This is a genomic window from Microbacterium sp. LCT-H2 (genome assembly GCF_001866135.1).
Lineage (GTDB): Bacteria > Actinomycetota > Actinomycetes > Actinomycetales > Microbacteriaceae > Microbacterium.
In genome coordinates, this window is the sequence record NZ_MODW01000006.1 from 1 (window position 1) to 57,260 (window position 57,260).

Annotated in this window: 52 protein-coding genes and 1 tRNA gene (1 of these 53 running past the window's edge); 34 read left to right on the forward strand and 19 right to left on the reverse strand. The window is 69.8% G+C overall.

Annotation, left to right across the window (positions count from 1 at the left end; all coding sequences use genetic code 11):
- The first annotated feature begins 78 nt into the window (after positions 1-78).
- From BK819_RS13595 to BK819_RS13630, 8 genes are all read left to right on the forward strand, one after another.
- On the forward strand, positions 79-1,173 hold the full coding sequence (locus BK819_RS13595; protein ID WP_083391804.1) for a LacI family DNA-binding transcriptional regulator: 1,095 nt from the start codon (positions 79-81) through the stop codon (positions 1,171-1,173).
- Between the two features lie 155 nt (positions 1,174-1,328).
- A complete protein-coding gene (locus BK819_RS13600; RefSeq protein ID WP_071329618.1) occupies positions 1,329-2,993 on the forward strand; it encodes an ABC transporter substrate-binding protein in 1,665 nt (554 codons plus the stop codon).
- Positions 2,990-3,970, forward strand: coding sequence for an ABC transporter permease (locus BK819_RS13605; protein ID WP_071329619.1), 981 nt, complete (start codon positions 2,990-2,992; stop codon positions 3,968-3,970). Before BK819_RS13600 ends, BK819_RS13605 begins: the two co-directional genes overlap by 4 nt.
- A complete protein-coding gene (locus tag BK819_RS13610; RefSeq protein WP_071329620.1) occupies positions 3,967-4,899 on the forward strand; it encodes an ABC transporter permease in 933 nt (310 codons plus the stop codon). Before BK819_RS13605 ends, BK819_RS13610 begins: the two co-directional genes overlap by 4 nt.
- Before the next feature lie 5 nt (positions 4,900-4,904).
- Positions 4,905-6,605 (forward strand): ABC transporter ATP-binding protein, encoded by a 1,701-nt coding sequence (locus tag BK819_RS13615; protein ID WP_071329621.1) that lies wholly within the window; start codon positions 4,905-4,907, stop codon positions 6,603-6,605.
- Positions 6,606-6,644: 39 nt separating this feature from the next.
- Entirely contained in the window at positions 6,645-7,814 is a 1,170-nt protein-coding gene (locus BK819_RS13620; protein WP_071329622.1) for a glycoside hydrolase family 1 protein, read from the forward strand.
- Between the two features lie 49 nt (positions 7,815-7,863).
- Positions 7,864-9,441, forward strand: coding sequence for a methionine--tRNA ligase (gene metG, locus BK819_RS13625; protein ID WP_071329623.1), 1,578 nt, complete (start codon positions 7,864-7,866; stop codon positions 9,439-9,441).
- Between the two features lie 17 nt (positions 9,442-9,458).
- A complete protein-coding gene (locus BK819_RS13630) occupies positions 9,459-10,337 on the forward strand; it encodes a TatD family hydrolase (protein ID WP_071329624.1) in 879 nt (292 codons plus the stop codon).
- Here the strand turns inward: BK819_RS13630 and BK819_RS13635 are convergent.
- Positions 10,334-11,602 carry an MFS transporter gene (locus BK819_RS13635; RefSeq protein ID WP_071329625.1) on the reverse strand — a complete coding sequence of 423 codons (1,269 nt, stop codon included), beginning with the start codon at positions 11,600-11,602 and terminating at the stop codon, positions 10,334-10,336. The genes BK819_RS13630 and BK819_RS13635 overlap by 4 nt on opposite strands.
- Positions 11,603-11,629: 27 nt before the next feature.
- On the opposite strand from BK819_RS13635, the gene rsmA reads away from it, so the two are divergent.
- The 7 genes from rsmA (at position 11,630) to BK819_RS13670 (ending at position 19,869) form a co-directional block, all read left to right on the forward strand.
- Entirely contained in the window at positions 11,630-12,499 is an 870-nt protein-coding gene (rsmA, locus tag BK819_RS13640; protein ID WP_071329626.1) for a 16S rRNA (adenine(1518)-N(6)/adenine(1519)-N(6))-dimethyltransferase RsmA, read from the forward strand.
- A 9-nt stretch (positions 12,500-12,508) separates the two neighbouring features.
- Positions 12,509-13,576 (forward strand): L-glyceraldehyde 3-phosphate reductase, encoded by a 1,068-nt coding sequence (gene mgrA / locus BK819_RS13645; protein ID WP_060922917.1) that lies wholly within the window; start codon positions 12,509-12,511, stop codon positions 13,574-13,576.
- Positions 13,577-13,583: 7 nt separating this feature from the next.
- The gene (locus BK819_RS13650) at positions 13,584-14,516 is read left to right on the forward strand and encodes a 4-(cytidine 5'-diphospho)-2-C-methyl-D-erythritol kinase (protein WP_071329627.1); all 933 of its coding nucleotides are present in this window, start codon (positions 13,584-13,586) and stop codon (positions 14,514-14,516) included.
- A gap of 120 nt (positions 14,517-14,636) precedes the next feature.
- Positions 14,637-15,650: a LacI family DNA-binding transcriptional regulator gene (locus BK819_RS13655; RefSeq protein ID WP_083391805.1), complete on the forward strand. Its 1,014-nt coding sequence runs from the start codon at positions 14,637-14,639 to the stop codon at positions 15,648-15,650.
- A gap of 153 nt (positions 15,651-15,803) precedes the next feature.
- Positions 15,804-17,324 (forward strand): multiple monosaccharide ABC transporter ATP-binding protein, encoded by a 1,521-nt coding sequence (mmsA, locus tag BK819_RS13660; RefSeq protein WP_071329729.1) that lies wholly within the window; start codon positions 15,804-15,806, stop codon positions 17,322-17,324.
- Positions 17,321-18,691, forward strand: coding sequence for a multiple monosaccharide ABC transporter permease (gene mmsB, locus BK819_RS13665; RefSeq protein WP_071329629.1), 1,371 nt, complete (start codon positions 17,321-17,323; stop codon positions 18,689-18,691). The genes mmsA and mmsB overlap by 4 nt, the downstream gene beginning before the upstream one ends.
- A 59-nt stretch (positions 18,692-18,750) precedes the next feature.
- Entirely contained in the window at positions 18,751-19,869 is a 1,119-nt protein-coding gene (locus BK819_RS13670; protein WP_071329630.1) for a sugar-binding protein, read from the forward strand.
- A gap of 114 nt (positions 19,870-19,983) precedes the next feature.
- On the opposite strand, the gene BK819_RS13675 is transcribed toward BK819_RS13670, so the two are convergent.
- Together BK819_RS13675 and BK819_RS13680 are read right to left on the reverse strand one after the other, a co-directional pair.
- Positions 19,984-21,204: a Cmx/CmrA family chloramphenicol efflux MFS transporter gene (locus tag BK819_RS13675; RefSeq protein ID WP_071329631.1), complete on the reverse strand. Its 1,221-nt coding sequence runs from the start codon at positions 21,202-21,204 to the stop codon at positions 19,984-19,986.
- Positions 21,205-21,507: 303 nt separating this feature from the next.
- Positions 21,508-22,866, reverse strand: a complete 1,359-nt coding sequence (locus BK819_RS13680; RefSeq protein ID WP_071329632.1) for an HNH endonuclease signature motif containing protein — start codon at positions 22,864-22,866, stop codon at positions 21,508-21,510.
- Between the two features lie 102 nt (positions 22,867-22,968).
- On the opposite strand from BK819_RS13680, the gene BK819_RS13685 reads away from it, so the two are divergent.
- Genes BK819_RS13685 through BK819_RS13695 form a run of 3 tightly spaced genes read left to right on the forward strand, consistent with a single transcriptional unit; the run spans position 22,969 to position 27,450 of the window.
- Positions 22,969-23,733, forward strand: a complete 765-nt coding sequence (locus BK819_RS13685) for an alpha/beta fold hydrolase (protein WP_071329633.1) — start codon at positions 22,969-22,971, stop codon at positions 23,731-23,733.
- Between the two features lie 42 nt (positions 23,734-23,775).
- Positions 23,776-25,626, forward strand: a complete 1,851-nt coding sequence (locus BK819_RS13690) for an ABC-F family ATP-binding cassette domain-containing protein (RefSeq protein ID WP_071329634.1) — start codon at positions 23,776-23,778, stop codon at positions 25,624-25,626.
- 39 nt (positions 25,627-25,665) lie between these two features.
- Positions 25,666-27,450, forward strand: a complete 1,785-nt coding sequence (locus tag BK819_RS13695; protein ID WP_071329635.1) for a Na+/H+ antiporter — start codon at positions 25,666-25,668, stop codon at positions 27,448-27,450.
- Positions 27,451-27,558: 108 nt separating this feature from the next.
- On the opposite strand, the gene BK819_RS16605 is transcribed toward BK819_RS13695, so the two are convergent.
- The gene (locus BK819_RS16605; RefSeq protein WP_143049312.1) at positions 27,559-28,188 is read right to left on the reverse strand and encodes a hypothetical protein; all 630 of its coding nucleotides are present in this window, start codon (positions 28,186-28,188) and stop codon (positions 27,559-27,561) included.
- 263 nt (positions 28,189-28,451) lie between these two features.
- On the opposite strand from BK819_RS16605, the gene BK819_RS13700 reads away from it, so the two are divergent.
- From BK819_RS13700 to BK819_RS13710, 3 genes are all read left to right on the forward strand, one after another.
- Positions 28,452-29,357 (forward strand): MetQ/NlpA family ABC transporter substrate-binding protein, encoded by a 906-nt coding sequence (locus BK819_RS13700; protein WP_071329636.1) that lies wholly within the window; start codon positions 28,452-28,454, stop codon positions 29,355-29,357.
- Between the two features lie 98 nt (positions 29,358-29,455).
- A complete protein-coding gene (locus BK819_RS13705; RefSeq protein ID WP_071329637.1) occupies positions 29,456-30,499 on the forward strand; it encodes a methionine ABC transporter ATP-binding protein in 1,044 nt (347 codons plus the stop codon).
- Positions 30,499-31,158, forward strand: coding sequence for a methionine ABC transporter permease (locus BK819_RS13710; RefSeq protein ID WP_021198776.1), 660 nt, complete (start codon positions 30,499-30,501; stop codon positions 31,156-31,158). Before BK819_RS13705 ends, BK819_RS13710 begins: the two co-directional genes overlap by 1 nt.
- A 6-nt stretch (positions 31,159-31,164) precedes the next feature.
- Here BK819_RS13710 and BK819_RS13715 read toward each other — a convergent pair whose 3' ends face one another.
- Complete coding sequence (locus BK819_RS13715) at positions 31,165-32,088, reverse strand: pseudouridine synthase (protein WP_071329638.1); 924 nt, start codon at positions 32,086-32,088, stop codon at positions 31,165-31,167.
- A 338-nt stretch (positions 32,089-32,426) separates the two neighbouring features.
- Positions 32,427-33,176, reverse strand: coding sequence for an SDR family oxidoreductase (locus BK819_RS13720; RefSeq protein ID WP_071329639.1), 750 nt, complete (start codon positions 33,174-33,176; stop codon positions 32,427-32,429).
- A 63-nt stretch (positions 33,177-33,239) separates the two neighbouring features.
- Here BK819_RS13720 and BK819_RS13725 point away from each other — a divergent pair, with 63 nt between their 5' ends.
- Positions 33,240-33,710: an Rrf2 family transcriptional regulator gene (locus BK819_RS13725; RefSeq protein ID WP_071329640.1), complete on the forward strand. Its 471-nt coding sequence runs from the start codon at positions 33,240-33,242 to the stop codon at positions 33,708-33,710.
- A gap of 236 nt (positions 33,711-33,946) precedes the next feature.
- On the opposite strand, the gene BK819_RS13730 is transcribed toward BK819_RS13725, so the two are convergent.
- Entirely contained in the window at positions 33,947-34,441 is a 495-nt protein-coding gene (locus tag BK819_RS13730; RefSeq protein WP_025105633.1) for a MarR family winged helix-turn-helix transcriptional regulator, read from the reverse strand.
- On the reverse strand, positions 34,438-35,013 hold the full coding sequence (locus BK819_RS13735) for a GNAT family N-acetyltransferase (RefSeq protein ID WP_371259852.1): 576 nt from the start codon (positions 35,011-35,013) through the stop codon (positions 34,438-34,440). The genes BK819_RS13730 and BK819_RS13735 overlap by 4 nt, the downstream gene beginning before the upstream one ends.
- Before the next feature lie 57 nt (positions 35,014-35,070).
- On the opposite strand from BK819_RS13735, the gene BK819_RS13740 reads away from it, so the two are divergent.
- The 6 genes from BK819_RS13740 (at position 35,071) to BK819_RS13765 (ending at position 40,665) form a co-directional block, all read left to right on the forward strand.
- Positions 35,071-35,142: transfer RNA gene (locus tag BK819_RS13740), tRNA-Gln, on the forward strand.
- Between the two features lies 1 nt (position 35,143).
- Positions 35,144-36,574, forward strand: a complete 1,431-nt coding sequence (gene glmU, locus BK819_RS13745) for a bifunctional UDP-N-acetylglucosamine diphosphorylase/glucosamine-1-phosphate N-acetyltransferase GlmU (protein WP_071329642.1) — start codon at positions 35,144-35,146, stop codon at positions 36,572-36,574.
- Between the two features lie 7 nt (positions 36,575-36,581).
- Positions 36,582-37,616 (forward strand): ribose-phosphate diphosphokinase, encoded by a 1,035-nt coding sequence (locus BK819_RS13750; protein ID WP_071329643.1) that lies wholly within the window; start codon positions 36,582-36,584, stop codon positions 37,614-37,616.
- Between the two features lie 92 nt (positions 37,617-37,708).
- The gene (locus BK819_RS13755) at positions 37,709-38,185 is read left to right on the forward strand and encodes an FMN-binding protein (RefSeq protein ID WP_071329730.1); all 477 of its coding nucleotides are present in this window, start codon (positions 37,709-37,711) and stop codon (positions 38,183-38,185) included.
- 15 nt (positions 38,186-38,200) lie between these two features.
- Entirely contained in the window at positions 38,201-39,094 is an 894-nt protein-coding gene (locus BK819_RS13760; protein ID WP_071329644.1) for an FAD:protein FMN transferase, read from the forward strand.
- A complete protein-coding gene (locus tag BK819_RS13765) occupies positions 39,091-40,665 on the forward strand; it encodes an FAD-dependent oxidoreductase (protein WP_071329645.1) in 1,575 nt (524 codons plus the stop codon). Before BK819_RS13760 ends, BK819_RS13765 begins: the two co-directional genes overlap by 4 nt.
- A 641-nt stretch (positions 40,666-41,306) precedes the next feature.
- Here the strand turns inward: BK819_RS13765 and BK819_RS13770 are convergent.
- Together BK819_RS13770 and BK819_RS13775 are read right to left on the reverse strand one after the other, a co-directional pair.
- Entirely contained in the window at positions 41,307-42,797 is a 1,491-nt protein-coding gene (locus BK819_RS13770) for a cell wall metabolism sensor histidine kinase WalK (protein ID WP_071329646.1), read from the reverse strand.
- A 26-nt stretch (positions 42,798-42,823) separates the two neighbouring features.
- Positions 42,824-43,552, reverse strand: coding sequence for a response regulator transcription factor (locus BK819_RS13775; RefSeq protein WP_025105641.1), 729 nt, complete (start codon positions 43,550-43,552; stop codon positions 42,824-42,826).
- 103 nt (positions 43,553-43,655) lie between these two features.
- On the opposite strand from BK819_RS13775, the gene BK819_RS13780 reads away from it, so the two are divergent.
- Positions 43,656-44,906, forward strand: a complete 1,251-nt coding sequence (locus BK819_RS13780; RefSeq protein WP_083391813.1) for an FAD-binding oxidoreductase — start codon at positions 43,656-43,658, stop codon at positions 44,904-44,906.
- A gap of 50 nt (positions 44,907-44,956) precedes the next feature.
- On the opposite strand, the gene gndA is transcribed toward BK819_RS13780, so the two are convergent.
- Positions 44,957-46,411, reverse strand: coding sequence for an NADP-dependent phosphogluconate dehydrogenase (gndA, locus tag BK819_RS13785; protein ID WP_071329647.1), 1,455 nt, complete (start codon positions 46,409-46,411; stop codon positions 44,957-44,959).
- A gap of 163 nt (positions 46,412-46,574) precedes the next feature.
- Between gndA and BK819_RS13790 the strand changes: the two genes are divergently transcribed.
- Entirely contained in the window at positions 46,575-47,633 is a 1,059-nt protein-coding gene (locus BK819_RS13790; protein WP_071329648.1) for a D-2-hydroxyacid dehydrogenase, read from the forward strand.
- Positions 47,634-47,652: 19 nt separating this feature from the next.
- The gene (locus BK819_RS13795; protein WP_071329649.1) at positions 47,653-48,177 is read left to right on the forward strand and encodes a gluconokinase; all 525 of its coding nucleotides are present in this window, start codon (positions 47,653-47,655) and stop codon (positions 48,175-48,177) included.
- Here BK819_RS13795 and BK819_RS17035 read toward each other — a convergent pair.
- On the reverse strand, positions 48,162-48,287 hold the full coding sequence (locus tag BK819_RS17035) for a hypothetical protein (protein ID WP_255218687.1): 126 nt from the start codon (positions 48,285-48,287) through the stop codon (positions 48,162-48,164). The genes BK819_RS13795 and BK819_RS17035 overlap by 16 nt on opposite strands.
- Positions 48,288-48,512: 225 nt before the next feature.
- Between BK819_RS17035 and BK819_RS13800 the strand changes: the two genes are divergently transcribed.
- Both BK819_RS13800 and pth read left to right on the forward strand, forming a co-directional pair.
- Complete coding sequence (locus BK819_RS13800; RefSeq protein WP_071329650.1) at positions 48,513-49,130, forward strand: 50S ribosomal protein L25/general stress protein Ctc; 618 nt, start codon at positions 48,513-48,515, stop codon at positions 49,128-49,130.
- Positions 49,131-49,226: 96 nt separating this feature from the next.
- Positions 49,227-49,808, forward strand: a complete 582-nt coding sequence (gene pth / locus BK819_RS13805; RefSeq protein ID WP_025105649.1) for an aminoacyl-tRNA hydrolase — start codon at positions 49,227-49,229, stop codon at positions 49,806-49,808.
- 21 nt (positions 49,809-49,829) lie between these two features.
- On the opposite strand, the gene BK819_RS13810 is transcribed toward pth, so the two are convergent.
- Both BK819_RS13810 and trpS read right to left on the reverse strand, forming a co-directional pair.
- Positions 49,830-50,471, reverse strand: a complete 642-nt coding sequence (locus tag BK819_RS13810; protein ID WP_143049313.1) for a hypothetical protein — start codon at positions 50,469-50,471, stop codon at positions 49,830-49,832.
- A 26-nt stretch (positions 50,472-50,497) separates the two neighbouring features.
- Positions 50,498-51,502: a tryptophan--tRNA ligase gene (trpS, locus tag BK819_RS13815; protein WP_083391807.1), complete on the reverse strand. Its 1,005-nt coding sequence runs from the start codon at positions 51,500-51,502 to the stop codon at positions 50,498-50,500.
- Between the two features lie 62 nt (positions 51,503-51,564).
- On the opposite strand from trpS, the gene BK819_RS13820 reads away from it, so the two are divergent.
- Positions 51,565-52,230 (forward strand): DUF4166 domain-containing protein, encoded by a 666-nt coding sequence (locus BK819_RS13820; RefSeq protein WP_256209477.1) that lies wholly within the window; start codon positions 51,565-51,567, stop codon positions 52,228-52,230.
- Here BK819_RS13820 and BK819_RS13825 read toward each other — a convergent pair.
- The 5 genes from BK819_RS13825 to BK819_RS13845 all read right to left on the reverse strand — a co-directional run.
- Complete coding sequence (locus tag BK819_RS13825; protein WP_071329652.1) at positions 52,224-53,063, reverse strand: exodeoxyribonuclease III; 840 nt, start codon at positions 53,061-53,063, stop codon at positions 52,224-52,226. The two genes, BK819_RS13820 and BK819_RS13825, sit on opposite strands and share 7 nt — an antisense overlap.
- Positions 53,064-53,072: 9 nt before the next feature.
- Positions 53,073-54,278, reverse strand: a complete 1,206-nt coding sequence (locus BK819_RS13830) for a YihY/virulence factor BrkB family protein (RefSeq protein ID WP_071329653.1) — start codon at positions 54,276-54,278, stop codon at positions 53,073-53,075.
- 131 nt (positions 54,279-54,409) lie between these two features.
- Positions 54,410-55,177 carry a succinate dehydrogenase iron-sulfur subunit gene (locus BK819_RS13835; protein ID WP_025105655.1) on the reverse strand — a complete coding sequence of 256 codons (768 nt, stop codon included), beginning with the start codon at positions 55,175-55,177 and terminating at the stop codon, positions 54,410-54,412.
- 2 nt (positions 55,178-55,179) lie between these two features.
- Positions 55,180-57,006: a succinate dehydrogenase flavoprotein subunit gene (sdhA, locus tag BK819_RS13840; protein WP_071329654.1), complete on the reverse strand. Its 1,827-nt coding sequence runs from the start codon at positions 57,004-57,006 to the stop codon at positions 55,180-55,182.
- A 19-nt stretch (positions 57,007-57,025) separates the two neighbouring features.
- On the reverse strand, positions 57,026-57,260 hold the 3' portion of the coding sequence (locus BK819_RS13845; protein WP_071329655.1) for a succinate dehydrogenase hydrophobic membrane anchor subunit. The gene runs 206 nt beyond the window's last position; 235 of the gene's 441 nt are visible here — the last part of the coding sequence; its start codon lies off the right edge, out of view; the stop codon is at positions 57,026-57,028.

Here is a 57,260-nt window from a genome sequence, read left to right on the forward strand (position 1 = left end):
GAGGGGAGGGGGAGGGGGAGACTGTCCTACGCTGACAGGACCAGGACCAGGACCAGGACCGCGACGAGAGGAGTCCGTGTGAGCAAGGCCGCGACGGTGTATGACGTCGCCGACCGCGCCGGAGTGTCGATCGCGACCGTGTCGCGGGTGCTGCGCTCGCCGGAGGCCGTTCGTCCGGTGACCCGCGAGCGGGTGCTCGACGCGGTCTCCGCGCTGGGATACGTCCCCAGCGGGAGCGCGCGAGGTCTCGCGGAGCGCCGGACCGGGGTGCTGGGGCTGTACTTCCCGGGATTCGACGCCGCCGAGGACGCTCCGCCCCTCGACGTGCTGTCCGCCGCCGCCCGCCCGCCGTTCACGGTCGTGTCGGAGGACCAGGACCCGCCGCACTCGTCGATGCTGTTCCTCGATGAAGTCCTCCGCGGCGCCGAGCTGGAGGCATGGAAGCAGGGGTTCGTGCTCATGGTGGGCGTCGGCCGCGACGATCCCGACCGCTCCACCGTCCGCGACATGGCCGGCCGCGTGGACGGGCTCATGGTGCTCGCCCGCAGCGTGCCGGACGACGTGCTCGCCCGGCTGGCCCGCCGCATCCCGGTGGTCGTGCTGTCCGGACCGCCGCGGGGCGATGCCTACGATCACGTCACGGTGAGCAACGTCGAGGCGATGGGGGAGCTGACCCGCCACGTGCTGTCCCAGGTCGGGGAGGGGGAGATCGCGTTCCTCGCGGGCCCGGCCGACTCGCCCGACGCCGAGCAGCGGTGGGAGGGCGTGTCGACCGCGCTCGCCGCGGCGGGGCGCGATCCGGCGGCGGTGCGCATGCTCCGGGGTGACTTCACCCGCGCCTCCGGGCGTCGGGCGGGGGCGGAGTTCGCGCACGACGGCGTGCCCGCCGCTCTCATCGCCGCCAACGACCAGATGGCCCTCGGCGCCATGGACGTGTTCCGGGGCGCGGGCGTGCGGGTGCCCGACGACGTCCTCGTCACGGGGTTCGACGGCATCGAGGCGGCGACGCTGGTGTCGCCCCCGCTGACCACGATCCGGCAGCCGATGATCGAGCTCGGACGCGCGGCCGTGCAGGTGCTCGCGCGACGGCTGGAGCAGCCGGACGCCCCGCCGCTCACCACGCGGCTGCCGCTCCAGATCCTCCTCCGCGAGAGCTCCACGCGCCCCTCCTGAGTCGCCGCGGCCGCGCCGCCCCGGAGGACCCCGGGCTCACCACGGGGTTGCCGATTCAAAATGTATGCGCTTACAATCTGGTGTACGGCTTCGGCCGGCAGGACTCCCCACCCCCCGGGGCGCCCTTCATGACAGAGACGACATGAGGTCATCCAGTGGCAGAGACGCACACCTTCCGACGCTGGCGCCGCGCCGCCGTCGTGGGGCTCGCGGCCGCAGCGGTCGCGCTCAGCGGCTGCAGCATCCAGATCAGCTCGCAGCCCGACCCCTCGATCGGCGACGACACGATGCTCATCAACGCCGACAAGGGCAACCCGTTCTTCACGCAGAACTTCAATCCCTACCTCACGAACACCCGGACCGCCTCGCGGTGGATCTACGAGCCGCTCATCCTGGTGAACCCGCTCGACGGCGAGCTCACCCCGTGGCTCGCGTCCGAGTGGACCCAGCCCGACGCCCGCACCATCGTGATGACGGTCCGCGACGGCGTGGAGTGGAGCGACGGCGAGCCCCTCACCCCGGAGGATGTGGCCTTCACGTTCCAGCTCATCAAGGACGAGCCTTCGCTCGACATCAAGGGCGCGTGGCAGCACATCGACCGCATCGAGGTCGACGGCGACGACGTGGTGTTCCACCTCCAGGGCGAGGACGCGCCGTCGCTCTCGATCCTCGGGCAGACCATGATCGTGCCCGAGCACCTGTGGGCCGACGTGGAGGACCCGGCCACCTGGCGCAACGAGGAGCCGGTCGGCACCGGGCCGTTCGTGCTCGGCAACTACAACGACCAGCAGTACTCGATGGACCGCAACCCGGACTACTGGCAGGCGGACAAGATCGAGATCGAGCACATCATCCTCCCGGCCACGAACACCCAGCTCGACACCGTGACCCGCGGCTACGACTGGGCCTACTCCTTCATCTCCGACGTCGAGGGCACCTGGGGGGCGGCGAGTCCCGACAACACCTGGTGGTTCCCGCCGGGCGGCGTCATCTCGCTCGTGCCCAACCTCGAGGTCGCTCCCTTCGACGACGTGAACGTCCGTCGCGGCATCGCGCTCGCGCTCGACCGGGAGGAGATCGCGGAGACCGCCTCGGAGGGCTATATGCAGCCCGCCGGGCAGACCGGCCTCATCCTGCCCAACCAGGAGAAGTACCTCGACCCGGAGATCCCGGACCAGGGCATGCTCGCCCAGGACCGCGACGCCGCGCTGGCGGCGTTCGCCGAGTCCGGGTACACCCTCCAGGGTGACCGGCTCGTCGGCGAGGACGGGGAGCAGCTCGCCTTCTCGCTGACCACCGCCAACGGCTACTCCGACTGGACGCGCGCCGCCCAGACCGTGCAGCGCCAGCTCGCGGACGTCGGCGTCACGGTGTCGCTCAAGCTCCCGCAGCCCGCCGGGTATCAGAGCGCGATCGGCACCGGCGACTTCGAGATGGCGATCGGCGGCATGGGCAACGGCGACGTGTACCAGGCCTACAACAGCCTGCTCTCCAGCGACTTCTACGTGCCGGCCGGCGAGGTCACGACCAACAACTTCGAGCGCTACCGCTCCCCGGAGGCCGACGCCCTGCTGGAGGAGTACCGCGCCACGATCGACCCCGACCGCCAGACCGAGATCGTGCACGAGCTGCAGAGCATCGTGTACGAGGAGGTCCCCGTGATCGGCCTGTACTACGGCGGGATCTGGGGCCTGTTCAACGACGCGAAGTTCACCGGCTGGCCCTCCGCGGACGATCCGTACATGATCCCGCAGAACTACGACTCGGCGCCGCTGGGCATCTTCACCCACCTGAAGCGCACGGACGGAGGGGACCAGTGAAGTACGTCCTCCAGAAGATCGGCCTGTTCGTGCTCACCCTGTGGGCCGCGATCACCCTGAACTTCTTCCTCCCGCGACTCATGCCCGGCTCTCCCGCCGACGCGGCGATCGCGAAGCTCTCCCAGAACGGTCCGGTCTCGGACGCCACGCGCGCCGCGATCGAGGCGCAGCTCGGAGTGCCGACCGGTTCGATGTGGGACCAGTACGTGGCCTACCTCGGCCAGGTCGTCCGGCTCGACTTCGGCGTCTCGTACACGTTCTACCCGCAGACCGTGTCGAGCATGGTCTCCACCGCGTTGCCCTACACGCTCGGCCTCGTCGGCATCGTCACGATCCTCGCCTTCGTGATCGGCACGCTCATCGGTGTGATGGCCGCCTGGCGGCGCGGCACCTGGCTGGACTCCCTGCCGACGCTGACCGGGTCGTTCCTCAGCACGTTCCCGTACTTCTGGACGGCGCTGCTGCTGCTGTTCTTCCTCGGCTACGTGCTGCACTGGTTCCCGACCACCGGCGCCTACTCGGCGACGACCACCCCGGGATTCACCGGGGACTTCATCGTCGACCTCGTCCGGCACGCGTTCCTGCCGGCGCTGACGATCCTGCTCACCTCCCTCGGCGGCTGGATCATCGGCATGCGCAACGCGATGATCAACACGCTCGGTGAGGACTACATCACCTTCGGCGAGGCGAACGGCCTCCGCGGTCGCACGATCGCCCTCCGTTACGCGGCCCGCAACGCGATCCTGCCGAACCTGACCGGCTTCGGGCTCACGCTCGGCGGCGTGGTGGGCGGCTCGATCCTCGTCGAGCAGGTGTTCGGATATCCGGGCATCGGCTACCTGCTGTTCAACGCCGTGATCGGGCAGGACTACCCGCTCATGCAGGCGCTCTTCCTGATGATCACCGTGAGCGTGCTCATCGCCAACTTCCTCGTGGACATCCTCTACGGGGTTCTCGACCCGAGGACTCGCCGATGACGACCCCGAACCCCACCCCCAGCACCATGACCGTCAAGGTCCCCACCGCCCGCATCGCGGCGCCCAGCCCCTGGCGCGCCTTCGGCCGGATGGTCGGCACCCTGTGGTCCAACGGCAAGGCCCGCATCGGCCTCTGCCTCCTCGCGTTCTTCGTGCTCGTCGCCGTGTTCGCCCCGCTCCTGGCTCCGTACGGGCCGAAGGAGAACGGGTTCCCGCGCAACGCCGACGCCTCGTGGGAGCACTGGCTCGGCACGACCGCGGCCGGGGAGGACGTGCTCAGCCAGCTCATCTACGGCGCCCAGGTCAGCCTCCTCGTTGGTTTCGCGGCCGGGCTGCTCTCCACGGTCGTGGCCGTGCTGATCGGTCTGAGCTGGGGCTACATGCGCGGGTTCGCGGGCGAGGTCGTCGGGTTCATCGTCAACCTGTTCCTCGTGATCCCCGGCCTGCCGCTGATGATCGTAATCGCGGCCTACCTGCAGAACGGCGGCATCCTCATGATCATCGCCGTGATCGTCGTGACCGGCTGGGCGTGGGGTGCGCGCGTGCTGCGCAGCCAGACCCAGTCCCTCCGCGGCAACGACTTCGTCACCTCGGCGCAGTTCTCCGGCGACAGCAGGGCGCGGATCGTCTTCCGCGAGATCCTGCCGAACATGACGTCGATCATCGCCGGCACCCTCTTCGGGGCGGCGACGGCGGCGATCCTCGCCGAGGCGGGGCTGGAGTTCCTCGGCCTCGGCGACTCCAGCATCGTCAGCTGGGGCACGATGCTCTACTGGGCGCAGAACTCCAACTCCCTGCTCACCGGACAGTGGCTGCTGCTGTTCGCGCCCGGTCTGTGCATCGCACTGCTCGCCCTGAGCCTCACACTCATCAACTTCGGCGTGGACGGCATCTCCAATCCGCGCCTGCGCGAAGGGAAGGGCCGATGAGCGCCATGGAGCACGACGACATCCTCCTCGACGTCCAGTCGCTGTCCGTGGAGTACGCCTCCCCGGGGCAGGAACCGGTGCCGGCGGTGCGCGACGTGTCGTTCGCGCTGCGGCGCGGCGAGTTCGTCGGGCTCGTCGGCGAGTCCGGGTCGGGCAAGTCCACGCTGGGCTTCGCGCTGACGCGGCTGCAGAAGCCGCCGGCGCGCATCAGCGGCGGACGCATCCTCTTCGACGGCCGCGACATCCGCGAGCTCGATGCCGAGGAGCTGCGGCGTCAGCGCCAGGGCGGCTTCGCGATGGTGCTGCAGTCCGGCATGAACGCGCTGAACCCTGTGCGGACCGTGGGCAACCACTTCCGCGACATCTTCGCCGCGCACGGTCATGTGCCCGCCGAGCAGCGCCAGGCCAGGGCGCGGGAGCTCGTCGGCAAGGTGGGGCTGAAGCCGGAGGTGCTCGACCGGTACCCCGGGGAGCTCTCCGGCGGCATGCGGCAGCGCGCCTCGATCGCCCTCGCCCTCTCGCTCGAGCCCCAGCTGATGGTGTTCGACGAGCCCACCACCGCGCTCGACGTGCTCGTCCAGCACGCGGTCATGGACACGATCCAGGAGCTGCAGCGGTCCGAGCGCTTCACGGCGATCCTCATCAGCCACGACCTCGGGATCGTCCTCGAGGCGACCGACCGGGTGATGGTCATGCACGAGGGCCGCATCGTGGAGGACGCCCGCAGCCAGGACATCCTGCACCGCCCGCAGGACGAGTACACCCGGATGCTGCTGAGCCACTACGCCGACCCGCGCGCCGAGAAGATCGAGATCCCCGGGTTCGTCGATCTCGGCACCCGTCGCCGGGAGGGACGCAGCCGTACGGACGTCACCGAGACCCTGCCGACCGTGTCGCCGCGGGACGCCCGGCGGGCCGACGCCGCGATCGTGGTGGAGGGCGTGACCAAGCGCTATCCGGCACCGCGCCGCGGTCAGGACTCGGTCGTCGCGGTCGACGACGTGTCCTTCCGCCTGGAGCCGGGGGAGGCGCTGGCGCTGGTCGGTGCCTCCGGCTCGGGCAAGTCGACGATCGCGAAGATGCTCACCGGCGTCGAGAAGCCGACCTCCGGCCGCATCCGCTTCGGCGACACCGATGTGGCGTCCTTGAAGCGCCGAGGACTCCGCGACCTCCGCAAGGACGTGCAGATGGTGTTCCAGGATCCGTACGCGGCCCTGAACCCGCTGCACACCGTCGAGTACGCGCTGACCCGTCCGGTCGTGAACTACACGAGGCTGCGCGGAGCGGAGGCCAGGGCCCGGGTGCTCGAACTGCTGGAGACGGTGGGCCTGACGCCCGTCGAGCAGTTCGCCGCCAAGCTGCCGCACCAGCTCTCCGGCGGGCAGCGGCAGCGCGTGGTGATCGCCAGGGCGCTCGCGAGCGACCCGCAGGTGCTCATCGCGGACGAGCCGGTGTCGATGCTCGACGTGTCGCTCCGCGCCGGCGTGCTTGCGCTGCTGGAGGACCTCCGCGAACGGTGGGGCATCAGCATGCTCTACATCACCCACGATCTGCTGAGCGCGCGGCTCGTCACCGAGAACATCCTCGTGCTCAACAGCGGCCGCGTCGTCGAGCGGGGCGAGACCTCCCAGGTGCTGCAGCATCCGGAGGACCCGTACACGGTCGAACTGCTCGACGCCGTGCCGAACCCCGCCCGCGCCCGCTGACGCGCCGAACGACTGCAAGAAAGAGAGAGGAGCGCATCCGTGCTCGCATTCCCCGACGGCTTCCTCTGGGGCGCCGCGACCGCCGCCCATCAGGTGGAGGGCAACAACACCACGAGCAACTGGTGGGCGATGGAACACGCCCCCGACTCGCCCATGGTCGAGCCCTCCGGTGACGCCGCCGACCATTTCCACCGCTACCCGGAGGACATGCGGCTGCTCGCCGAGGCCGGGCTGAACTCCTACCGGTTCTCGGTCGAGTGGGCGCGGATCGAGCCGGAGCGCGGGTTCGTCTCGCGGGCGATGCTCGACCACTACCGCCGGATGATCGACACCGCCAGGGAGAACGGGCTGGACCCGACGGTCACCCTCATGCACTTCACGGTGCCGCAGTGGTTCCAGAAGGACGGCTTCTGGCGTGCCGACGACGCGGTGGACCTGTTCTCCCGCTACGTGGAGACCGTGCTGCCGATCCTCGACGGCGTGCGCTACGTGTGCACGATCAACGAGCCGAACATCGCGGCGATGCTCGCCGGGGGAGAGGACGCGGCGAACCTCGTCGCCTACGGCCTGCCGAATCCGGACCTCGGTGTCGCGGACACCCTGCTGTCGGCCCACCGGAGGGCGTCCGAGATCCTGCACACGGTTCCCGGGGTGCAGGCGGGCTGGACGATCGCCACCCAGGCCTTCCACTCCACCGGCGAGCCCGGCGCCGACGAGATGCTCGCGACGTACGGCGACCCGCGCGACCACTGGTACCTGGAGCAGTCCGCCGGAGACGACTTCGTGGGCGTGCAGGCCTACACCCGCACGTTCATCGGCCCGGAGGGACCGCTGCCGGTGTCGCCCGACGTGGAGACGACGCTCACGGGCTGGGAGTTCTTCCCCGAGGCACTCGAGCTGGGCGTCCGGAGCGCGTGGGAGCGCAGCGGCGGCGTCCCCGTGCTCGTCACGGAGAACGGCATCGCCACGGCCGACGACACCCGCCGCATCGCCTACACGCAGGGCGCACTGGAGGGGCTGCACCGCGCCATCAGCGACGGCATCGAGGTCCGCGCCTACCAGCACTGGAGTGCGCTGGACAACTACGAATGGGCGAGTGGATTCCGGCCGACGTTCGGTCTCATCGGCTTCGACCACGAGACCTTCGAGCGGTTCCCGAAGCCCTCGCTGGCCTGGCTCGGCGAGGTCGCCCGCCGCAATGGGCTCTGACGAGCCGCACGGCGTAACCACGGGCATGGGGGCACCTAGAATTGTCCCCATGCCCGCTGGCGACTCCTTCTACATCACCACGCCCATCTACTACCCCTCCGATGTGCCGCACATCGGTCACGGGTACACGACGGTGGCCGTCGACACGCTCGCACGGTGGCACCGCCAGGCGGGCGACGACACCTGGATGCTGACGGGCACCGACGAGCACGGTCAGAAGATGCTGCGGGCCGCGGCCGCCAACGGCGTCACCCCGCAGGAGTGGGTCGACAAGCTCGTCAGCGAGAGCTGGTTCCCGCTGCTGAAGACCCTCGACGTCGCGAACGACGACTTCATCCGCACCACGCAGGAGCGGCACGAGACCAACGTGCAGACGTTCTTCCAGCGGCTCTACGACCGCGGCTACATCTACGCGGGCGAGTACGAGGCGCTCTACTGTGTGGGCTGCGAGGAGTTCAAGCCGGAGTCCGAGATCGTCGACGGCACGGGTCCCTTTGAGGGGCTGAAGGTCTGCGCCATCCACTCCAAGCCGCTGGAGCTGCTGCAGGAGAAGAACTACTTCTTCAAGCTCAGCGAGTTCCAGGACCGCCTGCTCGAGCTCTACAAGACCGAGCCCGACTTCGTGCGGCCCGACTCGGCGCGCAACGAGGTCGTCTCGTTCGTGAGCCAGGGCCTCAAGGACCTCTCGATCTCCCGCTCGACCTTCGACTGGGGCATCCCGCTGCCGTGGGACGAGTCGCACGTCATCTACGTGTGGGTCGACGCGCTGCTCAACTACGCCACGGCCGTCGGCTACGGCTCCGACGAGGAGACCTTCGCGCGCCGCTGGCCCGCGTACCACGTCGTCGGCAAGGACATCCTGCGCTTCCACGCCGTGATCTGGCCGGCGCTGCTGATGGCGGCGGGGCTCGACGTCCCGAAGGGCGTCTTCGCGCACGGCTGGCTGCTCGTGGGCGGCGAGAAGATGTCGAAGTCGAAGCTCACCGGCATCGCGCCGACCGAGATCACCGACGTCTTCGGCTCCGACGCCTACCGCTTCTACTTCCTGTCCGCGATCGCGTTCGGTCAGGACGGCTCGTTCTCCTGGGAGGACCTCTCCGCGCGGTACCAGGCCGAGCTCGCGAACGGCTTCGGCAACCTCGCCTCGCGCACGACCGCCATGATCGAGAAGTACTTCGAGGGCATCGTGCCGCCGGCGGCCGAGTACACCGAGGCCGACCTCGCGATCCAGCGGATCGTCTCGGACGCCGCGACGAAGGCGGACGCGGCGATCGGCCAGTTCCGCATCGACGAGGCGATCTCCGCGATCTGGACCATCGTCGACGCGCTCAACGGGTACATCACCGAGAACGAGCCGTGGGCGCTCGCCCGCGACGAGGACCAGCGCGAGCGTCTGGGTACCGTGCTCTACACGTGCGCCGAGGGGCTGCGCGCGCTCGCCGTGCTGCTGTCGCCGATGATGCCGCAGTCGACCGAGAAGCTGTGGATCGCGCTCGGTGCCGCGGAGACCCTGGGGCGGCTGCAGGACCAGCCGATCCGCGAGGCGGGTGCCTGGGGTGTGCTGAAGCCGGGCACGAGCGTCAACGGCCTCGCGCCGCTGTTCCCGCGCGTGGAGTCCACGGCCTGACATCCGGGCAGGACACCATGGCGGAGACCTACGTGCGCGAGCGCTCGGGCGACGGGCGCAAGGACCGGACCTATCCGGCGGCCCCGGAACCCCTCGCGGTGCCCGTCTACGACAACCACGCGCACCTCGAGATCGCCGATGGTGACCAGCCCTTGACGCTCAAGACCCAGCTCGACCGGGCGGAGGCCGTCGGCGTCATCGGCGTCGTCCAGGCGTCCGGAGACATCGAGTCGTCCCGCTGGGCGGTCGAGGCCGCCGCGTCCGACCCCCGGGTCCTCGCCGCGGTCGCCATCCACCCGAACGACGCCCCGACGTACGCCGAGGAGGGGCGCCTCGACGAGGCGCTCGCCGTGATCGACGAGCTCGCCGCGCATCCGCGCACGCGCGCGATCGGCGAGACCGGGCTCGACTTCTTCCGCACCGGACCGGAGCGCCGTGCGCCGCAGTTCGCCTCGTTCGAGGCGCACATCGCGCTCGCCAAGAAGCACGGCATCGCGATGCAGATCCACGACCGGGATGCGCACGAGGCCGTGCTGGAGACGCTGACGCGGGTCGGGGCCCCCGAGCGCACCGTGTTCCACTGCTTCTCCGGCGACGAGGCGATGGCCCGGGTGTGCGCCGACGCCGGGTACTACCTGTCGTTCGCCGGGAACGTGACGTTCAAGAACGCGCAGAACCTGCGCGACGCGCTGAAGGTCACCCCGCTGGACCGCCTCCTCGTCGAGACGGACGCGCCGTTCCTCACGCCGGTCCCGCTGCGGGGCCGCCCGAACGCGCCGTACCTCGTGCCGCTCACGGTGCGCTTCCTGGCCGCCGAGCTCGACCTGGACGTGGACGAGCTCGCCGCGCAGCTCGCCGAGAACACCGTCCGGGTCTACGGCTCGTTCGCCGACTAACCCTCCGGGTCGACGTCCCCCGGTCCCGTCTCGGCGACCGGCTTGGCACTGACGATGTGCGAGATGGGCTTCCACACCAGCACGAGGGTGATCGCCGCCCCGCCGAACGCGAACCACCAGGGCGCGGTCAGGCCCCAGGTCTGCGCGATGACGCCGCCGAGGGCCTGGCCGACGATCATGCCGCCGAAGACGCCGACCATGTTGACCGAGGCGACGCGCCCCTGCAGGGAAGCGGGGACGAGCCGCTGCCGGACGGTCGTGGAAAACGTGCCCCACACGAAGGCGTACGCCCCGAAGAAGAACATGATGACGAGGGCCACCGTGCCCGTGGTGGTCAGCGCGAACGCGAGGTGCATGAGCACCTCGAGGGAGAGGACGACACGCATCAGGGTCGCGAACGACACGTGCCGTTCCAGCCAGCCGAAGCTCAGCGTCGCGAGGATGCCGCCCGCCGCGGACGCCGTGGTGAGCGCGCCGTAGCCCACGGGCCCCATCTGCAGGTGCTCGGTGGCGTAGAGCACGAGCACGCCCCACGGCGCGGCCCAGGTCACGTTGAAGACGAGGATGATGAGCACGAGCATGCGCACCGGCGGATTGCGCCACAGCCAGCGCAGACCCTCCGCGATGTCGGTGTGCACCGGCGGGTGGGTCTCGGTCTCCCGCGGCGGGACGGGCGTGCGGGCCATGCGGGAGATGAGGACGATCGCGAGCGTCACGCACAGCACCTCGACGAGGAACGGCCATGCGCTCCCGGCCGCGAAGAGGAACGCGCCCAGCGGCGGCCCGGCGAACTGGTTGGCGACGAGGTAGCCGGCCTGCAGGCGCGCGTTCCCGATGCCGAGGTCGGCCGGCTTCACGAGCATCGGCAGCAATGTGCTCCCCGCGGTGTCGACGAAGACCTCGGCGGTGCCGTAGAGGAACGCGACGGCGAGGACGATCCCGATGTTCGCGGTTCCCGTCACGAGGAACACGCAGAGCGCGGCGAGCACGACGGCGCGCACGGCGTTGGCGGTCATCACTAGGCGGCGCCGATCGAAGCGGTCGGCGATGGCCCCCGCGTGCAGGCCGAAGAGCAGCCATGGCAGGAACTGCAGGATGGCGCCGGAGGCCACGAGGATCGGCGACGACGTCATCGACGCGATGAGCAGGGGAGCGGCGGCCAGCGCCACACCGTCTCCGATGTTGCTCGTCCACGACGACGCGAGCAGCCAGCGGAAATCCCTGCCCAGGCGCCGCGGAGCGATCAGTTCACCGAGGGAGGGCACCCCCGAAGGATACGGGAGAATGGGTGCATGACCGTCACCTTGCTCGGGGCCACCGAGATCCGCCGTCTGGCCGCCGAGCTCGATGTCACCCCCACCAAGAAGCTCGGACAGAACTTCGTCGTCGACGCGAACACCGTCCGCAAGATCGTCCAGGCCGCCCGCGTGCAGGCGGGGGAGCGGGTGGTCGAGGTCGGACCGGGACTCGGGTCGCTGACCCTCGCGATCCTCGAGGCGGGAGCCGCGGTCACCGCCGTGGAGATCGACCACCGCCTGGCCGCCCGCCTGCCGCAGACCGCGGCCGAGCACGGCGTGCCGGAGGGGATGCTGACGGTGGTCGACGCCGATGCGCTCCGCGTCACGGAGCTGCCGGGGGAGCCGACCGTCCTCGTCGCGAACCTGCCGTACAACGTGTCCGTGCCCGTCCTGCTGCACTTCCTGGAGACCTTCCCCTACCTGCAGCGGGGCGTCGTGATGGTGCAGGCGGAGGTGGCCGAGCGCCTCGCCGCGAAGCCGGGCTCGAAGATCTACGGCTCGCCCAGCGTCAAGGCCGCCTGGTACGGCGACTGGAAGCTCACCGGCAACGTCTCCCGCCAGGTCTTCTGGCCGGTGCCGAACGTGGACAGCCTCCTCGTCGGCTTCGACCGCTCCGAGGGCGAGCGCGGCCCGATCGAGGAGCGCCGGCGCACATTCGCCATCGTCGACGCGGCCTTCAACCAGCGACGCAAGATGCTGCGACAGGCCCTCTCCGGCCTCTTCGGCAGCTCCGCCGCGGCGACCGAGGTGCTGACCGCCGCCGGCGTCGCTCCGACCGCCCGCGGGGAGGACCTCACGGTCGACGACTACCAGCGGATCGCCCAGCACGCAACGGCGATCGAGGGTTCGGGCGTCAGCGGCTAATCTGGCACGGTGACCGACTCCCCCCGCTTCCGCCCCGACGTCCCCGAACTGCACCGCCCGTACGCTGCCGACGAGGGCCGCTACGGACGGTTCGCCTACCGTCAGGTCGGCGCCTCCGGCCTGTACCTGCCCCCGATCTCGCTCGGGCTCTGGTGGAACTTCGGCGACAACATCCCGCTCGACAACCAGCGGGCGCTCCTGCGTCACGCGTTCGACAACGGGATCACGCACTTCGACCTGGCGAACAACTACGGCCCGCCGTACGGCTCGGCCGAGAAGAACTTCGGCCGCATCTTCGCCGAGGACCTGCGTCCCTACCGCGACGAGCTGATCATCTCGTCGAAGGCCGGCTGGGACATGTGGCCCGGACCGTACGGCGACTACGCGAGCCGGAAGTACATCCTCGCGAGCGCCGAGCAGTCGCTCACCCGCATGGGGCTGGACTACGTCGACATCTTCTACTCGCACCGCGTCGACCCGGTCACCCCGATCGCCGAGACCGTCGGGGCGCTGGACACCCTGGTCCGCCAGGGCAAGGCGCTGTACGTCGGCATCTCCTCCTACAGCGCGGAGCGCACGGCCGAGGCCGTGGCCGTGGCGAAGGAGCTGGGGACGCCGCTCGTCATCCACCAGCCGGCCTACTCGATCCTGAACCGCTGGATCGAGGACGGCCTCACGCAGACCCTGGAGGAGTCGGGCCTCGGCGCCATCGCCTTCACCCCGCTCGCCCAGGGCCTCCTCACCGACAAGTACCTCGGCGACGGCACGGCCGAGCGCGCGCAGCAGCGGGGTTCGCTGCCGAAGGGCAAGCTGACCGACGAGGCCGTCGAGACGCTCCGTGCGCTGAACGAGGTCGCGCAGGGTCGCGGGCAGTCGCTCGCGCAGCTCGCGCTGCAGTGGACGCTGCGCACCCCGGTCGTCGCCTCGGCGCTCATCGGCGCGTCGCGTACGGAGCAGCTCGACGAGAACCTCGCCGCGCTCGACGGTCCCGCGTTCACCGACGAGGAGCTCCGCCGCATCGACGAGCTCGCGGGCGCCATCGACGTCAACCTGTGGGCGACCTCGTCGGACCTGTGATCCGCTCATGAGCCTCGCCGCGTCCTCCGGGTCCGTGCACGTGCGCGCGCCGGGGAAGATCAACGTCTACCTCGGTGTCGGCGGGCGCCATGACGACGGCTACCACGCCCTCGCGACGGTCTTCCAGGCGGTGTCGCTGTATGAGGACGTGATCGCCAGGGACGCCGACGACTTCTCGATCACGGTGACCGGGGTGGAGGACGACGGCTCGGTGCCGCTCGACGACCGGAACCTCGCGATGCGGGCCGCCAAGCTGCTGGCGACGGCGACGGATCACCCCGGCGGGGTGGCGCTGCAGATCCGCAAGAGCGTTCCCGTCGCCGGCGGTATGGGCGGGGGTTCCGCGGATGCCGCGGCCGCCCTGGTCGCCTGCGACGCCCTCTGGGGCACGGGACTCTCCGCGGCGCGCTTGCACGATCTCGCGGCCCGGCTCGGTGCCGATGTCCCCTTCGCGCTGCATGGCGGCACTGCCGTCGGCACCGGCCGTGGCGATCAGCTGAACCCGGCTCTCGCCCGCGGCCGCTTCGACTGGCTGCTGGTGACCAGCGATGAGGGGCTGTCCACGCCCGCTGTGTATACCCGGCTCGACGAGCTGCGCGAGGAGGAGGGGGCGCTCGCCGACGATCCGCCGCTCTCGCTGGACGTGCCGATCCCGGTGCTGCAGGCGCTGCGCACCGGAGACGCCTGGCAGCTCGCCGACGCACTCCACAACGACCTTCAGGCGGCCGCGCTCGACCTGCGACCGGATCTGGCGCAGACCATCGAACGCGGGATCGCGGCCGGTGCGCTGCACGGCCTCGTGTCCGGTTCCGGGCCGACCGTGGCCCTCCTCTGCGCGGATCCCGAGTCCGCGCAGGCGGTGCAGACGGCCCTCCGCGAGGGTGGCCTCGATCCGCTGCACGTGCACGGCGCCGTCCCCGGAGCCCGCATCATCGGCTGAACCTGCCCGCTCCCCTCGCATCCGAGCGGCGAGGAGCGTGCGCGCGGTCGAGGTGCATCCAGCGGGTCATCGCAGACATAATGAAGTAGTCATGTGACCGTGCACACGCGAGGAGGCTGGATGTCCACCTCCTCCGAGCGTGCCCGCATGCCGAGCATCCGCGACGTCGCCCGCCTCGCCGGCGTCTCGCATCAGACCGTCTCCCGGGTGCTCAACGACCATCCCAGCATCCGCCCGGAGACCAAGGCGAAGGTGCTCGACGCGATCGCCGTGCTCGACTACCGCCCCAATCTGGCGGCGCGTGCGCTCGTGACGAGCAAGTCGAACGTGCTCGGCATCCTCTCGGCGACGATCGGCGAGTTCGGGCCGACGTCGTCCATCGCCGGCATCGAGGACGCGGCGCGCGAGGAGGGGTACTCCGTCTCCACGCTCAACCTCCCCGCGACCACTCCGGAGGCGATCGGCAACGCCGTGCGCCAGCTTGAGCGCGAGCAGGTGGACGGCATCGTCGTGCTCGCCCCGCAGGTGCGGGTCTTCCATGTCCTGCGCGGCATGAACGTCACGATGCCCTTCGTGACCCTGCAGACCGCCTCCGGCTCAGACGGCGTCAGCCTCTCCGCCGACCAGGTGGCAGGGGCGAAGGCGGCGACCGAGCACCTGATCGCGCTGGGCCACAGCGACATCCTCCACCTCGCCGGGCCGCAGGACTGGATCGAGGCGGAGTCCCGGATGCGCGGGTATCTGGATGCGCTCCGCGACGCCGACCTGCCGACGTTCCCGCCGATCCGCGGGGACTGGACGGCCGACTTCGGCTACTTCGCCGGCAAGGAGCTCTCGCTGCGGCGCGACTTCACGGCGGTGTTCGCGGCGAACGATCTCATGGCGATCGGGCTGCTGCACGGCTTCCGCGATGCCGGAGTGCGCGTGCCGCACGACGTGAGCGTGATCGGGTTCGACGACATCCCGGTCGCGGCGCACGTGGCGCCGACGCTGAGCACGGTGCACCAGGACTTCCCCGAGCTCGGACGACGCGCCGTGCGCATCCTCCTCGCCGAGATCCGCGGCGAGGAGACCCCCGCATTCGGCCCGCTGCAGACCCTCCTTCGGGCGCGCGAATCCGCTGCATCACGGTAGCGACACGAAAACACGCCGCGGACTTGACACCGCTCCCGTGGAAGACGACGATATACCGATGTGAACGGTCACATCGAAGGTGACCGCACGTCGCGAGGAAGATCCGTGAGCACCACAGCAACGTTGCCGACCGTGTCAGGCCCGATCCTGGAGATGCGCCGCATCACCAAGGAGTTCCCGGGAGTCAAGGCGCTCGCCGACGTCTCGATCACCGTCCGCGCCGGCGAGATCCACGCGATCTGCGGCGAGAACGGCGCCGGGAAGTCGACGCTGATGAAGGTCCTCTCGGGGGTGTACCCGTACGGCACGTACGACGGCGAGATCCTCCTGTACGGCCAGGAGCAGCGCTTCAAGGACATCGCGGCCAGCGAGCAGGCGGGCATCGTCATCATCCACCAGGAGCTCGCGCTCATCCCGGAGCTGTCCGTCACCGAGAACATCTTCCTCGGCAACGAGATCCGCCGCTTCGGCCGCATCGACTGGCAGGCGCAGAAGGAGCGCACGATCGAGCTCCTCGCCCGCGTCGGCCTCGACGAGGATCCGGACGTGCCGATCAAGACCCTCGGCGTCGGCAAGCAGCAGCTCATCGAGATCGCCAAGGCGCTGAACAAGGACGTCAAGCTGCTCATCCTCGACGAGCCCACCGCCGCGCTCAACGAGAACGACTCGCAGCACCTCCTCGACCTCATCCTCGGGCTCAAGGCCAAGGGCATCGCGTCGATCATGATCAGCCACAAGCTCAACGAGATCGAGCAGATCGCCGACGAGATCACGATCATCCGCGACGGCCGCACGGTGGAGACGCTGGACATCTCCCGCGGCGAGATCAACGAGGACCGCATCATCCGCGGCATGGTCGGCCGGTCGCTGGAGAGCCGCTACCCGGACCGCACGCCGGAGATCGGCGAGGTGTTCTTCGAGGTCAAGGACTGGTGGGTGCAGCACCCGACCGTCCCGGAGCGCATGGTCGTGAAGGGGTCGAGCATCAACGTCCGCCGCGGCGAGGTGGTGGGTATCGCCGGCCTCATGGGGGCCGGCCGCACTGAGCTCGCGATGAGCATCTTCGGCCGCTCCTACGGCACGTTCCTCTCCGGCACGCTCGTGAAGGACGGCCAGGAGATCGAGCTCCCCGACGTCGCCGCCGCGATCAAGCACGGCCTCGCCTACGTGAGCGAGGACCGCAAGGTGCTCGGGCTCAACCTGCTCGACACCATCAAGCGGTCCATCGTCGCGGCGAAGCTCTCCAAGATCGCGCACAACGGCGTCGTCGACGCCCGCGAGGAGTTCTCGGTGGCGGAGCGCTATCGCAAGGCGCTGCGCATCAAGACTCCATCGGTCGAGGAGGGCGTGGGTAAGCTCTCCGGCGGCAATCAGCAGAAGGTCGTGCTGGCGAAGTGGATGTTCACGGACCCCGACCTGCTGATCCTCGACGAGCCCACGCGCGGTATCGACGTCGGCGCCAAGTACGAGATCTACGCGATCATCAACGAGCTCGCCGCCCAGGGCAAGGGCGTGATCGTGATCTCCAGCGAGCTGCCCGAGCTGCTCGGCATCTCCGACCGCATCTACACCGTGTTCGAAGGCCGGGTCACCGACTGCATCCCGGCCGACCAGGCGACCCCCGAAGACCTCATGCGCAGCATGACCTCCGCGACCCAGAAAGCATCCGCATGACCACCGACTCGACCACCGCGAAGCGCGGCTTCCACTTCAAGGACATCACGAAGATGTTCGGGGGAGGGCAGTCGACCCTCCGTCAGTTCGGCATCCTCGGCAGCCTCGTCGTCATCCTCGTCGTCTTCCAGGTGCTGACGTGGATCTTCAAGGGCACCGGTCTCACGCTGTCCTCCGGCAACCTGATCAACGTCGTCAACCAGTACTCGTACATCCTGATCCTGGCCATCGGCATGGTGATGGTCATCATCATGGGGCACATCGACCTCTCGGTCGGATCCGTCGCCGCGTTCACGGGCATCGTCGTGGCGAAGGCCATGCAGGACTGGAACCTCCCCTGGCCGCTGGGCATCCTCCTCGGTCTCGGTGTCGGCGTGCTCGTCGGCGCCTGGCAGGGCTTCTGGGTCGCCTACGTCGGGGTGCCGGCGTTCATCGTGACGTTGGCCGGCATGCTGTTCTTCCGCGGTGCGAACCAGGCGGTGGGCGACTCGCAGTCGGTGCCCGTGCCGGAGGGCTTCAAGATCATCGGCGCCGGCTACCTGCCGGAGATCGCCCTGCCGCTTCCGTTCAACATCCCGACCATGCTGCTGGCGCTCGCCGGCGTCGCGTGGATCGTGTTCTGGGAGATCCGCACCCGGCGCATCCAGCGCAAGATGGGCTCCGACATGGCGCCGCTGTGGGTGAGCGTGACGAAGGTGGTCCTCATCTCGGCCGTCATCCTCGTCGCCGGCTGGCTGTTCGCCACGGGGCGCGAGGGCACGAGCTTCCCGATCTCGGGCGTCATCCTCCTCGCTCTCGTCATCCTCTACTCGTTCATCACGAACAACACCGTCTTCGGCCGTCACATCTACGCGGTCGGCGGCAACCGCCAGGCCGCGCGCCTCTCGGGCGTGAAGGACCGCTGGGTCGACTTCTTCGTGATGATGAACATGTCGGTCCTGGCCTCGCTCGCCGGCATGATCTACGTCGCCAGGGCGACCGCCTCGGGTCCGCAGGACGGCAACGGGTGGGAGCTCGACGCGATCGCCTCCGTCTTCATCGGCGGCGCGGCCGTCTCCGGCGGCATCGGCACCGTGATCGGGTCGATCATCGGTGGTCTCGTGATGGCGTTCCTGAACAACGGACTCGCGCTGCTCGGCGCCGGTGCCGACGTCGTCTCGATGATCAAGGGCCTCGTGCTCCTCTTCGCCGTCGGCGTCGACGTGTGGAACAAGCAGCAGGGTCGTCCGTCGATCATCGGCTTCCTCACGCGCCGTCTCGGCCGCACGCAGGATCCGGCCACCGACACGTTCGATCCCACGAAGACGAACTACCCCACCAGTCAGAAGTACGAAGCCCCCGCCGTCGAGGAGACGCGCGGAAAGTAAGGGCCGCGTCGCGCAACGCAGGCGCGACGGGACCTGCACACACCAGAGAAAGAGATCACATGAAGAAGATCCTTCTGTCGGCGACAGCGCTTGTCGTCGCGGGCGCATTCGCCCTCACCGGCTGCTCCTCGGAGCGCGGCGGTGACTCGGGTTCGGGGTCGGGCGAGGAGACCGCCTCGGGCTTCGACGCCGGCTCCACGATCGGTGTCGCTCTGCCGGACAAGACCTCGGAGAACTGGGTCCTGGCCGGTCAGCTGTTCACCGACGGCCTCGAGAAGGCCGGCTTCAAGGCGGACGTGCAGTACGCGCCCGCCAGCAACACGGTCGCCGAGCAGCAGAACCAGATCCAGGCGATGGTCACCGGCGGCGCCAAGGTCATCATCATCGGCGCCAAGGACGGCAAGCAGCTCACCACGCAGGTGGAGGCCGCGCGCGACGCCGGTGTCGCGGTCATCGCCTACGACCGTCTCATCGAGAACACCGACGCCGTGGACTACTACGTCGCCTTCGACAACTTCGAGGTCGGCAAGCTCCAGGGCCAGGCGCTGCTCGACGGCCTCGCGGAGCGCGCGGGTCACGAGGCGCCGTACAACATCGAGCTGTTCTCGGGATCGCCGGACGACGCCAACTCGGCGGTGTTCTTCAACGGGGCGATGGAGGTGCTGCAGCCGAAGATCGACGAAGGCACGCTGAACGTCGTCTCCGGGCAGACCGAGATCTCCCAGACGGCGACCGAGGGCTGGAAGCCGGAGAACGCCCAGCGCCGCATGGATTCGATCCTCACGTCGAGCTACGGCTCGGAGACCCTCGACGGCGTCCTGTCCCCGAACGACACTCTCGCCCGCGCCATCATCACTTCGGCGCAGCAGGCCGGCAAGCCCGTCCCGGTGGTCACCGGTCAGGACTCCGAGGTCGAGTCGGTGAAGTCGATCATGGAGGGCGTGCAGTACTCCACGATCAACAAGGACACCACGCTGCTCGTGGAGCAGGCCATCAAGATGGTCGGTCAGCTTCAGAAGGGCGACGAGGTCGACGTCAACGACACCGACCAGTACGACAACGGCAAGAAGGTCGTCCCGGCCTACCTGCTCCCGCCGGTCATCGTGACCAAGGAGAACGCGGCCGAGGCCTACGCCAACGTCCCGAGCCTCCTTGAGATCGTGAAGTCCTACGAGTAAGGACGAGCGAGACCGTCCCCGTTCCCCGCGAACGACGGACAACGACACGACGAGCCGTCCGGACCTTCGGGTCCGGGCGGCTCGTCGCCGTTGCCGCGCGTCCCCGTCTTGCCGTCAGCCGACGGGCCGCCATCGCCGCATCGCCAGGGCGAGGAGGAGCGCCGCCGCCGTCAGCGTGGCCGCGAGGGCGACGGGGGAGAGCGGGCCCGCCCCGCTCGCGAGGATCCACGCTCCCGCCGCCGGCCCGATCACGGCGCCGATGTTCAGGGCCGCGGTCGCGTAGGACCCTCCCATGGTCGGGGCGCCGGACGCGGCGTTCAGCACGCGGGCGATCAGTGTGCTGCCGACCGCGAAGGACAGCACGCCCTGCACGAAGACAAGGGCGAGAAGGGCGACGGGACGGGGCAAGACCGCCGCCCACAGGATCCAGCCGCCCAGGAGAAGTGGCCCGGCGACCGCGAGCAGCATCCCGGCGTGGTGGTCGGCGAACCGACCCGCGATGGTCACGCCGAGGAACGACCCGCAGCCGAACAGGACCAGCGCGAGGGGGACCGCAGCGTCGGGGAGGCCCGCGACTTCGGTGATGACCGGCGCGAGGAACGTGAAGACCGCGAAGGTCCCCGCGTTCACCAGGGCCGCCAGGCTCATCGCGACGGCGAGACGCGGTGTCCTCAGGAGCGCGAGCTCCGCACGCAGAGACGGCGCGGGCCCGGGGAGCGGTGTCGGAGCCGGCGCCGTGCCTGGTGCCGACCCTGGCACCGACCGGGGTCGGACGTGCGCCGCGCCCCGGATCGTCGTCGGCACGCCTCGGAGGATTCCGAGCAGTGCGGGGAGACAGAGGAGTGCGACGGCGGCGAAGGTGGCGCGCCAGCTGAGCGCGGCGCCGAGCACCGCCCCGGCCGGGACGCCGACCACGGTGGCGATCGTCGTGCCGGAGAGCAGCACCGCGAGACCGCGGCCGGTGCGTTCGGCGGGGACGAGGAGAGCGACCGTGCGGAGTGCGACGGCGAGGAAGCCGGCGTTCGCGAGGGCGCTGAGCACGCGCGTGACGAGCAGGAGCTCGAATGCGGAGGTGGCCGCGCCGACGACGTGGCATCCGGCGAAGAGCACGAGGCAGGCGATGAGCGTGCGACGTGGCGGCCAGCCGCGCGCGAAGGCGGCCAGGGCGGGGGCGCCCACGACCATGCCGACGGCGAAGCCCGAGGTGAGAAGCCCGGCCGTGCCGACCGCGACGTCGAGGTCGTCCGCGATCGCGGGGAGGAGTCCCGCGAGCATGAACTCGGAGGTGCCCATGACGAAGACCGCCAGGGCAAGGGCATAGAGGGGGAGAGGCATCGAGTGCTCCGAAGTGAGAGGGAAGAGGAGTGCTTCTCGTCACCACGGTCAGCGCCCGGGTCACCGGCGCGCGCCCGCCGACAGGACGGACGAAGGGATCAGCGGTTCACGGGGCTGACGGTGTGACCGGCAGCCCCCGACCTGTCTGATTCGGGACTCGACATGCCCTCCACCCTACGGCTGACCGGTGTGCCTGCGTGATCGGTGTACCTGCGTGATCGGTGTGCAGGCGTGATCGGTGTGCAGGCGTGATCGGTGTGCAGGCGTGATCGGTGTGCAGGCGTGATCGGTGCGCTCGCGTGTTCAGCCGGTGGTGGTCCTGGCGTCGGGCGAAGACCACGGAGGTTCCTCGGCGAAGGTCACGGTGTGCGGAGGCGGCGGTCGGTCGATGTAGGTCCGGCCGGTGGGGCTCGTCCACTCCAGAACGCCGCCCGGCCCCTGCTCGACGTGCCATGGGGAGTGGTGTTTGAGCATGTGATGCCGTCGGCAGAAGGTCGCGAGGTTGTCGTGCACGGTCTCGCCGCCGAGCGCCGCATCGTGATTGTGATCGAGGTCGCACTTCCGCGGCGCGAGGCCGCAGCCGGGGAAGCGGCAGCGTTGATCGCGGGCCCGCAGGTGTCGGCGGAGGTCTTCGCTCGGGCGATACCGGTCGACGGCCAGCAGTGCCCCGCTGATCGGGTGGGTGAGCACCCGGTCCCAGCCGCTCGCCGCGCCGGCGAGGCGCCGGGCCGTGGCCGGATCGATCGGGATCATCCCGTCGAGCTCGGCGGCGAGGATCGGAGCGCCGTCCATCGTCCCGTCCTGCTCGCCGTGCATCAGCTCGCCGTGCATCAGCGTCAGCACCGGCACGGTGACCTCGACGCGCGCCCGAAGCTCGGAGAGCAGGCCTTCCTCCGAGTCATGCCCCGCCGGAGCGCCGGTCAGGACGAGATCGGCGAGCAGATCCGTGCGCAGCTGATCCACCGTCCTGTCGTCGCGGACGCTCTCCTCCGCCTCCGGGCGCCGTGCCCGCGCGTTCTCCTCCCGCACGGCCTGCGCCATCTGGGAGAGCCGGTCGTACATCCCGTGCACCAGCGCCGCCGGGCCGCGGGCGCCGAGTTCGGCCATGCCGTCATCGAGGTCGGTCACCCACACCCGCCGCAGCTCCCTGGCGTCACGGTGTCGCTCGACGAGCGTCCGCTCCTGGAACCGGTCGGCCAGTCGGCGCACCTGGCGACGCACCCTGTTGGGCGACTCCACCGCTGCGACCTCGACAGCCTCCTCGGCGAACCGGGCACGATCATCGGCGTCGTCGAGGTGGGCCCCCGCCTCCACGATCACGCGCGCATGCGCGGCGCTGATGCGCCCGGCGCCCTGGGCCTCCCAGACGGCGGGGAACCGTTCGACCAGCCAGGACGCATCGGACATCCGCCGCTCGATGGTGCGGTCGCTGACGCGCTGTGCGGCCCCGATCTCCGCGGCGACCGTGCGGATCGCCATGTCGCCGCCGTCGGGATGACACGCCTGCCGAGCGATGTCGACCGCAAGTCGCCCCGCCATCGCGAGCAGTCCGTCGCGGGCCGCCTGCATGCTGCTCAGCGTCTTCTCCGCCGCCTCCAGCCCCTCCACCAGATCGGCGAGAATCGCCATCTGGGAGTCGGTCGCGTCGAGCAGTGCGGGCATGACGTCAGTCCATCACCGACCACTGACATTCGAACAAAGATTCGAAGGAATCTGGCCGAAAGTCGTATCACGAAAGGATAACGACCGTGGTTGACTGGCTCCGTGCTCCTGAACGTCATCGAAGCCGGGGAGGGCGACCGCATCGCCGTGCTGCTGCACGGCATGATGGGGTCCGCCGAGAGCTGGCACCGCGTGGTCCCGCTGCTCGTGGAACGGGGTTTCCGCGTGCTCGCGCTCGATCTGCCCGGCCACGGCCTCTCGCCGCGTGATCCGGAGCTCACGATCGAGACGGCGGCCGACGCCGTCGTCGCCACGCTCGCGCAGACGGCGCTCCTTCCGGGGGCACGTTCCGCAGCGGGGCACGGGGCCGCCTCCCCGCTCGCCGTCGCCGTCGGGCACTCCTTCGGTGCCACCGTGCTCGCCGCCGCCGCGCCCCGCCTCGACCCAGGCCTCGCCGTCTACGTCGACGCGCCGCTCGCCCTCCAGGGCGGCCAGAACCGCGCCTCCCTCATCTCGCAGTACGAGCACGACCGCCGCGCGCGCATGTCGCCCACCGAACTCCGCAAGCTCCGGCCGTTCTACTCCGTCGACGACGCCACGGTCGAGGCGCGGGCGGCCGAGCGCTTCGATCCGCCAACCGCGGCCTCCGTCTCCTGCGGGGAGGATGGTCATTGGACCGCCGCCCCCGGCTCCATCGTCGTCCGCGCGGAACCCAGCGCCTGGGTCACCGACGAGGACGCGCGGCGGTTCGAGCACGGCGGGGTGACGGTGCGGAGCATCCCCGGAGCCGCCCACACCGTCTGGTACAGCCACTTCGAGGTCTTCACCGCCGCGCTGCCGGAGCTCTTCGCCCCGTCGCTGGTCTGACCGGGAGACCGTCCGACGCGGCGCGACTACCCTGGAGAGGACATGGCACATCTTCTCGGGGCCGAAGCCCTGCACCTCGAATACCCGACCCGCGTCGTCTTCGACGCCGTGACCCTCGGCATCGAGGAGGGTGACCGCATCGGCATCGTCGGCCGGAACGGCGACGGCAAGTCGAGCCTTCTCGGCATGCTCGCCGGCACGAAGGAGCCGGACTCCGGCCGGGTCACCGTCCGCGGCGGCACTCGCATCGGCGTGCTGGACCAGGCCGACACCCTCCCCGACGACATCACGATCGGCGCCGCCGTGGTCGGAGACATGGCCGAGCACGAATGGGCCGGGGACGCCCGCGTCCGCGACGTGATCGAGGGACTGCTGACCGATCTTCCCTGGGACGCGCAGATCGGCTCCCTCTCCGGCGGACAGCGCCGCCGCGTGTCCCTCGCGAAGCTGCTCACCGCTGACTGGGACGTCATCGCTCTCGACGAGCCGACGAACCACCTCGACGTCGAGGCGATCACCTGGCTCGCCGGACACCTCAAGAAGCGCTGGCCCGCGAACGCCGGAGCCCTCCTCGTCGTGACCCACGACCGGTGGTTCCTCGACGAGATCTGCACCGAGACGTGGGAGGTGCACGACCGCATCGTGGAGCCCTTCGAAGGCGGCTATGCGGCGTACATCCTGCAGCGGGTCGAGCGCGACCGCATGGCGGCGGCGACCGAGGCGAAGCGGCAGAACCTCGCCCGCAAGGAGCTCGCCTGGCTGCGCCGCGGTGCCCCGGCCCGCACCAGCAAACCCAAGTTCCGCATCGATGCGGCCAACGAGCTCATCGCCGACGTGCCCGAGATCCGCGACAAGGTCTCGCTGCAGTCGCTCGCCGTCTCGCGGCTGGGCAAGGACGTCGTCGACCTGCTCGATGTGGGGGTGACGTACCCTTCGGCAAGCTCAGGGACCCAGACTTCGACGGGATCAGGAGCCGGCGGGAAGACCGTGCTCAAGGACGTGGAGTGGCGGATCGCCCCGGGCGAGCGCACGGGGATCCTCGGCGTGAACGGTGCCGGGAAGTCCACGCTCCTGGGGCTCATCTCCGGCACGGTCGAGCCCACGGAGGGGCGGATCAAGCGCGGGAAGACCGTGCAGGTCCGTACGCTCACGCAGCGCCTCGACGAACTCCTGCCGCATTGGAACGACCCCGTGCGCGTGGTGATCTCCGGTCTGCGCACGTCCTACACGCTCGGTGCCGGGTCGAAGGCGCAGGACCTCACACCAGGACAGCTCCTGGAGCGGCTCGGGTTCTCGTCCGCCCAGCTCTCCACTCCGGTGAAGGATCTCTCCGGCGGTCAGCAGCGCCGGTTGCAGCTGCTGCTCGTGCTGCTCGACCAGCCGAACGTGCTCATCCTCGACGAGCCCACGAACGACATGGACACCGACATGCTCGCCGCGATCGAGGACCTCCTCGACTCCTGGTCGGGCACCCTCCTCGTCGTGAGCCACGACCGGTACTTCCTGGAGCGGGTGACGGATCAGCAGTACGCGATCCTTCCCGGTCCCGACGGCGCGGGGCGCCTGCGGCATCTCCCGGGCGGCGTCGACGAGTACCTTCGGCTGCGGCAGCGCGTCGAGAGTGCCCCGGCGACCGCGACGGCGGCGTCGGCCCCCGTAGCGAGCGGTCTCGACGGCGCGGCTCTCCGGGCGGCGCAGAAGGAAGCCGCCGCGCTCGAGCGTCGCATCCAGAAGCTCACGCAGCAGGTCGACGCGGCCAAGCACGCCCTCGCCGACCACGACCAGTCCGACTATGCGGGCCTCGGCGAGCGCATGAAGGCGATCACCGCGCAGGAGGCCGAGATCGAGGAGCTGGAGCTGCGCTGGTTCGAACTCACGGAGCAGATCGGCTGACGGAGGAATATCCTTCTCCCACGACTGTTGGGAGTAGCGATGGAAGGCCTCGAAGTAACCGTCCTGCTCGGACTCACGATCCTCGTCGGAACCCTGATCGCGCCGCGCGTGCGTCTCGCGCTGCCCCTCGTCCTCGTCATCCTCGGACTGCTGCTGGGCTTCATCCCGCCGCTGCGCGAGGTCCAGCTGCCGCCGGAGACCGTGCTGCTGCTGTTCCTGCCGGTGATGCTGTTCTGGGAGAGCCTGACGACATCGCTGCGGTCGATCCGCCGCGACTTCCGCTACATCGTGCCGATGAGCACGCTCCTCGTCGTCGCCTCCGCGTTCGCGGTGGCCGGCATCGGCGTGCTCTTCGGCATGCCCTGGGAGATCGCCCTCATCCTGGGGGCCGCGGTCGCGCCGCCCGACGCCACGGCCGTCGCCGCCCTCGGCCGACTGCTGCCGCGACGGATGTTCATGAAGCTCAAGGCCGAGAGCCTGACCAACGACGGCACCGCGCTCGTGCTCTACGCCATCGCGGTGTCCCTCGCTCTGGGCGGCCAGGTCACGCCGCTCTCGGTCACCTGGGACGTGCTGGTGTCGTACGTGGGCGGGATCGCCGCGGGGATCGTGGTCGCGGCCCTGGCCACGCTGCTGCTGCGCCGCATCTCCTCCACCATCGTCATCAACGTCACCCTGCTGCTCGTGCCGTTCTCCGCGTTCCTGCTCGCCGAGCTCGTCCACGCGTCCGGCGTGCTCGCCGTGGTCGTGGCCGGACTCATCGTCGCCTGGGTGTCGCCGCGCGTGACGACGGCGGCCTCGCGCCGGCAGGCCGACGCGGCCTGGCCGTTCGGCGTCTTCCTGCTGAACGGGGCGCTGTTCGTGCTCATCGGCCTCGAGGTGCAGTTCGTCGCGCACGAGATCTCCGCCGCCGCCATCGGCCGCCTGGTGCTCGTGACGCTCGCCGTGTGGGCGACGCTCTTCGCCGTGCGGTACGTGTTCCAGCTCCTCAACGTGCTGTTCCAGCGCCGTCCGGCCGAACGCCCGCCGCGCGGCACCCGCTCCCGTGCCCGACTCGTGTCCACGGTCGCCGGCATGCGCGGCGCCGTGTCGCTGGCGATCGCGCTGTCGGTGCCGACCGGTGTGTCCGCAGGGAGCACGGTGGGCGGGCGCGACGAGATCGTCTTCGTGACCGCCGGGGTGATCCTGCTCAGCCTCCTCGTGCAGGCGCCTCTCCTCCCCGCGCTCGTGCGGTGGGCGCGATTCCCGGTCGACCATGCCGAGGACGAGGAGTACGAGCTCGCGGAGCGGGCGATCTCGGGTGCGGCCCTGGCCGCGCTCGACGACCTCGCCGCGGAGCACGGCATCGGCCAGGAGGTGCGCGACCGGGTGCGCGCCGAGGGGTACCAGGCGCTGGAGTTCGCGAACGCCCGGACGCTCGCGCGGGAACAGGCGCTCATCGACGCCGAGGCCGACGCGCTGGACGAGATGCTCGGCGAGCCCGATCCCTACGGCACCGGGGGAGAGGCGCCCCGTCGCGAGGACGAGGACGCAGACGCGGGGGACGTCGCGGTGTCGGCAGGGACCGCCCCCGACCCCGAGACGACGGACGGCACGACGCTGCAGATGATCGCGACCTCCGCCGACGTCGACCTCGCCCAGCGCTCACCGCTCGTGCGGCACGAGGAGCACACCCGGCTCAAGCTCGCGCTGCTCGACCGCAAGCGCGAGGTGCTGCTCGGGCTCCGCGGCGCCGGCACCGTGGACGACATGGTGGTCCGCCGGATCTCCGCCCGTCTCGACCTGGAGCAGGTGCGTCTGCAGGGGATCGAAGAGTTCGACTGACCGGCCCGGGCGGCTGTGACGATCTCGTCGTTCCCTTACCGGTCAGACAGGAATTGCGGAACGGGGCCGGGCGCATGCTTGCGACCGGCCCCGCCGTGATAGCAACGGTTACACGCCTGAAAGATCGACCCAGTGTGTCAACTTCAACCATGCGCTCCCGGTTCCCGAGAGCTTGAACTTCACCTCGGCGAGCACCCGGGGAGAAGTGAGCGAGTTCTGTGGCGGCTTGGTCTGGAAGCCCCACCCCGTGTTGTAACTGTAGGTGTTCGCCGTCGGGGCCTTCTTGATGATGGACGGTGAGCCTCCGCCGCTGTAAATCTCTACCTTTCGACCCTGGAGGGCGAACCCGGGATCTGGCGTCCATCGACCGGTGACCTTCTCCGTCCGGATCTGATCGCCCCTGCTATTCAGACTGTAGGTGATCGTGATGGACGACTTGATCGATCCGTTGTCGTAGTTACCGCCCACCGAGGAGCGTGGAGCCACGACGCCGGGGTTTACCGGAACGTGAGGAGAAGGAACTCGCGTCTCGATCGTGGCTGTAGTGGTGCCCTCATCAACCGGTATCTGGTCCGTCTGCTGGTAGACGATCTCTCCAGTTCGTACGTCTGACACGACGATCGTGGATGACGCATACGAAGGCTTCTCTTCGGCAGCCGCATACGCGGTTGACGTGAGGGAGAAGGAAAGTGCCGCGGCTGCGGCGACCGCGATTGCGGCTTTCTGGTGTCTGTTCATGATTTCTCCGGTCGTTGCTGCGGCGCCAGACGGCGCCTTCGCTCAGATGAGCGCGTTGAGCCCAACACGTGCACCGACTTCCAGCGAAGATTGTTTCCTTGTCTTACACGATCCGGCGCCGTAGGGACTGCGCTACGGGCGGTTCTATGCACACGAGCAACGGAGGGTCCCGCACGGCTGTGACGCCGTGTGACATCCCGATTCCGCGACAGCGCGCCCTCCTGCCTAACGTTGTCGAGTCCCGCCAGGAAGGAACCCTGCTCATGTCCCGCCGCACCACCTCCGCCCTCGCCGCGCTCGCCGTGGTCCCGCTGTTCGTCGCCCTCGCCGGGTGCGCCACCTCGTCCGACGCGGGCTCCGGCGACGGCGGCTCCGAGGACAAGACCGTCAAGATCGGTGTCGTCGGCGAGAGCGACCCGCAGTGGCCCGCTTTCGTGGACGCGGCGGCCGACGCCGGCATCACTGTCGAACTCGTCGACTTCGGCTCGTACGAGCTGCCCAACCCGGCACTGAGCGAGGGGGAGATCGACCTCAACCAGTTCCAGCACATCGTGTATTTGGCGCAGTACAACGAGGCCTCGGGGGATGACCTCGCGGCGATCGGTTCGACGCAGATCTACCCGCTGGGTCTCTACTCGACGAAGTACGACTCGGTCGAGGACATTCCTGAGGGGGAGACCGTCGCGGTTCCTGACGACGCCTCCAACCAGGCCCGCGCGCTTCTCGTGCTCCAGGCCGCTGGCCTCGTCGAGCTCAAGGACGGCGGCACGGCCTTCTCCGATCTCGCAGATGTGGACGAGAACAAGTCGACAGTGAAGGTCACCGCGCTGGAGGCCGCACTCACTCCGGAGGCTCTGCCCGACGTCGCTGCTGCCATCATCAACAACGACTTCGTCGAGGACGCCGGTCTCTCGTTCGACGATGCACTCTTCACTGACGACCCGGAGGACCCCAGCGCGCTCCAGTACGTGAACATCTTCGCGTCTCGCGCCGAGGACGTCGACAACGAGACCTACCTCAAGCTCGTCGAGATCTTCCAGACCGACGAAGCTGTGCAGGAGGGGCTGGCGAAGTCGTCCGGAGGAACCGGTGTCACTCTGCAGACGCCGGCAGATGAGCTGGCCTCGCTGCTGAAGGACGTCCAGAAGGACGTCGCTGCGAACGGTTGATCAGGTTCACCTGAGAGAATCGGGCGACGCGGACGCGTCGCCCGATTCGTCGTCTTCAGGCCGACCCCGCCCTTTCCTCCCTCAAGACCGGAGAACCTATGCCGATCGTCTCCCTCGAGCACGTGTCGAAGAGCTACCCCTCGCCGTCCGCATCCGGCACGCAGATCACCGCCGTCGACGATGTGTCTCTGCAGATCGAGCAGGGAGATGTCTTCGGAATCATCGGCTATTCGGGTGCGGGGAAGTCCACCCTGGTGCGGCTCATCAACGCGTTGGAGCCGGCCTCCGCGGGCCGCATCACCGTCGACGGAGTCGAGATCACGGCACTCAGCGAGCGTGAGCTCCGGCGAGTGCGGAGCGGGATCGGCATGATCTTCCAGCAGTTCAACCTGTTCTCCTCGAAAAGCGTGCGGGCGAACATCGCGTATCCGCTGAAGCTCGCGGGATGGTCGAAGGCCGACATCGACGCGCGCGTGACCGAGATGCTGTCTTTTGTGGGGCTGAGCGACAAGGCACGGTCGTACCCCGAGCACCTGTCGGGAGGGCAGAAGCAGCGCGTCGGGATCGCGCGGGCGCTCGCGACCAGGCCGGCGATCCTCCTCGCCGACGAAGCGACCAGTGCGCTAGACCCGGAGACGACACATGAGGTCCTCTCCCTGCTCAAGCGCGTCAATGAGGAGCAGGGCGTCACGATCGTCGTCATCACCCACGAGATGGACGTCATCCAGACGCTCGCGACCAAGGTCGCCGTCATGGACCGTGGGCGGGTGATCGAGCAGGGAGATGTGTTCGAGGTCTTCTCCAACCCGCAGCATGCCGCGTCGCAGCGATTCGTCGGTACGGTCGTCAAGGGCGTTCCCTCCCCGGCCGAGCGTGCTGTCCTGCGTGACCGGCATCAGGGACGACTCGTGACGTTCTCCTTCCGCGACGGCGGCCCGTCCCAGGCGCAGGTCTTCCTGGAGCTGGCCGAGGTCGGATTGGAGTTCGAGCTCGTCTTCGGCGGTATCAATGACATCCGCGGCAGGGCCTTTGGTCACTTGACGCTCGCGATCCGCGGGGACGACGCTCGCATCGATGCGACGCTTGCACGGATCTCGGAGCGCATCGAAGTGACGGACATCGACCACGAGGAGGTGCGCTGATGGATCGTCTGATCGAGTTGGGCCCTGAGTTCTGGACGGCTGCCGTCGAGACGCTTTACATGGTGTCGCTGACACTGGTGCTGGGTGGTCTGCTGGGAGGCCTGATCGGAGTCGGGCTGTATCTCACCCGGCCGGGCGGCATGCTGCAGAACCGGGCTGTCTCCGCCGTCCTGAACCTCTTCATCAACTTCTTCCGCCCGATCCCCTTCGTGATCCTCATCACCGTCCTGATCCCGTTCTCCCGATTCATCGTGGGGAGCGGCATCGGCACGAACGCTGCCATCGTCGCCCTGGTGGTGGCGTCGATGTTCGCCATCGGCCGGATCGTCGAGCAGCATCTGGTCGGTGTCTCGCCGGGAGTCATCGAAGCCGCGCGTGCGATGGGAGCCGGACCGTGGCGAACCCTCTTCACAGTGGTGATCCCCGAGGCGCTCGGACCCCTGATCCTGGGATACACGTTCGTGATCGTGGCGCTGATCGACATGACGGCAATGGCCGGTTACATCGGCGCGGGCGGTCTCGGAAACTTCGCGTTGACGTACGGCCGACGTCAGTTCGAGCCGGTCGTGATGTGGGCCGCCGTGCTGCTCATCGTCGTGTTCGTGCACGTGGCTCAGACGCTCGGCACCCGACTCGCGCGGAAGGTCATGCGCCGCTGAGGTCGATCAGCGTGCCGGGGCCTCCTGCAGGCTCCGGCGCGTGGTGAACGTGCGCTCCTGCCCGCTCAGCGGATCGGTGAACCGGAGCTCGCGGGCGAGGAGCTGGAGCGGGCGGGTGAAGTCGTCCGGACGCTCCGGCTGGAGCACGGGGTAGAAGCCGTCGTGCAGGATGCCGAGGCCGAGCGCGGCGAGGTGCACGCGGAGCTGGTGCATCTTCCCGCTGTGCGGACGGAGAAGCGTGTGCACGACGCGGTCGTCGGCGGCGATGACCTCGATGAGCGTCTCGGAGTTCGGCTCGCCGTCCTCATCCACCTGCACGCACACCTGACCGCGGAGCTTCTCGATCCGGTTGCGGTAGACGAGCGGGAATCGCGACGGATCCCAGTCCGCCGGGCGCGCGGAGACGGCCTCGTAGACCTTCTCCACGCGGCGGTCCTCGAACAGCAGTTGGTAGGCGCCGCGGGTGGCAGGGCGGGCGGAGAACATCAGCAGCCCCGCCGTGGCCCGGTCGAGGCGGTGGATCGGCGTGAGATCCGGGTTGCCGAGGCGGTTGCGCAGCCGGACGAGGGCGGAGTTCTGCAGGTATTTGCCGCCCGGCGTGGTGGGGAGGAAGTGCGGCTTGTCCACGACCACCAGGTGCTCGTCCTGGTGCAGGATCTCCTCGGCGAACGGGATCTTCTTCTCGACCGGAGGCTCCCGGTAGTACCAGACGAACTCCTCGGCGCCGAGTGGCGTGTCCCGGGAGAGCGGCCGGCCGTCGCGCGCGACGATCTCCCCGCGGTCGAAGCGCACGAGCAGCCGCTCCGGATCCAGGTGGAAGAATCGCTCGACCATGTAGGCGGCGACGGTGGGCCATGCACCCGTCAATGGCACGTGCAGCCGGGTCGCACCGACGCCGTCGCGCACGGGAAGCGGGGAGGGCATGCCCATGTCTCGGCCTTCGGAGCAGGGGTCGCGGGGCTGCGACCGGGTGCTTCCAGCCTAGGCGACCGCTCGGGCAGGGTCCGTGGGCCGCGACTCGTTTCCGTCTCCGTTGCACGATCCGGTTGCGCCTGCACGATCATTCCGGGGGTCTCGTCCCACGACCGGACCCTGGTCGTGCATCCGTAACGGAGGGGGCCAGACGGGAGACAGGGTCGCTGTCCGTCTCCGTTGCACGATCCGGTTGCGCCTGCACGATCATTCCGTGGTTCTCACCCCACGACCGGACCCTGGTCGTGCATCCGGACCGGCGAGATCGGACTGGCAGCCCGGAACCGGTCGGGGTGTCAGCGGGTTTCGGCGGCGAGCCAGTCGTCGAACGTCGTCGGCGCCGTGCGCGCGTCGTCGCCGGGGAGCAGCACCTCGCCCGCGAACTCGACGCCGAGTGCGGCACCCTTCCACGCGGCGCGCAGCGGAAGGTCGCGGCCCCAGGCGGCGAGAGTGCGGCGCGCCATGTCGACGGCGTCCTCCGTGCGGGGGCCGACGATGTCGAACGAGCCGCCGAGCGCCGGCGACTCCGCTGCGTCGACGAGGGCGGCGGCCACGTCCGCCGGCGCGATGGGCTGCAGCAGCAGAGGGGGCACGACGCCTTCGCCGTCCTCGATGCTCCACTCGGTGATCATCGCGGGGAAGTCGTGGAACTGTGTCGCCCGCACGATGGTGAACGGCACCGCGCCGCGCGTGACCTCTCGCTCCTGGGCGCGCTTGCCCGCATAGTGCGGATTGCCGCGCACGCGATCGAGCGCCGCGATCGAGAGCGCCACGTGGTGGCCGACCCCGGCTTCGTCCTCGGCGGCGAGCAGCGTGCGGCTGAGCGTGGTGAACACCCGCTCAGCATCGGCGATGTCGGATACCGGCGGGTTCGTCGCGTCCACGACCGCATCCACCCCGCGGAGCAGGGCGGCGAGGCCTTCGCCTGTGGTCAGATCGACGCCCTCGCTGCGGCTGAGCGAGAGCGCATCATGCCCCCGCCGCCGGGCCTCTTCGACGACCAGCCGCCCGATCCGTCCCGTTCCTCCTGCGACCGCGATGCGCATGCCCGCTCCTTCAATCATGGATATTGTGTGTCCACAATAAGGCGGTCCCGATACGATGGGCAAGTGAAACTCCCCGAGACCTCGGAATGGGTGCTGCACACCGTCGCGGTGATCGCTCAGCTCCCCGCGGGGTCGACGGTGTCCGGCGCGCAGCTCGCCGAGCACTTCGGCGTACCGGGGCCGTACCTCTCGAAGCAGCTCGCGAAGCTCGTCCGCGCCGGAATCCTCACCGGGAGCACGGGGCCACGCGGCGGCTTCCGCCTGGCGAGAGACCCCGAGAGCATCACCATCCTCGATCTCGTCACGGCGGTCGACGGCGCCGCCGACCCCTACGTCTGCCGTGAACTCCGTCAGCAGGGGAGAGGAGCCGCCCGTCCGGAGGACTGCACCGCGCCGTGCGGACTCGCCGTCGTGATGCGCCGTGCCCACGAGGCCTGGCGGGCTTCTCTGGAGGCGGTGTCGATCGCCGAGGTCGTCGGCGCGCTCCCGGACACCGTCCCCGCCAAGAACCGGCGCCTCCTCCTCGGTCCGTGACCTCCCCGTTCGCACCATCCGTGCCCGGTCGGTCGTGGGACGCCTGCACGATCTGGGTCCGGATGCACGACTCGTGTCGGATCGGTCCTGCGACGCCTGCACGACCCGGGTCCGAATGCACGACGGGGTGACCACTTCTCCCGGGCAGCCGTGCACGGATCGTGCAGGCGGAACAGACCGGACGGGTCGGACGGAACGAACCACACCGGACCGGACCGAACCACACCGGGCCCGGGTCAGGTGTCGAAGCTGAGGCTCAGTTTCCGCAGCAGGGCGGCCAGCCGGTCGCGGTCAGCGCGGGAGAGCGCGCGCAGGAGGTCGGCCTCGGCGTCCACGAGCCGGGTGATCGCGGCGTCCACCCGGACCCGGCCGTCGTCGGTCAGAGTCACGAGCACGCTGCGGCCGTCCGCGGGGTCGGCTTCCCGGCGCACGAAGCGACGGCCGACGAGACGGTCGATGCGGTTGGTCATCGTGCCGCTCGACACGAGGGTCTGCTGCAGGAGCTGCTTGGGCGAGAGCTGGAACGGGGATCCTGCCCGGCGCAGCGCCGACAGCACGTCCCACTCCCACGGCTCGAGGTCGCTCCGGCGGAACACCTCGCGGCGGGCGCGGTCGAGGTGTCGGGAGAGGCGATCCATGCGGGACAGCACCTCGAGCGGGGAGAAGTCGAGGTCGGGCCGCTGCGTGTTCCACGCGCCGACGATCCGATCGACCTCATCCGCCTCGCTCATCCGTTCATTATCGCGTGCGGCGACGTCGTGGCCGCGGAGGACGCGGGGAGCGGCATCGTGAGGAACGCGCTGTGCGGGTCGGGGAGGTAGGAGCCGAACGGCGGACCCTCCCGGAAGCCGGCGGCGGTGTACATCGCTCGGGCCGGATCGAAGAAGGGGTCCCGGCCGGTTTCGAGCGAGACGCGACCGACGCCGCGCGCGTCGGCGTCGTCGAGGAGATGACCGAGCATCGTCCGCCCGAACCCGCGTCCGCGGAAGGCGGGATCGGTGCGCATCGACTTCAGTTCCTCGTGGCCGTCCTCGACGACGGCGAGGGCGCCCGTCGCGGCGATCCGTCCGTCGACGCGTCCCGTGAAAAACCGGATGCGGGGAGTCAGCAGCCGGTCGATCGGAAGCGCATGCTGGCTCTCGGGTGGAGCGGTGCCGTCCATCTCTGCGTGGTGTGCGGCGACGAAGGCCGCGATCTCGGGGGTGGCGACGGTGACACGGTCGATCACGAGGCTCATCGTCCCAGCATCGCAGAGCCGTGTTTCGCGCGGATGACGAGCCCGCCCGGCGTGCGCCTCACGCACAGGAAGACGGGCGAGGACGTGGCAGACTTATCGGGCGGTGCCCCCGGGGCACCGCGGTCCGCCGTGGTGTAATGGCAGCACGACAGCCTTTGGAGCTGTGAGGTCTAGGTTCGAGTCCTGGCGGCGGAGCATGACTGAGAACACCCTCGCCGTCGTCGTCCTCGCTGCAGGCCAAGGCACGCGTATGAAGTCGCGCCTGCCGAAGGTGCTGCACCGGATCAGCGGGCGCCCTCTCGTCGGACACGTGCTCACGACGGCCACTCGGCTGCACCCGTCGCACATCGAGGTCGTCGTGCGGCACGAGCGCGATCAGGTCGTCTCCGCGCTGCGCGAGGACTACCCGGACGCCGTCTTCATCGACCAGGACGAGGTTCCGGGCACCGGCCGCGCCGTCCAGGTCGCGGTGGACGCGCTGCCCGCAGACTTCGACGGCGACGTGCTCGTGCTCTCCGGCGACTGCCCGCTCGCCGACGCCGAGACACTCTCGACGTTCCTCGCCGAGCACCGCGCCTCCGGAGCGCCGGCGACCATCATGACCGCTCTCGTCGACGACCCCACCGGGTACGGCCGGGTCATCCGCGATGCGGACGGCACCGTGGACCGCATCGTCGAGCAGAAGGACGCGACGGCGGAGGAGGTGGCGGTCAGTGAGATCAACGCCGGCATGTACGTGTTCCGGGCCGCCACGCTGCGCACCTACCTGCCCAAGATCGGTGTCGACAACGCGCAGGGCGAGATGTACCTCACGGACGTGCCCGGCCTCGTGCGCCAGGACGGCGACCGAGTCGCGGCGTCGATCGTGTCCGACGTCGAGGTCACGTTCGGGGTCAACGACCGCGCCCAGCTTGCCGAGGTCGGCCGTCGCCTGAACGCCCGCATCGTGCGCCGCTGGCAGCTCGAGGGCGTCACCATCGTCGACCCGAGCACGACGTGGATCGACGACGACGCCACGCTCGCCCCCGACGTCACGATCCTCCCGAACACGCAGATCCTGCGCGCGACGACGATCGCCACGGGCGCGACGATCGGACCGGACACGACGCTCGTCGACTGCGAGGTCGGGGAGGACGCGGTCGTCCGCCGGACCGATGCGACCCTGGCCGTGATCGGCGCCGAGGCGACCGTCGGCCCCTTCTCCTACCTCCGCGCCGGCACCGTGCTCGGCCCGAAGGGCAAGATCGGCGCCTACGTCGAGACGAAGAACGCCGAGATCGGCGAGGGCAGCAAGGTGCCGCACCTGTCGTACGTGGGCGATGCGACGATCGGCCGTGGCGTGAACCTCGGCGCGAGCACCATCACGGCGAACTACGACGACGTCAACAAGCACCGCACGGAGATCGGCGACGAGGTGCACACCGGCTCGCACACGGTGCTGGTCGCGCCCGTTAGGCTTGGTCCTGGTGCGAAGACCGGCGCCGGCGCCGTCGTCCGCAAGGACGTCCCGGCCGGTGCCCTGGCCATGAGCGTGGCCCCCCAGCGGAACATCGAGGGGTGGGTCGAGAAGAACAGAGCAGGGACGGGCGCGGCGGATGCCGCGGCCCGGGAGAATTCGGCGGAATAGGCGGAGCATGGCCCGGAAGAAGAAGACGGTCGACCTGGATCGCGACAACGGCGTGGCCCCCGGCCTCGTCGCCAAGACGAAGAAGCGTCTGGTCATCGCCGGTGGTCGATCGCATCCCGAGCTGACGGCGGCCGTCGCCACCTCGCTCGGTACCGAGATCGCTCCGGTCGAGCACCGCACCTTCGCCTCGGGCGAGATCTACGCCCGCTTCGAGGTCTCGATCCGCGGCTGCGACCTCTTCCTCGTGCAGACGTTCGGCGAGCCGGTCAACGAGTGGCTCATGGAGACGCTCATCATGATCGACGCCGCCAAGCGCGCCTCGGCCAAGCGGATCACCGTCGTCGCGCCGTACTATCCGTATTCGCGTCAGGACAAGAAGGGCCGCGGCCGCGAGCCCATCAGCGCCCGCCTCGTCGCCGATCTGCTGAAGACGGCCGGCGCCGACCGCGTGATGAGCGTCGACCTGCACGCCGCCCAGATCCAGGGCTTCTTCGACGGCCCCGTCGACCACCTGTTCGCCAAGCCGGTGCTCCTGGACCACTTCGAGCGCACCCTCACCCCGGAAGACCGGGAGATCCTCACGGTCGTCTCCCCGGACATGGGCCGCGTGCGTGTGGCCGACACCTGGTCGGACAGCCTCGGAGCCCCGCTCGCGATCATCCACAAGCGCCGCGACCCGAAGGTCGCCAACCAGGTCTCGGTGCACGAGATCGTCGGCACCGTGGAGGGACGCACCTGCCTCCTCGTCGACGACATGATCGACACCGGTGGCACGATCGTCAAGGCCGCGCAGGCGCTCAAGGCGAACGGCGCGCACCGCGTGATCGTCGCCGCGACCCACGCGATCTTCAGCGACCCGGCGTCCGAGCGGCTGCAGGACGCGGCGATCGACGAGGTCGTGGTCACGGACACCATCCCGCTGTCCGCATCGCGTCGCTGGGAGAACCTCACGGTGCTGCCCATCGCGCCGCTGCTGGCCCGGGCGATCCACGAGGTCTTCGAGGACGGCTCCGTCACGAGCATGTTCGGCGGGGACGCGTAACTCATCGGGACGGCACAGCCCGTGCATAGCCGGGGTGCTTACGGTCGAGTCATCGACGGAAGAGTCGACCGATGACGACCACGGAGGACCCCATGATCCGCACGACCGTTCCGACCTCTGTCCGCACGGGCACCGCCCTCCTCGGGGTCGCAGGGCTCTTCGTCCTCGCCGGGTGCTCGTCGACCGGCGACGCCACCGACACCTCGAACGGCGCCGACGAGACCGCGGGGTCGAGCACCTCGTCCTCGTCGACCGGTGGAGACGCTTCCGGCACCTACGCCGACGGCACCTACACCGCCGACGGCTCGTACCAGACCCCGGAGACGGTGGAGGAGATCACCGTCACGCTCACCCTCGCCGACGGCGTCGTGACGGAGGTCGAGGTCACGGGCGACCCGAAGGCCCCGGAGACCGAGCGGTACCAGGGAGAGTTCATCGACGGGATCGCCGACGAGGTCGTGGGGAAGCCGATCGACGAGCTGAACGTGAGCCGCGTCGCGGGATCCTCGCTCACGAGCGGCGGCTTCAACGACGCCGTGGCCTCCATCAAGGAGCAGGCCGCCGCCTAGGCGCGAGGCGTCCTCATGGGGCAGTGGCGATTCGAGGCGATCGGCACCGGGTGGGAGATCGAGACCGGTGCCCCGCTCACGGATGACGTCCGCGCGGCCGTGACGGCCGAGATCGAGCGGTTCGATCGCACCTGGTCGCGGTTCCGAGACGACTCCGACGTGGCTCGTCTCGGACGCTCCGGCGGTCGCCTGTCCTCGCCGGACGCGGGACCGATGCTCGATGCCTATCGCGAGCTCGACGCCGCCACAGCCGGTGCGGTGAATCCGCTGGTCGCCGACAGCCTTGTCGCCCTCGGCTACGACGCCAACTACTCGCTGCAGGCCGGCGATCCCCGCCCCGCTCCGGCATCCTGGACCTCTCTGCTCATGTGGTCCGCCGGGGCGATCGACGCCTCTGCGCCCGCCCTGCTCGATGTGGGCGCCCTCGGCAAGGGGCGTCTCGTCGACCGGGTGATGGCGGTGCTGGCCGACGTCCCTGGGGACGTGGTCGTGGATGCCGGCGGAGACATCCGGGTGCGCGGCGCCGGCGTGCGCGTCGCTCTCGAGCACCCGTTCGATGCGCGGAAGGCGATCGGCGTCGTCGAGATCACCGATGGCGCGCTGTGCGCATCGGCCATCAACCGACGGGCATGGGGAGACGGTCTCCATCATGTGCTCGACGCGCGGACGGGACGCCCGATCCGCACCTGGGCCGCGACGTGGGCTCTCGCCCCGGAGGCGATGACCGCCGACGCCGTGGCCACCGCGCTGTTCTTCGACGGCGGCCCGGAGCTGGGCGTCCGCTGGGGCGTCGAGTGGGTGCGCATGACCACCGACGGCCGTGTGCAGCGCTCGCCCGGCTGCCGCGCCGAGCTCTTCACCGCGGCACCCGCCGCTGCCGCTGGAACCGGGGGAGACACGACACCATGACCACCGCCTTCGCCGCCACCCGCCAGCGCGTCCTCGCCGTCCTCGGCGCGCTGTCGATGTACCGCCTCGTGCTGTTCGCGCTGACGGCACTGGCCCTCATCGCGCTCGTGCTCTCCCTGTTCGGAGTGATCGTGTCTCCGACGCCGGGGGAGCTGGTGGCCTCCTTCCTCGTGCTCGCCGTCGTGATCTCCGCCGTGGACGCGGTCGCGCAGCGCCTCCTCCGCCTGCCCTGGCGGGTGGAGTCCTCGCTCGTCACCGCTCTCATCCTGCTGTTCGTGCTGCGTCCCGGCATCGAGCCGTCGGCGTTGCTCGGCCTCGCGATCGCGGGCGCGGTGGCCAGCGTGTCCAAGTACCTCATCGCGTGGCGGGGGCGGCACATCTTCAACCCGGCGGCGTTCGGTGCTGCGGTCGTATCGATCCTGGGGGCGTTCGACGCGTTCAGCTGGCTCGGCACCTCCTCGTCGTGGTGGGTCGGCACCCCGGTTCTCGTGATCCCCGTCGTCCTCCTCGGGCTCGCCGTGCTGTGGCGTACGGAGAAGGTCGGGGTCGTCCTGCTCTTCCTCGTCATCGCCGTCGCCACCTCGATCGTGCGGCAGGCGGTGCAGGCCGTGCAGTTCGGCGTCTCGTTCGACGTCGTGACGGCGCTGTCGTTCGCGGTGCTTCAGTCGCCGTTCCTCTTCCTCGGGGCGTTCATGCTGTCGGAGCCGCTGACGCTCCCGCCCCGTCGTCGGCAGCAGCTCGTCGTCGCCGCCGTGGTGGGCGTGCTCGCGGGGTGGCCGATCTCGGTGGCTGGTCTGTTTACGCTCGGGCAGGAGCGCGCCCTCCTCATCGGGAACCTCGTGGCCTTCGCGTTCGCGCTCCGCGGGTCCGTGCGTCTGGTCCTGGAGCGCCGTGCCTTCGTGACGCCGACCGCGCAGGAGCTCACGTTCCGGGCGAAGGGCCGCGTGCGGTTCCTCCCCGGGCAGTACCTCGAGCTCGATGTCCCGCATCGGCGCCCTGACGCGCGGGGGACGCGCCGCGAGTTCAGCATCGTGTCCGCTCCGGCCGATCTGCCGACCCTTCGCATCGCGTACAAGAACGGCGACCAGCAGCACCCGTCGAGCTACAAGCGGGCTCTCGCGGCAGCCGAGCCCGGGGCGACCTTCGCGGTGACCGGAACCTGGGGCGACTTCATCCTCCCGCGCGGCGAGCAGCCGGTGCTCATGGTGGCGGCGGGCATCGGTGTGACGCCGTTCGTATCGCAGCTCCGGCAGCTCCAGGCGACAGGGGAGCGGCGCGACATCGTCCTCGTCTACGTGGCGTCCTCGGCGGACGAGCTCGCCTTCCGGGACGAGCTCGCCGCGACGGGGGTGCGCACGGTGGTGTTCACCCGCGACGAGCCGGACGACCTTCCCGCGCACTGGACCTGGGCGCAGGGGGCCCGCCTGGACGCGGAGACCCTGGAGCGCGCGGTGGAGGACCTCTCGGCGCGGCACGCCTTCATCTCCGGCCCGCCGCGGCTCATCGCCGACCTCGCGCCCGCGCTGCAGAAGGCCCGTTCCCTCACCACGGACGCCTTCGCCGGCTACTGACGCGGATCGTCTTCCGTCCGTCGGCCCGGGGACGTTGCGACACCTGCACGACCCCGCGACACCCGCACGACCGAGTACCCCGTCTCGTCGTGCATCCGCGCCCGGATCGTGCAGACGGGACAGTCCGATGGGATCGTGTGAAGTCCGGTCAGATGGGCCGCCCGCACGATCGGGGACGGATGTACCGCCGGGGGACATCTGCACGACCGGGGACCACTTGCACGACCGGGGGACACTTGCACGACCGGGGGACACTTGCACGACCGGGGGACGGATAAACGAGGGGATGGACGGATCGGTTGTGCGGACCGGTTCGGGTCGTTCAGGTGGCCACGGACTGGTCTCGACCGCGGAGACCAGGCGGGACTCATGCACGACCGGGGGACGGATGCGAGACGGGATCGACGGATCGGTCGTGCGGGTGGGGTCGGGTCGTGCGGGTGTGCACGGTGCGGTTTCGACCTCGGACGTCGACCGGAGACACCTGCACGACCCGGGGACGGGTGCACGAGGGGATGGATGGATCGGTCGTGCGGACGGGTTCAGGTCGTGCGGACGGGTTCAGGTCGTGCGGACGGGTTCAGGTCGTGCGGACGGGTTCGGGTCGTGCGGGTGTGCGACAGAAAGGACGGAGACCGGGGTCAGGCGTCAGGGGTCTCGCCGGGAGGAGTCAGCGGGATACGGACGGTGAAGGTCGTGTCGCCGGGCTCGCTCTCGACCGAGATCCGGCCGTGGTGGCCCTCCACGATGGCCTTGACGATCGCGAGACCGAGCCCGGTCCCTCCGGTCTGCCGGGCGCGGGAGCTGTCCCCGCGGGCGAAACGGGCGAAGAGCTCGTCGCGGAGGGCGGGATCGATCCCCGGGCCGTCGTCGTGCACGCGGAGCACGGCCTCGTCGCCCTCCCGGGCCACGCTCAGCGTCACCGTGGTCCCCGCGGGGGTGTGGGTCCTGGCATTGGCCAGCAGGTTCGCGACGACCTGATGCAGCCGCCCGGCATCCCCGACGACGGTGACCGGCTCGTCCGGCACCTCGATGTTCCAGTGATGATCGGCCGCGGTCGGCCGCGCATCCGAAAGGCCTTCGAGGGCGAGCTGGGTGAGGTCGACCGTGCCGTACACGAGCTCGCGGCCCTCGTCGAGGCGGGCGAGGAGCAGGAGGTCCTCCACGAGCCGCGTCATGCGCAGCGACTGCGCCTGGATGCGCTCCAAGGAGGAGGTCGTGCCCTCGATGACCGCGTCTTCCTTCGTCGCCTCCGGTGCCTGACGCAGCGCCCGCAGCGAGAGCTCCGAGTACCCGCGGATCGAGGCCAGGGGCGTACGCAGCTCATGGCTCGCGTCGGCGACGAACCGGCGCATCTGCTCCTCGTTCTTCTGCCGCGCCGACAGGGACGTGTCCACGTGGTCGAGGAGCTTGTTGAGCGCGGCACCGACGAGCCCGGTCTCCGTCCGCGGATCGGCCTCGCTCGCCGGCACGCGCTCGGTGATGCTGACCTCGCCGCGGTCGAGCTGCTGATTGGCCACCCTCGTCGCGGTCGCCGCGACCGCCCGCAGCGGCCGCAGCCCGACCCGGATCGTGACCGCCGTGGTGAGGGCGAGGAGGATCAGGCCGCCCACCGTCGCGAGCAGGATCACGGTGAGGAGCTGCGTGAGCTGATGCTGGATCTCGTCGCGGGGGAGTCCCGTGACGACGACGACGCCGTTGCTCGCGGTGGTCGCGACGACCCGATACGAGCCGAGGTCGTCGAACGAGACCGTGGCAGGGGTGCCGAGCGCGACCGTGCCGTACAACCTCTGCAACTGCTCGGGGGTGAGCGACTGCGGAGTGCTGTTCAACGCCCCACGGCTCTCCTGGAACGTGACGCCGCTCGGTCCGGCCACGGGGCTCCCGAGCGAGAGCAGCAGCCCGGGGACGCGGGTGTTGAGGAGGGGGAGGATGTTGTCGACGGTCGCCTCAGAGGGCGCGACCCGCTCCACGATCCCGTCCCGGATCGTCGCTGCGTAGCTCTTCACCTTGTTGTCGAGCTGGTCCTCCAGCGTGCTGCCGAGGGTGGCGCTGGTGATGACGGCGACGATGACGAGGATCAGCGACACGAACCCGATCACCGCGGTCATCAGCCGCGTCTGCAGGCTCATGGGCCGTCGCGTCACCGTCGCTCCGCTCACTGCGGGGCCTTGATCATGTAGCCGACGCCGCGCACGGTGTGCAGGAGGGGCGTGCGCCCGGCGTCGATCTTCTTCCGGAGGTAGGAGATGTAGAGCTCCACGACCGACGACTTGCCGCCGAAGTCGTAGCTCCAGACGCGGTCCAGGATCTGCGCCTTGGACAGCACCCGGCGCTCGTTGCGCATGAGGTAGCGCAGCAGTTCGAACTCGGTCGCGGTCAGCTCGATCTCCACGCCGTCCCGGACGACCTCGTGGCTGTCCTCGTTGAGCGTGAGATCGGCGACGCGGAGGATCGACTGCCCGTCGTCGGCGCTGGCGTGTCCGGTGCGCCGGATGATCGCGCGGAGCCGGGCGATCACCTCCTCCAGGCTGAAGGGCTTGGTCACGTAGTCGTCGCCCCCGGCGGTGAGCCCGGCGACGCGGTCGCCCACGGCATCCTTCGCCGTGAGGAAGAGGACGGGGACGAGGTTGCCCGCTTCGCGGAGGCGCTTGAGCACGGCCATCCCGTCGAGGTCGGGCATCATGATGTCGAGCACGAGGGCGTCCGGCTCGAACTCTTTCGCGACCTGGATCGCCTCGAGACCGGAGGAGGCGGTGCGCACCTCCCAGCCCTCCATGCGCAGGGCCATGGCGAGCAGATCGGTGAGCATCTGCTCGTCGTCCACGGCGAGGATGCGCAGAGGGGAGCCGTCGGGGCGGCGCAGTTCGGGCAGGTCGCTGGTCATGCCTCTATTCTGCGGAACTTCCTATGTGATTTCTATGGAGCGGGCTATGGGTTCTCTGGGAGATGGGGTGCAAGATGTCCGACCCCGGGTCTACCGTGTGCTCATGATCGACCACGTCGAATCCGCACAGCCCACCGTCCACCGTCCCTCCACCGTCTCCGAGGTCGCCGCGCTCGTCCGCGCCGCCGCGCAGGAGGCTGTCCCCCTGACCGTTGTCTCCGGCGGCCACGGTCCCTGGTCCCACGCCCCCGCTCCCGGTCTGCGCCTCGAACTCGGGGAGCTCTCCTCGATCGAGGTCGACGGCACGGCCGTGCGCATCGGCGGCGGTGCCGTCTGGGGCGATGTCGCGACAGCCCTCGCCGGCCACGGCCTCGCGCTGAGCTCCGGCGACACGGCCAGCGTCGGCGTCGGCGGTCTCACTCTGGGCGGCGGCGTCGGCTGGATGGTGCGCGCCTGGGGCCTCGCCGTCGATCAACTCGTCGGCGCCCAGGTCGTCACCGCGAGCGGAGACGTGGTGGAGGTGTCGGCCACGCAGCATCCCGACCTGTTCTGGGCGCTGCGCGGCGGTGGTGGCAACTTCGGCGTCGTCACCCGTTTCGACTTCGAGGCGCATCGCCTGCCGGGGATCGCACTGGCCGAGTCCGTCGTCGACGGCGACGCGACGGCCGTGCTCCGGGCCGCGCGCGAACTCCTCCGCGATGCCCCGCGCGAGCTGACCGTCACGTACATGGACGTGCCGCCCATGGATCCGAGCGCTCCGGCCGGTGCCCGGCTGACCGCCGTGTGGGCCGGGTCCGACCCGGAGGCGCTGCGTGTGGAGCTTGCGCCGATCACCACGCTCGACGGTGTCACGACGGAGATCACCGAGCCCGCCTACCGGGACATCCTGATGGAGATGCCGCAGCCCGAGGGCGGCGAGGCTCCTGCTCCTCCCGGGTTCCTCGGCGGGAACGGTCTCGTCGCCGACCTCGATGATGAGACGATCGATCGGCTGGTGGCCTATCGGCGGGAGTTCCCCGCCTCGGTCGTCTTCCTCCGGTCCCTCGGCGGGGCGTTCGGCGACGTTCCGCAGGAGGAGACGGCCTTCCCGGCGCGCAGCGCTACCTGGTTCGTCATGGCCGGTGCCTTCGACGTCCCCGGACTACTCGACGAGCAGGGGCGTGAGAAGGCCGCTGCGGACGCGGAGCGGATCGTCGGGGGCCGCCTCGCCGAGTACAGCAACTTCGTCGACCGCGAGCGACCGGACGCGGTGTCCGGGATGTACGACGGCGACGGCTACGCGCGTCTGCGGGCGGTGAAGGCGCAGTGGGACCCGCAGAACGTGTTCCGCCGCAACCACAACATCCTCGCCTGACGCACGAAGGGCCGGGCACCCTGCGGTGCCCGGCCCTCGTAGACCCGAGGTCAGTGCGTGTCTTCGGCTTCGATCTCGGAGCGGTCGCCCGACCACAGCGTGTGGAAGGTGCCCTCCTTGTCGATGCGCTTGTAGGTGTGCGCACCGAAGAAGTCCCGCTGGCCCTGCACGAGAGCGGCCGGGAGGCGGTCGGCGCGGATGCCGTCGTAGTACGACAGCGACGACGAGAACGCCGGGGCCGGGATGCCGGACTGCGCCGCCGTGACCACCACGCGACGCCACGCCGCCTGGCCGCGGGTCAGCGCCTCGGCGAAGTACGGAGCCGTCATCAGCACGGGCAGGTCGGGCGTCTCGGCGTAGGCGTCTGCGATCCGGTTCAGGAACTGCGCACGGATGATGCAGCCGCCGCGCCAGATCTTGGAGATCGCACCGAGATCGATGTTCCAGCCGTACTCGGCGGCACCGGCGCGGATCTCGTCGAAGCCCTGCGAGTAGGCGACGATCTTGGAGGCGTAGAGCGCGAGGCGGACGTCCTCGACGAAGGCGTCGACCTCGTCGGCCGGGACCGTGAACTCCTCGTCCGGGCCAGGAAGCGTGGCGGCGACCGCGCGCTGCTCGGGGTGCGAGGAGAGGGAGCGGGCGAACGTCGCCTCGGCGATCCCCGATACCGGCACGCCGAGCGAGAGCGCGGTCTGCACGGTCCAGGCACCTGTGCCCTTCGCGCCGGCCTGGTCCAGGATGACGTCGACGAGCGGCTTGCCGGTGGACGCGTCGACCTGCCGCAGCACCTCGGCGGTGATCTCGATGAGGTACGACTCCAGCTCTCCCCGGTTCCACTCGGCGAAGATCTCGGCGATCTCCGCGGGCGTCTTGCCGGTGCCGCGCCGGATGAGGTCGTACGCCTCGGCGATGAGCTGCATGTCGGCGTACTCGATGCCGTTGTGCACCATCTTGACGAAGTGGCCGGCACCGTCGTGGCCGACGTGCGTCACGCAGGGCTCGCCCTCGGCGATCGCGGCGATGGACTTCAGGATGGGTCCGAGCGTGATCCAGGACTCGTCCGAGCCGCCCGGCATGATCGAGGGGCCGGTGAGGGCGCCCTCCTCGCCGCCGGAGATGCCGGCGCCGACGAAGTTGATCCCGGTCTCGCGGACGGCCTTCTCACGGCGGATAGTGTCCGGGAAGTAGGCGTTGCCGCCGTCGACGATGATGTCGCCCGGCTCGAAGACCTCGACGAGGGAGTCGATCACGGCGTCGGTCGGGGCTCCGGCCTTGACCATGATGATCGCGGTACGCGGCTTCTGCAGCGAGTCGGCGAACTCCTGGTAGGTCTTCGCCGGGAGGAAGCCCGCCTCGGGATGCTCGTCGAGGAGGGTCTGCGTCTTCTCGTAGCTGCGGTTGAAGATCGCCACGGTGTTGCCCTCGCGGCTCGCGAGGTTGCGGGCGAGGTTCGACCCCATGACGGCGAGTCCGACGACTCCGATGTTCGCTGATGCTTCGGGCACGGAAGGCTCCTCGATCGTGAAGAAGGGTTGTCTTCAGCGTATCGCTGTGCGGTGGATCGAGGCGCACCCGTGACGCGGGGCCGTCATCGTCCGCGGTGCCCGACAGTCGCGAGCCCGCGGACCTCTACGCTGAAGGGAGCACAGGAGCTGGAGGGAGTCGGTCGTGACGGAGTCCGAGAAGAAGGTCCGCGCCGTCGTCGCGGTGCCGTTGGCGGAGGAGCTGTGCGGGCTCATCGAGGAGCTCGAGCCGCGGCTCGAGGTCATCCACGACGCAGCCCTGGTGCCTCCCATGCGCGGCCCGGCCGACTGGTCGGGCGATCCTGACTTCGCGCGCACGTCGGAGCAGCAGCGGGCGTTCGACGACCTCGTCGACTCGGCCGACGTCCTCTTCGGCATTCCCGACGTCGACCCCGACGCGCTGGCGCGGACGGTGTCCGCGAATCCGCGGCTGCGGTGGGTCATGACCACGGCGGCCGGCGGTGGCAGCACCGTGAAGGCGGCGGGGCTCGACCGGGCCGATCTCGACCGCATCGTCTTCACCACCAGTGCCGGCGTCCACGGCGGCACCCTCGCCGAGTTCGCCCTCTTCGCTGTACTCGCCGGAGCGAAGGACCTTCCGCGCCTGCGGACGGACCAGGATCGGCGCGTCTGGCCCGATCGCTGGGAGATGCGCCAGCTCGACGAGATGACCGTGCTGGTCGTCGGACTCGGCGGCATCGGCGCGGAGTGCGCCCGCCGGTTCCACGCCCTCGGCACCCGGGTGTGGGGAACCAGCCGCTCCGGCCGCCCGGTCGAGGACGTCGATCGCCTCATCGCGCTGGACGAACTCGTGGACGCGGTGGGGGAGGTCGACGCGATCGTCGTCACGCTGCCCGGCACGGAGCAGACCAGGCACCTCATCGGCGAGGAGGTCCTGCGGGCGGTGAAGCCCGGGGTCATCCTCACCAACGTCGGGCGCGGCAGCGTGGTCGACGAGACGGCGTTGCTCTCCGCGCTCGACGACGGCCGCGTCGGCTTCGCCGGTCTGGATGTGTTCGAGCAGGAGCCGCTGCCCGCCGAGTCCCGGCTGTGGGCGCATCCCCGCGTCCTCGTCAGCCCGCACACCGCGGCGCTCAGCTCGAAGGAGGAGGAGCGCATCGCGCGGCGATTCGCCGAGAACGCCACCCGGCTGCTCGACGGACGCGAGTTGCGTGCCGTGGTCGACACGGTCGAGTTCTACTGAGGATCGACGGCAGGACGGCATGAGCGTGCGCATCGTCGTGATGGGGCCGAGCGGCTCCGGGAAGTCGACGGTGGGGGCCGCGCTGGCCGAGGACCTCGGGGCCCGTTTCGTGGATGGGGACGACCTGCATCCGCTGACCAACGTCGAGAAGATGGCGGCGGGCATCGCCCTCGACGACGACGACCGGATGCCGTGGCTGCGGGTGGTCGGACGGACCCTCGCCGCCGAGACGCACATCGTCGTCGCGTGCTCCGCGCTGCGGCGGCGCTACCGGGATGCCATCAGGGCGGAAGCGCCGGAGGCCGTCTTCGTCGAGCTCGGCGTGGCGCGGGAGACGCTCGCACGACGGCTCGGCGATCGGCCCGATCACTTCATGCCGGCCTCGCTGCTCGATTCCCAGCTCGAGGCGTGGGAGCCCCTGACGGGCGACGAGTCCGGGGTCCGGGTCGATGCCGCGCTCCCGCTGGCGCAGGAAGTGACGGCGATCCGGAAGGCGCTCACCGCGGTGACGGGAACGCCGGGGGAGCCTCAGTCCTTGCGGTAGCCCGAGCGGCCGAGGGAGAACAGGGCGGCCCCGGTGGCGACGGCGGCGCACAGCGACATGGCGCCGATCACCCAGAGGAGGACGTGAGAGAGGAACGCGGCGTCGAGCATGGGGGTACTCCGAATTTCTGCAGAGGGGACCGGTGTCCTCAGCCTATCGGGTCATCCGGTACCATGGAGTCGTACCTCGGCGAGGGACGCTTCTGCGCGTGCGCGAACGTCCGTGATCGACGCGGCGAAGCAAGCCCGGTGGCTTTCCTCACGCGTCCGCGTTCGAGTCCACAATTACAAGACCACCGCGCGGCGCCTTCGCTGCGTGCCCCGAAGGAGAACCTCATGTCTGAAGACACCACGGTCCACGCCGAGCTGCGCAGCAGCTTCGGCAAGGGCTTCGCCCGTCGTCTGCGCGCCGCCGGCAAGATCCCCGCGGTCATCTACGGCCACGGCACCGAGCCCGTGCACGTCGCGCTGCCGGGTCACCAGGTCTCCCTGATCATCCGTCGCGCCAACGCGCTGCTCGACCTCGACATCGAGGGCACCTCGCAGCTCGCGCTCGTCAAGGACGTGCAGAAGGACCCGGTGCACCAGATCATCGAGCACATCGACCTCCTGGTCGTGAAGAAGGGCGAGAAGGTCGCCATCGACGTCCCCGTCGTCGTGACCGGCGAGCCGGCTCCCGGCACCATCGTCAACCTCGACGCCACGACCATCCAGGTCGAGGCCGAGGCCACGCACATCCCCGAGAACATCGAGGTCTCGGTCGACGGTCTCGAGGAGGGCGCGCACATCACCGCCGCCGACGTCACCCTCCCAAAGGGCTCGACGCTCCTCACCGACGCCGAGGTCCTCGTGGTCGCCATCTCCGTCCCGGCCGCTCCGGTCGAGGACGAGGAGACCGAGGGCGAGTCCGCCGAGGGTGCCGCCGAGGCGTCCGAGGAGGCCGCCGCGGAGTGATCTCCGCCTGCTTCATCACGGAGGGGACGCGATCGGATCGCGTCCCCTCCGTCGTATCCTGACCGGGGTGACGGCTCCGGCGAGAGAGGACGAGGAATGGCAGCGACCTGGCTTGTGGTCGGTCTCGGCAACCCCGGGCCCCGCTATGAGGCGACCCGCCACAACATCGGCCAGATGGTCGTCGACGAGCTCGCGGCTCGGCGCGGCGAGAGCTTCCGGGAGCACAAGGGCGGCGCGCGTGTCGTGGAGACCTGGCTCCGCCCCGGCGCCGACAAGCTCGTGCTCGCGAAGCCGAACACGTTCATGAACGTCTCGGGCACGCCCGTCGCGGCGCTCGCCCGGTTCTACTCCGTCCCCCTCGATCACGTCGTCGTCGTGCACGACGAGCTGGACATCCCGTTCGACACGGTCAAGCTCAAGACCGGGGGAGGCCACGGCGGCCACAACGGCGTCCGCGACATCGCACGAGCGCTCACGAGCCCGGACTTCCCCCGGGTGCGCGTGGGCATCGGTCGCCCGGTGGGGCGTCAGGACCCCGCCGACTGGGTGCTCTCCCCGTTCGGCAAGGACGAGCGCGCCAACCTGCCGCTGCTCGTGGGCGACGCGGCCGACGCCGTCGAGCTCCTCGTCGACGAAGGACTTCTCGCCGCACAGCAGAAGCACCACGCCCCTCGCTGAGGTTCCGGCGCGCGCCGTGCGTCAGGTCGTGAAGGCGGCGTACCCCGCCGCGCCGCCGACGGCGAAAGCGGTGAAGACGGCGACGAAGAAGATGATCGCGCCGAGGACGGCGACGATGAGCGCGGCGATGCCCGCTCCGCGCCCCTGTTTCCTGCGGATCGCGATGATCCCCAGCACGATCGCGGCGATGCCGAGCACCGTCCCGGCCCAGAAGGACAGCTCCGTCCACAGCACCTGATCACGCGCGGGGGACAGGAACCCGAGATCTCCCGTGGAGCCGCTGATGCCCTGCGGGATGCGGCGGCCCACCTCGAACGCGCTGATGCCGCCGATGATCGGCATGACCACGGCCGCGAGGATCGAGAGGCCCAGGGCGAGCAGGCCGAGGAACCCTGAGGGCTTCGGCGCGGCGTCCGGTGCGGTGTAGGAGCCGGACGATGTCGCGTAGCCGCCCACAGGCACCTGATACGCCCCGGGCGGCGCGGCAGGGGGTGCCGGCTGGCCGTACCCGCCGGCGGGTGGGTACGGTGCCGGAGCGGCCGGCGGTGCCGACGGATACGCGGGCGGCGGGACCGCGCCGGGTGCCGGCTCCTGCGGGACCGAGGTCGCCGGAGGCAGGGGCGGCACGGCGCCGGGCGGAGGGGGCAGCTGCGGATCGGTCACGATGTCATCCTAGGGTCGGCCGCGGCTCACACCCGGCGGAGCAGTCCGACGCGGTCGTACACGTCGGACAGCGTGCGATCGGCCACGGCGTCGGCGCGGGCGGCGTTCTCGGCGAGGATCCGGTCCAGCTCCGCCGGGTCGTCGAGGAGCTCGAGGGCGCGGCTGCGCACCGGAGCGAACTCCTCGACGACGACCTCGGCGAGGCCCTTCTTGAAGTCGCCGTAGCCGCGGCCCGCGTACTCGTCCTCGATCGCGGGGATCTGGCGTCCGGTCAGCGCGGCGTAGATGGTCAGGAGGTTCGAGACGCCCGGCTTGGCCTCGCGATCGAACCGTACGGTGCCCTCGTTGTCGGTCACCGCGCGCATGATCTTCTTCGCCGACTTCGCCGGGTCGTCGAGCATCCACAGCACGCCGGCGTCGCTCTCGGCCGACTTCGACATCTTGGCCGTCGGGTTCTGCAGGTCGTAGATGCGCGCCGTCTCCTTCTGGATGACCGGGACGGGCACCGTGAAGGTCTCGCCGAACCGCGAGTTGAAGCGCTCCGCGAGGTCGCGGGTGAGCTCGACGTGCTGCTTCTGGTCGTCGCCGACCGGCACGACATCGGTCTGGTAAAGCAGGATGTCGGCCGCCATGAGCACCGGGTAGGTGAAGAGGCCGACGCTGGTCGCATCGGCGCCGTAGCGGGCCGACTTGTCCTTGAACTGGATCATCCGTCCGGCCTCGCCGAAGCCGGTGATCGTACTGAGGATCCAGGCGAGTTCGGCGTGCGCACGGACGTGCGACTGCACGTACAGCGTCGACTGCGACGGCTCGATGCCCGCGGCGATGTACTGCGCAGCGGTGCGACGGGTCTTCTCGCGCAGTTCGTCCGGGTTCTGGGCGACCGTGAGGGCGTGCAGGTCGACGACGGAGAAGAACGCGTCGTACGAGGTCTGGAGCTCCCGCCACTGCAGGAGCGCGCCGATGTAGTTGCCGATCTGGAGGGAGTCGGCGGAGGGCTGCATTCCGGAGTAGAGGCGAGGCTTGTTCACCCGTCAATCCTATGCGCCCGCGCCGCGGTGCCCGGCGCCGTCGCATCCCCTACGCTGACGTCATGACGGACGGCATGCCCCTGAGACGCGGACAGGTGTTCCTCGATGCGCTCGGCGCGGAGGCGGAGCGTCTCCATCCGGAGATCCTCGCGCAGTACCGTGCTCCCGTCTCGACGGGGCATGCGGAGGGGGTGTTCGCGGTCGCGGGGAGCCGGTTCGGCCACTGGGCGGCCCTCGGGCGTCCGATCGTGGGACCCGGTCTGCTGGTGCCGACATCAGGGCGGGACGTGCCGTTCGTGCTGCGCACGACGACCGGGCGCGCGGCGACGGGCCGCGCGACGCTCGACTCCACGCGCGAGTTCCTCTTCCCCGGGCGGACCGCACGGATCGTGGACCGGCTGACGGTGAGCGTGCGGCCGGGGCTGGTGCGGAATCTCCTCGGCGCCCGTGGCCGCGTGGAGCTCATCGAGGAGTGCAGTGTGACGGCGGAGGGCTTCCTGCGGATGCGCACCGTCCGGGTCGCCCTGCGGCTGTTCGGGCGGCGGTTCGCTCTGCCGGGACCGCTCGGCGTGCGCGTGGACCTCGTCGACGGCTGGGACGCCGAGCACCGCCGGCGCACGATCGACATGCGCGCCGTGAACCCGGTGCTCGGCACCGTGCTGGAGTACCGCGGATGGTACCGGGAGTCGCCGCCGTCGCCCTCCGAGCGGCCGGAGCCGGGTCAGTAGGTGTAGTCGACGACGACCGGAGCGTGGTCGCTCCAGCGCTGGTCGTACGCGGCCGCACGGGCCACGTGGTACGCCTGGACGCGTTCGGCGAGAGCGGGCGTGGCCAGGTGGTAGTCGATGCGCCAGCCCGAGTCGTTGTCGAAGGCCTTCCCGCGCATGGACCACCAGGTGTAGGGCCCGTCCACCTCGCCGTGGAAACGGCGGCCGACGTCGACCCAGCCCAGGCCCGTGCCGACCGAGCCGTCGACGCCGGTGACCGACGTCCCCGCCTCACCGAGGAAGCGATCGAAGTAGGCGCGCTCGCGCGGCAGGAAGCCGGCCTTGGTGCGGTTGCCGCGCCAGTTCTTGATGTCGAGCTCGCGGTGCCCCACGTTGAGGTCGCCGGTGACGAGGGCGAGGGCGCCGTCGGTGTTCAGGTTCGCCAGTCGAGCCTCGAACGCGTCGAGGAACTTCCACTTCTCGTCCTGCTTCGGGGTGTCGGCCTCGCCGGAGTGCACATAGGCGCTGACGACGGTGAGCGGACGGTCGCCGATCAGGAAGTCGGCCTCGATCCAGCGGCCCTTGGAGTCGAAGTCCTCCGGGCCGAAGTCCGCCCGCGAGGCGAGCGCGGGGAGGCGGCTGGCGATCGCGACGCCCGCGCGCCCCTTGGCCGTGGCCTCGTCGTGCACGAAGGTCCAGCCGGGGAGGGCGGCCTCGATGTGCTCGTCCTGCCCTCGCACCTCCTGGAGGGTGAGGATGTCGATGTCCGCGGCGTCCAGCCACGTGCTCATCCCGTTGCGGGCGGCCGCCCGGATCCCGTTGACGTTGACCGAGGCGATACGCAGGTGAGGCATTCCTCCAGCCTAACGAGCACCGCCGACATCGCGGTTCTGACGGCGGTCGAGCTCGGAGAGCAGGCGCTGCGCGAGAGGGGAGGTCGGCGGTGCGGGCGGGGGAGCGGAGGCCTCCAACCGTGCGACCTCGTCCTCCGCCGCGCGGACGGCGTGCCCGGCGGCCCAGCTCCGGTACCACGGGGCCTCGTCGCGCGCGGCCCGGGCGTCGCGCAGTCGGATCCGTGCGGCGGAGAGCAGCGTGGCGTGCTCCGCCACCCGCCGCTCGGCCTCCGTCGGCAGCAGGAGCGGGAGGTCGCGGTCCTGGGCGGCGACGGCGATCCATGAGGCGGCGACGAGCATGACCACCCCGTTCACCCGGAACCACAGCAGCAGTCCGACGAAGATCGCGAAGGTCGCCAGCAGCGGGTTCGACGGCGTGTAGCTCAGCAGGAACCCGACCCCGAACTGCAGCACCGTCATGGCCGCGCCGCCGAGGAGGGCGCCGGGCCAGATGGTGCCCCAGTGCAGCGAGGTGCCGGTGAGGAAGCGCACCATCGCCGCCAGCGCTCCCGTGAGCAGGACGAACGAAACCAGGACGGTGCCGATCCGGATGCTGATGTTGAGGCCGTCGGAGCCGGCGTCCCAGCCCAGCAGCGACAGCACCCAGCTGAGGACCGCGGCGCTGGCCGAGCTCAGGGCGGAGCCGACGATGAGGGCGACTCCGAAGATGAGGGCGGCGAGCAGGTCGCGCGCCTTGAGGAGGAGGTAGCTGCGCCGGTCGGGTTCGAGGCCGAAGATGTCGCGCACGGCCCGCCGGGAGAAGGTCACCCAGCCGATCGCGGTCCAGATCACCGTGCCGAGGGCGATGAGACCGGTGATGCCGAGGAACCCGCTGGTGTTCGATGCGATCTCCTGCACCTGCGCGGGGGTGAAGACGCCGCCCTCGTCGAGGATGAGATTCGGGATGTAGTTGTTGATGATGCCGATGAGGCCGTTCACTGCCTCCTCGCTGCCGCCGAGCCAGAGGCCGGCGATGGCGAACGCGAGGTAGATCGCGGCGAAGATGGCGAACAGCGCCTGGTAGCTCACCCCGGCGGCGAGCAGGAAGCCGTTGTGCTGCAGGAAGTGCCGCCACACCCGCACCGGGAAGAGGCCGAGGGTGCGCCGGGTCAGCGCGGTCGCGCGCTCGACCGCGGCATCGAGGCGACCGTCGGTCGCCGAACCGGGCTCGGACACGCCCCCACCCTACCCAAGCGCGGGCCCGCCTTCGCGCGCCCGGCCTGCCTCCGCGAGAACAGGCACAGACGCGAGAACAGGCGGCCCCGTCCGGGACCGCCTGTTCTCGCGTGGTTGCCTGTGTCGGCGCGTCAGGGACGGCCGCGGAGGACCGCCTGCTTCACCTCGGCGATGGCCTTGGTGACCTCGATGCCACGGGGGCAGGCCTCGGAGCAGTTGAAGGTCGTGCGGCAGCGCCAGACGCCCTCCTTGTCGTTGAGGATGTCGAGCCGCACGGCGGCGTTGTCGTCGCGCGAGTCGAAGATGAAGCGGTGCGCGTTGACGATCGCGGCCGGGCCGAAGTACTGACCGTCGGTCCAGAACACGGGGCACGACGAGGTGCACGCGGCGCAGAGGATGCACTTCGTGGTGTCGTCGAAGATCTCGCGGTCGGCGATGGACTGCGTGCGCTCCTTGCCCTTCTCCGGCACGGAGTTCGCGACGAGGAACGGCTGCACCTCGCGGTACGACGCGAAGAACGGCTCCATATCGACGACGAGGTCCTTCTCCAGCGGCAGGCCCTTGATGGCCTCGACGTAGATCGGCTTCGAGATGTCGAGGTCCTTGATCAGCGTCTTGCAGGCCAGCCGGTTGCGGCCGTTGATGCGCATGGCGTCGGAGCCGCAGATGCCGTGCGCGCAGGAGCGACGGAAGGTCAGCGAGCCGTCGACCTCCCACTTGATCTTGTGCAGGGCGTCGAGGACGCGGTCGGTGGAGTAGAGCTCTACGTCGTAGTCGACCCAGTGCGGCTCGGCGTCGACCTCGGGGTCGAACCGGCGGATGTTGAAGGTGACGATGAAGGACTGGATCCCGGTGTCTTCGGTCGTCTCGGCCGGCGCTTCGGCGATGGCGTTCGACATGCTCAGTACTTCCTCTCCATCGGCGGGTAGTTCAACTCGCCCTTGTCGTTCTTGGTGAAGACGACCGGCTTCCAGTCGAGCTTGATGTGGTCGCTCGGGTCGGAGGAGTGCGGGTCGCCCGTGAGGTACGCCATGGTGTGCTTCATGTAGTTCTCGTCGTCACGCTTCGGGAAGTCGTCGCGCATGTGTCCGCCGCGGCTCTCCTCGCGGTTCTGCGCGGCGTAGACGACGACCTCGGCGATGTCGAGCAGGAAGCCCAGTTCGACGGCCTCGAGCAGGTCGGTGTTGAACCGGTGGCCCTTGTCGTCGACGTGCACGTTCTTGTAGCGCTCGCGGAGCTCCGCGATCACACCGAGGACATGCTGCAGAGACTCGTGCGTGCGGAACACCTGCGCGCCCTTGTCCATCTCGTCCTGCAGCGTCTTGCGGAGGACCGCGATCCGCTCGGTGCCCTGGTTGTTGCGCAGGCCCTCGAGCATGTCGGAGACGAAGGCGGCGGGGTTCTCCGGCAGCGGGACGAACTCGGCCGTCTTGACGTACTCGACGGCGTTGCGGCCGCTCCTCTTGCCGAACACGTTGATGTCGAGCAGCGAGTTCGTGCCGAGACGGTTGGCGCCGTGCACCGAGACACAGGCGCACTCGCCGGCGGCGTAGAGGCCCGGGACGACGGTGTCGTTGTCCGCGAGTACCTCGCCGTTGTTGTTCGTGGGGATGCCGCCCATGGCGTAGTGCGCGGTCGGCATCACGGGGACCGGCTCGACGACCGGGTCGACGCCCAGATACGTGCGGGCGAACTCCGTGATGTCGGGGAGCTTGGTCTCCAGCACCTCGGCGCCCAGGTGCGTGCAGTCCAGGAGCACGTAGTCCTTGTGAGGACCGGCGCCGCGGCCCTCTGCGACCTCCTGGACCATGCAGCGCGCGACGATGTCACGAGGCGCCAGGTCCTTGATGGTGGGGGCGTATCGCTCCATGAAGCGCTCACCCGAGGCGTTGCGCAGGATCGCACCCTCACCGCGGGCGCCCTCGGTGAGGAGGATGCCGAGGCCGGCGAGACCGGTCGGGTGGAACTGGAAGAACTCGAGGTCCTCGAGGGGGAGGCCCTTGCGCCACACGATGCCGACGCCGTCGCCCGTGAGGGTGTGCGCGTTGGAGGTGGTCTTGAAGATCTTGCCGAAACCGCCGGTCGCGAAGATCACGGCCTTGGACTGGAAGACGTGCAGCTCGCCCGTGGCGAGGTCGTACGCCACCACGCCGGCGATCTGCGTCGCGCCCGCCGCGTCCTTCACGGTGATGAGGTCGAGCACGTAGAACTCGTTGAAGAAGTTGATGCCGAGCTTGACGCAGTTCTGGAACAGCGTCTGCAGGATCATGTGACCGGTGCGGTCGGCGGCGTAGCAGGCGCGGCGGACCGGGGTCTTGCCGTGCTCGGCCGTGTGCCCGCCGAAGCGACGCTGGTCGATCTTGCCCTCGGGGGTGCGGTTGAAGGGGAGACCCATGTTCTCGAGGTCGATGACCGCGTCGATGGCCTCCTTCGCGAGGATCTCCGCCGCGTCCTGGTCGACGAGGTAGTCGCCGCCCTTCACGGTGTCGAAGGTGTGCCACTCCCAGGAGTCCTCCTCGACGTTCGCGAGGGCCGCCGCCATACCGCCCTGCGCGGCACCGGTGTGCGAGCGCGTCGGGTACAGCTTGGAGATCACGGCCGTCCTCGCGCCGGGGCCGGCCTCGATGGCTGCCCGCATCCCGGCGCCGCCGGCGCCCACGATGACGATGTCGAACTGGTGGTAGTGCACGCCGTCACGGACGACGGAATCCTGCGTCTGGGTAGTCACTTCTCGTTTGCCTCTTCTTCTAGCCCTGCGCCTGGCAGGTCTCCCACAGCGTGCTCGACTCGGTCACACCCAGGCACGGGTCGAACGTGAAGACGACCAGGGTGCCGAGGAGGATGAGCAGGCCCGCGGCCAGGCCGAGGGCCCAGACGAGCGCCTTGCGCGCGGTCGGGTTGGTCACGTAGTCGTTCACGATCGTCCGCATGCCGTTGGCACCGTGGATGAGCGCGAGCCAGAGCATCAGCACGTCCCACCAC

Coding starts and splice junctions, on each gene's coding strand:
- BK819_RS13610 (WP_071329620.1), top strand. CDS start 3,967: ATGACGACCCCGAACCCCACCCCCAGCACCATGACCGTCAAGGTCCCC.
- BK819_RS13615 (WP_071329621.1), top strand. CDS start 4,905: ATGGAGCACGACGACATCCTCCTCGACGTCCAGTCGCTGTCCGTGGAG.
- metG (WP_071329623.1), top strand. CDS start 7,864: ATGCCCGCTGGCGACTCCTTCTACATCACCACGCCCATCTACTACCCC.
- BK819_RS13630 (WP_071329624.1), top strand. CDS start 9,459: ATGGCGGAGACCTACGTGCGCGAGCGCTCGGGCGACGGGCGCAAGGAC.
- rsmA (WP_071329626.1), top strand. CDS start 11,630: ATGACCGTCACCTTGCTCGGGGCCACCGAGATCCGCCGTCTGGCCGCC.
- BK819_RS13650 (WP_071329627.1), top strand. CDS start 13,584: ATGAGCCTCGCCGCGTCCTCCGGGTCCGTGCACGTGCGCGCGCCGGGG.
- BK819_RS13655 (WP_083391805.1), top strand. CDS start 14,637: ATGTCCACCTCCTCCGAGCGTGCCCGCATGCCGAGCATCCGCGACGTC.
- mmsA (WP_071329729.1), top strand. CDS start 15,804: ATGCGCCGCATCACCAAGGAGTTCCCGGGAGTCAAGGCGCTCGCCGAC.
- mmsB (WP_071329629.1), top strand. CDS start 17,321: ATGACCACCGACTCGACCACCGCGAAGCGCGGCTTCCACTTCAAGGAC.
- BK819_RS13670 (WP_071329630.1), top strand. CDS start 18,751: ATGAAGAAGATCCTTCTGTCGGCGACAGCGCTTGTCGTCGCGGGCGCA.
- BK819_RS13675 (WP_071329631.1), bottom strand. CDS start 21,204: ATGCCTCTCCCCCTCTATGCCCTTGCCCTGGCGGTCTTCGTCATGGGC.
- BK819_RS13680 (WP_071329632.1), bottom strand. CDS start 22,866: ATGCCCGCACTGCTCGACGCGACCGACTCCCAGATGGCGATTCTCGCC.
- BK819_RS13690 (WP_071329634.1), top strand. CDS start 23,776: ATGGCACATCTTCTCGGGGCCGAAGCCCTGCACCTCGAATACCCGACC.
- BK819_RS13695 (WP_071329635.1), top strand. CDS start 25,666: ATGGAAGGCCTCGAAGTAACCGTCCTGCTCGGACTCACGATCCTCGTC.
- BK819_RS16605 (WP_143049312.1), bottom strand. CDS start 28,188: ATGAACAGACACCAGAAAGCCGCAATCGCGGTCGCCGCAGCCGCGGCA.
- BK819_RS13700 (WP_071329636.1), top strand. CDS start 28,452: ATGTCCCGCCGCACCACCTCCGCCCTCGCCGCGCTCGCCGTGGTCCCG.
- BK819_RS13705 (WP_071329637.1), top strand. CDS start 29,456: ATGCCGATCGTCTCCCTCGAGCACGTGTCGAAGAGCTACCCCTCGCCG.
- BK819_RS13710 (WP_021198776.1), top strand. CDS start 30,499: ATGGATCGTCTGATCGAGTTGGGCCCTGAGTTCTGGACGGCTGCCGTC.
- BK819_RS13715 (WP_071329638.1), bottom strand. CDS start 32,088: ATGGGCATGCCCTCCCCGCTTCCCGTGCGCGACGGCGTCGGTGCGACC.
- BK819_RS13720 (WP_071329639.1), bottom strand. CDS start 33,176: ATGCGCATCGCGGTCGCAGGAGGAACGGGACGGATCGGGCGGCTGGTC.
- BK819_RS13730 (WP_025105633.1), bottom strand. CDS start 34,441: ATGAGCGAGGCGGATGAGGTCGATCGGATCGTCGGCGCGTGGAACACG.
- glmU (WP_071329642.1), top strand. CDS start 35,144: ATGACTGAGAACACCCTCGCCGTCGTCGTCCTCGCTGCAGGCCAAGGC.
- BK819_RS13750 (WP_071329643.1), top strand. CDS start 36,582: ATGGCCCGGAAGAAGAAGACGGTCGACCTGGATCGCGACAACGGCGTG.
- BK819_RS13755 (WP_071329730.1), top strand. CDS start 37,709: ATGATCCGCACGACCGTTCCGACCTCTGTCCGCACGGGCACCGCCCTC.
- BK819_RS13760 (WP_071329644.1), top strand. CDS start 38,201: ATGGGGCAGTGGCGATTCGAGGCGATCGGCACCGGGTGGGAGATCGAG.
- BK819_RS13765 (WP_071329645.1), top strand. CDS start 39,091: ATGACCACCGCCTTCGCCGCCACCCGCCAGCGCGTCCTCGCCGTCCTC.
- BK819_RS13770 (WP_071329646.1), bottom strand. CDS start 42,797: ATGAGCCTGCAGACGCGGCTGATGACCGCGGTGATCGGGTTCGTGTCG.
- BK819_RS13775 (WP_025105641.1), bottom strand. CDS start 43,552: ATGACCAGCGACCTGCCCGAACTGCGCCGCCCCGACGGCTCCCCTCTG.
- BK819_RS13780 (WP_083391813.1), top strand. CDS start 43,656: ATGATCGACCACGTCGAATCCGCACAGCCCACCGTCCACCGTCCCTCC.
- BK819_RS13795 (WP_071329649.1), top strand. CDS start 47,653: ATGAGCGTGCGCATCGTCGTGATGGGGCCGAGCGGCTCCGGGAAGTCG.
- BK819_RS17035 (WP_255218687.1), bottom strand. CDS start 48,287: ATGCTCGACGCCGCGTTCCTCTCTCACGTCCTCCTCTGGGTGATCGGC.
- BK819_RS13800 (WP_071329650.1), top strand. CDS start 48,513: ATGTCTGAAGACACCACGGTCCACGCCGAGCTGCGCAGCAGCTTCGGC.
- pth (WP_025105649.1), top strand. CDS start 49,227: ATGGCAGCGACCTGGCTTGTGGTCGGTCTCGGCAACCCCGGGCCCCGC.
- BK819_RS13820 (WP_256209477.1), top strand. CDS start 51,565: ATGACGGACGGCATGCCCCTGAGACGCGGACAGGTGTTCCTCGATGCG.
- BK819_RS13825 (WP_071329652.1), bottom strand. CDS start 53,063: ATGCCTCACCTGCGTATCGCCTCGGTCAACGTCAACGGGATCCGGGCG.
- BK819_RS13835 (WP_025105655.1), bottom strand. CDS start 55,177: ATGTCGAACGCCATCGCCGAAGCGCCGGCCGAGACGACCGAAGACACC.